The 57671-nt window shown below is 71.3% G+C and carries 48 protein-coding genes, 1 pseudogene and 1 riboswitch (2 of these 50 running past the window's edge); of the genes and pseudogenes, 27 read left to right on the forward strand and 22 right to left on the reverse strand.

The annotated features are described in order from the left end of the window. The 3 genes from OH804_RS17540 to OH804_RS17550 form a co-directional block, all read left to right on the forward strand. On the forward strand, positions 1-158 hold the end of the coding sequence (locus OH804_RS17540) for a Tex family protein (RefSeq protein ID WP_406058166.1). 2329 nt of this gene lie to the left of the window's left edge; only the last 158 of its 2487 coding nucleotides appear in the window; its start codon lies off the left edge, out of view; the stop codon is at positions 156-158. Positions 159-343: 185 nt separating this feature from the next. After that, on the forward strand, positions 344-1228 hold the full coding sequence (locus tag OH804_RS17545) for an aminoglycoside phosphotransferase family protein (RefSeq protein ID WP_406066573.1): 885 nt from the start codon (positions 344-346) through the stop codon (positions 1226-1228). Positions 1229-1252: 24 nt separating this feature from the next. Beyond that, positions 1253-1720: a hypothetical protein gene (locus OH804_RS17550; protein ID WP_406058168.1), complete on the forward strand. Its 468-nt coding sequence runs from the start codon at positions 1253-1255 to the stop codon at positions 1718-1720. Here OH804_RS17550 and OH804_RS17555 read toward each other — a convergent pair. After that, positions 1650-2597 (reverse strand): DUF389 domain-containing protein, encoded by a 948-nt coding sequence (locus OH804_RS17555; protein WP_406058170.1) that lies wholly within the window; start codon positions 2595-2597, stop codon positions 1650-1652. The two genes, OH804_RS17550 and OH804_RS17555, sit on opposite strands and share 71 nt — an antisense overlap. Before the next feature lie 220 nt (positions 2598-2817). On the opposite strand from OH804_RS17555, the gene OH804_RS17560 reads away from it, so the two are divergent. The 3 genes from OH804_RS17560 to OH804_RS17570 all read left to right on the forward strand — a co-directional run bounded on the left by OH804_RS17560 (position 2818) and on the right by OH804_RS17570 (position 5898). Next, positions 2818-3978, forward strand: a complete 1161-nt coding sequence (locus tag OH804_RS17560; RefSeq protein ID WP_307788643.1) for a DegT/DnrJ/EryC1/StrS family aminotransferase — start codon at positions 2818-2820, stop codon at positions 3976-3978. Continuing rightward, positions 3975-4631 carry a sugar transferase gene (locus OH804_RS17565; protein ID WP_196922102.1) on the forward strand — a complete coding sequence of 219 codons (657 nt, stop codon included), beginning with the start codon at positions 3975-3977 and terminating at the stop codon, positions 4629-4631. Before OH804_RS17560 ends, OH804_RS17565 begins: the two co-directional genes overlap by 4 nt. 118 nt (positions 4632-4749) lie before the next feature. Beyond that, complete coding sequence (locus OH804_RS17570) at positions 4750-5898, forward strand: glycosyltransferase (protein WP_406058172.1); 1149 nt, start codon at positions 4750-4752, stop codon at positions 5896-5898. Between the two features lie 59 nt (positions 5899-5957). Here the strand turns inward: OH804_RS17570 and wecB are convergent, their stop codons facing one another. Genes wecB through OH804_RS17585 form a run of 3 tightly spaced genes read right to left on the reverse strand, consistent with a single transcriptional unit; the run spans position 5958 to position 9263 of the window. Then, a complete protein-coding gene (gene wecB / locus OH804_RS17575) occupies positions 5958-7082 on the reverse strand; it encodes a non-hydrolyzing UDP-N-acetylglucosamine 2-epimerase (RefSeq protein ID WP_196922101.1) in 1125 nt (374 codons plus the stop codon). 22 nt (positions 7083-7104) lie between these two features. Then, entirely contained in the window at positions 7105-8229 is a 1125-nt protein-coding gene (locus tag OH804_RS17580) for an NAD-dependent epimerase/dehydratase family protein (RefSeq protein WP_196922100.1), read from the reverse strand. After that, positions 8223-9263 carry a polysaccharide biosynthesis protein gene (locus tag OH804_RS17585; RefSeq protein ID WP_269215308.1) on the reverse strand — a complete coding sequence of 347 codons (1041 nt, stop codon included), beginning with the start codon at positions 9261-9263 and terminating at the stop codon, positions 8223-8225. Before OH804_RS17585 ends, OH804_RS17580 begins: the two co-directional genes overlap by 7 nt. 552 nt (positions 9264-9815) lie before the next feature. Between OH804_RS17585 and OH804_RS17590 the strand changes: the two genes are divergently transcribed. The 4 genes from OH804_RS17590 to OH804_RS17605 all read left to right on the forward strand — a co-directional run bounded on the left by OH804_RS17590 (position 9816) and on the right by OH804_RS17605 (position 14568). Continuing rightward, the gene (locus OH804_RS17590; protein ID WP_196922099.1) at positions 9816-10463 is read left to right on the forward strand and encodes a NeuD/PglB/VioB family sugar acetyltransferase; all 648 of its coding nucleotides are present in this window, start codon (positions 9816-9818) and stop codon (positions 10461-10463) included. Continuing rightward, a complete protein-coding gene (locus OH804_RS17595) occupies positions 10460-11752 on the forward strand; it encodes a glycosyltransferase (protein WP_406058175.1) in 1293 nt (430 codons plus the stop codon). The genes OH804_RS17590 and OH804_RS17595 overlap by 4 nt, the downstream gene beginning before the upstream one ends. A 365-nt stretch (positions 11753-12117) precedes the next feature. Next, positions 12118-12945: a glycosyltransferase family 4 protein gene (locus OH804_RS17600; RefSeq protein WP_307788641.1), complete on the forward strand. Its 828-nt coding sequence runs from the start codon at positions 12118-12120 to the stop codon at positions 12943-12945. A gap of 396 nt (positions 12946-13341) precedes the next feature. Then, positions 13342-14568, forward strand: coding sequence for an O-antigen ligase family protein (locus OH804_RS17605; protein WP_406058178.1), 1227 nt, complete (start codon positions 13342-13344; stop codon positions 14566-14568). Positions 14569-14589: 21 nt separating this feature from the next. Here the strand turns inward: OH804_RS17605 and OH804_RS17610 are convergent, their stop codons facing one another. The 3 genes from OH804_RS17610 to OH804_RS17620 are packed head-to-tail and all read right to left on the reverse strand — an operon-like array spanning position 14590 to position 18201. Beyond that, entirely contained in the window at positions 14590-15774 is a 1185-nt protein-coding gene (locus OH804_RS17610; protein ID WP_196922095.1) for a glycosyltransferase family 4 protein, read from the reverse strand. 3 nt (positions 15775-15777) lie between these two features. After that, positions 15778-17247, reverse strand: a complete 1470-nt coding sequence (locus OH804_RS17615) for a lipopolysaccharide biosynthesis protein (protein WP_196922094.1) — start codon at positions 17245-17247, stop codon at positions 15778-15780. 18 nt (positions 17248-17265) lie between these two features. Then, complete coding sequence (locus tag OH804_RS17620; RefSeq protein ID WP_307788827.1) at positions 17266-18201, reverse strand: NAD-dependent epimerase/dehydratase family protein; 936 nt, start codon at positions 18199-18201, stop codon at positions 17266-17268. Between the two features lie 320 nt (positions 18202-18521). Between OH804_RS17620 and OH804_RS17625 the strand changes: the two are divergent. Together OH804_RS17625 and OH804_RS17630 are read left to right on the forward strand one after the other, a co-directional pair. Continuing rightward, positions 18522-19771 (forward strand): annotated as a pseudogene (locus tag OH804_RS17625) (zinc carboxypeptidase); the annotation flags it as partial. Between the two features lie 130 nt (positions 19772-19901). Beyond that, positions 19902-20813 (forward strand): NAD(+)/NADH kinase, encoded by a 912-nt coding sequence (locus OH804_RS17630; RefSeq protein ID WP_231393782.1) that lies wholly within the window; start codon positions 19902-19904, stop codon positions 20811-20813. A gap of 98 nt (positions 20814-20911) precedes the next feature. Here OH804_RS17630 and pgm read toward each other — a convergent pair whose 3' ends face one another. Both pgm and glgC read right to left on the reverse strand, forming a co-directional pair. Then, entirely contained in the window at positions 20912-22555 is a 1644-nt protein-coding gene (gene pgm / locus OH804_RS17635) for a phosphoglucomutase (alpha-D-glucose-1,6-bisphosphate-dependent) (protein ID WP_406058180.1), read from the reverse strand. A 31-nt stretch (positions 22556-22586) separates the two neighbouring features. Next, positions 22587-23819 carry a glucose-1-phosphate adenylyltransferase gene (gene glgC, locus OH804_RS17640; protein WP_091401467.1) on the reverse strand — a complete coding sequence of 411 codons (1233 nt, stop codon included), beginning with the start codon at positions 23817-23819 and terminating at the stop codon, positions 22587-22589. Between the two features lie 72 nt (positions 23820-23891). On the opposite strand from glgC, the gene glgA reads away from it, so the two are divergent. Then, positions 23892-25097: a glycogen synthase gene (glgA, locus tag OH804_RS17645; protein WP_231392581.1), complete on the forward strand. Its 1206-nt coding sequence runs from the start codon at positions 23892-23894 to the stop codon at positions 25095-25097. Between the two features lie 12 nt (positions 25098-25109). Here the strand turns inward: glgA and OH804_RS17650 are convergent, their stop codons facing one another. Further along, positions 25110-26054: an inositol-3-phosphate synthase gene (locus tag OH804_RS17650; RefSeq protein WP_406058182.1), complete on the reverse strand. Its 945-nt coding sequence runs from the start codon at positions 26052-26054 to the stop codon at positions 25110-25112. An 83-nt stretch (positions 26055-26137) separates the two neighbouring features. Here OH804_RS17650 and OH804_RS17655 point away from each other — a divergent pair, with 83 nt between their 5' ends. From OH804_RS17655 to glgB, 4 genes are all read left to right on the forward strand, one after another. Continuing rightward, positions 26138-27388: a DUF222 domain-containing protein gene (locus tag OH804_RS17655; protein WP_406058184.1), complete on the forward strand. Its 1251-nt coding sequence runs from the start codon at positions 26138-26140 to the stop codon at positions 27386-27388. Positions 27389-27467: 79 nt separating this feature from the next. After that, entirely contained in the window at positions 27468-28262 is a 795-nt protein-coding gene (locus tag OH804_RS17660) for a hypothetical protein (protein ID WP_406058186.1), read from the forward strand. Between the two features lie 178 nt (positions 28263-28440). Beyond that, positions 28441-30675 (forward strand): maltotransferase domain-containing protein, encoded by a 2235-nt coding sequence (locus tag OH804_RS17665; RefSeq protein ID WP_406058188.1) that lies wholly within the window; start codon positions 28441-28443, stop codon positions 30673-30675. Continuing rightward, the gene (glgB, locus tag OH804_RS17670; RefSeq protein ID WP_406058190.1) at positions 30663-32765 is read left to right on the forward strand and encodes a 1,4-alpha-glucan branching protein GlgB; all 2103 of its coding nucleotides are present in this window, start codon (positions 30663-30665) and stop codon (positions 32763-32765) included. The genes OH804_RS17665 and glgB overlap by 13 nt, the downstream gene beginning before the upstream one ends. Before the next feature lie 13 nt (positions 32766-32778). Here glgB and OH804_RS17675 read toward each other — a convergent pair whose 3' ends face one another. Then, a complete protein-coding gene (locus OH804_RS17675; RefSeq protein WP_406066575.1) occupies positions 32779-33819 on the reverse strand; it encodes an App1 family protein in 1041 nt (346 codons plus the stop codon). Between the two features lie 173 nt (positions 33820-33992). On the opposite strand from OH804_RS17675, the gene OH804_RS17680 reads away from it, so the two are divergent. From OH804_RS17680 to OH804_RS17695, 4 genes are all read left to right on the forward strand, one after another. Beyond that, positions 33993-35636: an ArnT family glycosyltransferase gene (locus tag OH804_RS17680; RefSeq protein ID WP_406058192.1), complete on the forward strand. Its 1644-nt coding sequence runs from the start codon at positions 33993-33995 to the stop codon at positions 35634-35636. A 65-nt stretch (positions 35637-35701) separates the two neighbouring features. Next, positions 35702-36499 carry a peroxide stress protein YaaA gene (gene yaaA / locus OH804_RS17685; RefSeq protein WP_406058194.1) on the forward strand — a complete coding sequence of 266 codons (798 nt, stop codon included), beginning with the start codon at positions 35702-35704 and terminating at the stop codon, positions 36497-36499. A gap of 106 nt (positions 36500-36605) precedes the next feature. Next, positions 36606-37358: a hypothetical protein gene (locus OH804_RS17690; protein ID WP_406058196.1), complete on the forward strand. Its 753-nt coding sequence runs from the start codon at positions 36606-36608 to the stop codon at positions 37356-37358. A 105-nt stretch (positions 37359-37463) separates the two neighbouring features. Beyond that, positions 37464-38363 (forward strand): TAXI family TRAP transporter solute-binding subunit, encoded by a 900-nt coding sequence (locus OH804_RS17695; RefSeq protein ID WP_372433043.1) that lies wholly within the window; start codon positions 37464-37466, stop codon positions 38361-38363. Positions 38364-38373: 10 nt separating this feature from the next. On the opposite strand, the gene OH804_RS17700 is transcribed toward OH804_RS17695, so the two are convergent. From OH804_RS17700 to OH804_RS17710, 3 genes are all read right to left on the reverse strand, one after another. Next, the gene (locus tag OH804_RS17700; RefSeq protein ID WP_196922084.1) at positions 38374-39804 is read right to left on the reverse strand and encodes a HAMP domain-containing sensor histidine kinase; all 1431 of its coding nucleotides are present in this window, start codon (positions 39802-39804) and stop codon (positions 38374-38376) included. A gap of 9 nt (positions 39805-39813) precedes the next feature. Then, positions 39814-40470: a response regulator transcription factor gene (locus OH804_RS17705; RefSeq protein ID WP_091401433.1), complete on the reverse strand. Its 657-nt coding sequence runs from the start codon at positions 40468-40470 to the stop codon at positions 39814-39816. A gap of 97 nt (positions 40471-40567) precedes the next feature. Then, on the reverse strand, positions 40568-40879 hold the full coding sequence (locus tag OH804_RS17710) for a hypothetical protein (RefSeq protein WP_196922083.1): 312 nt from the start codon (positions 40877-40879) through the stop codon (positions 40568-40570). Positions 40880-40992: 113 nt separating this feature from the next. Here OH804_RS17710 and OH804_RS17715 point away from each other — a divergent pair, with 113 nt between their 5' ends. Next, positions 40993-41331 (forward strand): DUF952 domain-containing protein, encoded by a 339-nt coding sequence (locus tag OH804_RS17715; RefSeq protein WP_196922082.1) that lies wholly within the window; start codon positions 40993-40995, stop codon positions 41329-41331. 81 nt (positions 41332-41412) lie between these two features. Here OH804_RS17715 and OH804_RS17720 read toward each other — a convergent pair whose 3' ends face one another. From OH804_RS17720 to OH804_RS17730, 3 genes are all read right to left on the reverse strand, one after another. After that, positions 41413-43170 carry a CDP-glycerol glycerophosphotransferase family protein gene (locus OH804_RS17720; RefSeq protein WP_196922081.1) on the reverse strand — a complete coding sequence of 586 codons (1758 nt, stop codon included), beginning with the start codon at positions 43168-43170 and terminating at the stop codon, positions 41413-41415. A gap of 228 nt (positions 43171-43398) precedes the next feature. Then, positions 43399-45510 carry a DUF6077 domain-containing protein gene (locus OH804_RS17725; protein WP_406058200.1) on the reverse strand — a complete coding sequence of 704 codons (2112 nt, stop codon included), beginning with the start codon at positions 45508-45510 and terminating at the stop codon, positions 43399-43401. Positions 45511-45634: 124 nt separating this feature from the next. Beyond that, complete coding sequence (locus tag OH804_RS17730; RefSeq protein ID WP_196922079.1) at positions 45635-46273, reverse strand: TetR/AcrR family transcriptional regulator; 639 nt, start codon at positions 46271-46273, stop codon at positions 45635-45637. 180 nt (positions 46274-46453) lie between these two features. Here OH804_RS17730 and OH804_RS17735 point away from each other — a divergent pair, with 180 nt between their 5' ends. The 4 genes from OH804_RS17735 to OH804_RS17750 all read left to right on the forward strand — a co-directional run bounded on the left by OH804_RS17735 (position 46454) and on the right by OH804_RS17750 (position 51526). Next, positions 46454-47347, forward strand: coding sequence for an ABC transporter permease (locus OH804_RS17735; protein WP_196922078.1), 894 nt, complete (start codon positions 46454-46456; stop codon positions 47345-47347). A gap of 34 nt (positions 47348-47381) precedes the next feature. After that, positions 47382-48158 (forward strand): ABC transporter ATP-binding protein, encoded by a 777-nt coding sequence (locus OH804_RS17740; protein ID WP_124778207.1) that lies wholly within the window; start codon positions 47382-47384, stop codon positions 48156-48158. Between the two features lie 146 nt (positions 48159-48304). Beyond that, complete coding sequence (locus tag OH804_RS17745; RefSeq protein WP_196922077.1) at positions 48305-49822, forward strand: bifunctional cytidylyltransferase/SDR family oxidoreductase; 1518 nt, start codon at positions 48305-48307, stop codon at positions 49820-49822. Positions 49823-49855: 33 nt separating this feature from the next. Beyond that, the gene (locus OH804_RS17750) at positions 49856-51526 is read left to right on the forward strand and encodes a CDP-glycerol glycerophosphotransferase family protein (RefSeq protein ID WP_406058203.1); all 1671 of its coding nucleotides are present in this window, start codon (positions 49856-49858) and stop codon (positions 51524-51526) included. Between the two features lie 4 nt (positions 51527-51530). Here OH804_RS17750 and OH804_RS17755 read toward each other — a convergent pair whose 3' ends face one another. From OH804_RS17755 to OH804_RS17775, 5 genes are all read right to left on the reverse strand, one after another. Beyond that, a complete protein-coding gene (locus OH804_RS17755; RefSeq protein ID WP_406058205.1) occupies positions 51531-52277 on the reverse strand; it encodes an alpha/beta hydrolase in 747 nt (248 codons plus the stop codon). A gap of 131 nt (positions 52278-52408) precedes the next feature. Then, on the reverse strand, positions 52409-53257 hold the full coding sequence (locus OH804_RS17760; protein WP_406058207.1) for a C39 family peptidase: 849 nt from the start codon (positions 53255-53257) through the stop codon (positions 52409-52411). Between the two features lie 232 nt (positions 53258-53489). Next, positions 53490-53631: riboswitch (cyclic di-AMP (ydaO/yuaA leader) on the reverse strand. A 284-nt stretch (positions 53632-53915) separates the two neighbouring features. After that, positions 53916-54686 carry a hypothetical protein gene (locus OH804_RS17765; protein WP_406058209.1) on the reverse strand — a complete coding sequence of 257 codons (771 nt, stop codon included), beginning with the start codon at positions 54684-54686 and terminating at the stop codon, positions 53916-53918. Between the two features lie 132 nt (positions 54687-54818). Further along, a complete protein-coding gene (locus OH804_RS17770; protein ID WP_406058211.1) occupies positions 54819-55235 on the reverse strand; it encodes a hypothetical protein in 417 nt (138 codons plus the stop codon). A gap of 92 nt (positions 55236-55327) precedes the next feature. Continuing rightward, positions 55328-56563, reverse strand: a complete 1236-nt coding sequence (locus OH804_RS17775) for an acyltransferase family protein (protein ID WP_406058213.1) — start codon at positions 56561-56563, stop codon at positions 55328-55330. 299 nt (positions 56564-56862) lie between these two features. Here OH804_RS17775 and OH804_RS17780 point away from each other — a divergent pair, with 299 nt between their 5' ends. Continuing rightward, a protein-coding gene (locus tag OH804_RS17780; protein ID WP_406058216.1) for a glycosyltransferase family 2 protein crosses the window boundary here: on the forward strand, positions 56863-57671 show its 5' portion. The gene runs 355 nt beyond the window's last position; the window shows 809 of its 1164 coding nt (coding positions 1-809); it begins with the start codon at positions 56863-56865; its stop codon lies beyond the right edge, outside the window.

Consider the following 57671-nt stretch of genomic DNA (forward strand, 5'->3'; position numbering starts at 1 on the left):
GCGGGCAGGGCGGTCGCGGCGGCGGGCAGGGCGGTCGCGAAGGCCAGGGCGGTCGTGGCGGCGGGCACGGCGGTCGCGGCGGGCAGCAGCGGCAGGGCGCACCGGCGCCGGCCAACGACGCGATGGCGGAAGCCCTGCGCCGCGCCGGACTGGCCTGACCCCGTTCAGCACATCAACCCCGCGCCCTTCCCCGTCGATCTTGCACTTACTGTCCCGACATAAGCCGGCATTCTGCCTATCTCGACGACCGAAAGTGCAAGATCGGCGCGGGTGGGGCCTGCGCGGCCCTCGGAAAATCAGCTCGCGTGGCCGCGGGTTTCAGGGCGATGATCTCGCGGTGAGGATGCACGCCGATCAGGTGGACGTGAGCGTGGACGTGGTTTCCGCGCTGGTGGCCGAGCAGTTTCCGCGCTGGCGGGGCCTGCCGGTCCGGCCGCTCCCCTCGACCGGCACCGTGAACGCCCTGTTCCGGCTCGGCCCGGACATCGTGCTGCGGTTTCCGCTGCTCCCCTCGACCGATCCCGAGCTGCACGCCGAGTTGCGGCGCGAGCAGGAGAACGCAGTGCTGCTCGGCGAGCACCTGCCGGTCGAGGTGCCCGAACCGCTCGGCCTCGGTGAGCCGGGTGACGGGTACCCCGGGCCGTGGACGGCGTACCAGTTCATTCCGGGGGAGACGGCCCAGCTCGGCCGGATCGGCGACCTCGACGTGTTCGCGCGGGATCTGGCCGACGTGGTGACGGCCCTGCACGCCATCGACACCGGCGGCCGGGCCTGGTCCGGGAACGGACGGGGCGGGCCGCTGGCCGCCGAGGACACCGACGTGCGGGCCGCGCTCGCGGTCAGCGGCGGGCTCACCGACACCGCCGCGCTCGCCGAGGTGTGGGACCGGTGCCGGGAGGCGGGCCGGGACGATCCCGCCGACGTGTGGATCCACGCCGACCTGATGCCGGGCAACCTGCTGGTCCGCGACGGCCGGCTGGCCGCCGTCATCGACCTGGGCGCGGTCGGCGTGGGTGACCCGGCGGTGGACCTGATGCCGGCGTGGAACCTGTTCGACGCCGGGTCACGGGAGACGTACCGGCGGGCGCTCGGCGTGGACGGTGCGACGTGGGAGCGCGGACGCGGATGGGCGCTGCAACAGGCGATCAACGCGCTGCCCTACTACGTCGAGACCAACCTGGTGATGGCCGCGATCGCCCGACGCACCCTGCGGGCCGTACTCGAGTGAGCCCCGTCGCGTACCGTCGGCGTCGTGAGTGAGCCGGACGGCCGGACGTGGCGGGATCAGCAGCGGCAGGCGGTGCGGGCGCACGCCGACGCGGACGCGCGGCGGCGGGCCGCCGAGCAGGCCGAGGCGGCGAAGCTGGTGGCCTGGTTCGTGGCCGAGGCGACCCGGCGGGGGCTGCGCACCACCCGGCTGGTCGCCCGGGGTTACGACGGGCGCGGGCGCTACCGGACCAGGCTGACCGGCTGGTACGTCGACCGGGCCGAAACCCGGGCGGTGGACGTGGCCGGCCGGTTCCACCTGCTGACCGTGCCGGGCGGTCTGCGGGCCCGGCTGTTCGGCGCTGACCCGGAGCCCAGCCCGGCGCCGTTGGTGGTCGGGGCCGGTGGCCGCGACGGCGAGTCCATCCCGTTGCGGACGCTGCTCACCCGGCTGCTCGACGACGGGTCCGGCGAGCCAGGTTCCACCACCAGGCCTGCTGCACCAGGAGCGTGAGGAGCCCGGCGAGGACGATCGCAGACAGGTTGATCACGAGCTGGAGAGCCGAACCGCCCGCCTCGTCCCACACTCCGTAGGCAGCGGCCACGGCCACGTTCGCCGCGGCCGGGACCGTGGTCACCGAGATGAGCACCCCAACGAGGCTGCCCGACTTCTTCGACGTGAGGGAGAGCATGCCGGCAACGCCGGCAAGCAGGCCCACCACCCAGGACAGCGCATCCGGCCGCCAGATGAAGTCGGTGAGCGGCCGCTCGGCGAGCAGCATCTCCTCGGTCACCAGGCCAGCGGCGGTCAGCGCCCAGGTGCTCAGCACGGTCGCCACCATGGCCGCCAGGAAGCCGCCGGTGAGGGCCTGCACGGACCTGCCGATCACGTCGAGCCGGCGGCGCAGCAGCGCCACGCAGAGCGCGGCGAGCGGGCCGAACTCCGGTCCCACGACCATCGCGCCGACGATGAGGATCGGCTGGTCCAACAGAACACCGATGCCGGCGATCATCGTGGCCACCACGATCAACACCAGGTAGGTGCCGGACAGTTCGGTCTGTTCGCCGGTCTTCGCCGCGATCTCGTCCCAGACCACCGCGTCGGCGCCACTACCGGGGGCCTTCTCCGCAGCCCGGTCGGCCGACGCGGAGATGGTCAGCTCGACGTCCTCGGCGGCGATACCGCCGCGCGCCTCCACCCCGAGCTGCTGCAGGCTCCGCAGAACGCCGTCGGCGCTCTCGCGGACCACATCGCAGAGGATCAGATCGCCCTGCGGCTGTCGGGCCGCACCGGGCAGCACGGCCAGGTGGGTCACCCCTGCCTCGGTGGTCAGCAGGTCGACTATCTCCGAGGACCGGTCCACCGGGGCAATCACCCTGAGGTGCAGCACTCGTTCTCCCTGTTGTACGTGGCACGCGGGCGCGGCCGGCAGCACTCTAGCCGGCCGGGCTCGGCTATCGGTTCGTGTGCCAGGGGCCGGTCGGCTCGATTTAGCGCAAAGTCGGCGAAAACAGCCGTCAACGACTAAAGGCCCTGCTACAACCATTTTGGTCTTTTATCACGTCCGATCGGAGGCGCCGTCCGTGGACCTGATCCACAACCGTCCGTCCGTGGCACCGCGCAGCGGCGGCCCGACCGTGACCGACCCGGTCTACCTGTCGTCGCCGGACATCGGCGAGCTGGAGGAGTCTTACCTCCTGCGTGCCATCCGCAGCGGTCGTTTCGACCCCGACGGGCCGGAACTGGGCGCGTTCGAACGAGAGATGGCCGCACGGGTCGAAGTCGGGTACGCGCTGGGGCTCTCCTCCGGCACCGCCGCGCTGCACATGGCGTTGCTCGCGGTGGGTGCCGGGCCGGACAGCGTGGTGGTGGTGCCCACGCTCACGTTCGCGGCCACCGCCAACGCGGTCACCTACACCGGCGCCGAACCGGTCTTCGTGGACTGTGACGCCTCCACCGGCAACCTCGACGTCGACCTGCTCTCCGACCTGCTCGGCCAACTCGCCGATTCCGGCCGACGGGTCGCCGCCGTGCTGGCCGTCGACATCAACGGCCGGTGCGCCGACTACGACCGGCTGCTGCCGCTCTGCGCGGCCATCGGCGTTCCCGTGGTGGAGGACGCCGCGCAGGCGTTGGGCTCCACATACCGTGGGCGCTGCGCCGGCACCCTCGGCCGGGTCGGGATCTACTCGTTCAGCCACAACAAGGTGATGACCACCTCGGCCGGCGGGATGCTGATCTCCGACGACGCCGCACTCGTCGCCCGGGCCCGCCACCTGGCCACCCAGGCCCGCGAGCCGGTGCCGCACTACGAGCACCGCGACATCGGCTACAACTACCGCCTCAGCACGCTGCTGGCCGCTCTCGGCCGGGCGCAGCTCAGCAGGCTGGACACGATGGTCGCCCGACGACGGGCGCTGCGGGACCGGTACGCGCGACTCTTCGCCACCGTGCCGGGCACGCGGATCCTCGGCGCCGACGACCCCGGCTCGAACTGTTGGCTGACCTCCGTGGTGGTCGAGCCGGAGCGGACCGGCTGGCACCCCGGCGAACTCGCCGCGCACCTGGCCGGCCGTGGTGTGGAGAGCCGGCCAATGTGGAAGCCGATGCACCGCCAACCGGTGTACGAGGACCGGCAGGTCGCCCTCACGGGTGCCGCCGACCACCTCTTCGCCACCAGCCTCTCCCTGCCCAGCGGCTCCGCGCTCACCGACGACCAGGTCGAGCGCGTGTTCGCCGCGATCGCCGAGTTCCTTGAGGGACGCCAATGAGGCGGCCCTATGACGCCGTCAAGCGGGTGCTGGACGTGCTCGTGGCCGCCGTCGGTCTGCTGCTGACCGCCCCGGTGCTCGCCGCGGTGGCATTGGCCGTCCTGATCACGATGGGTCGCCCGGTGCTGTTCCGCCAGGCCCGACCGGGGCGGCACGGGCGGCTGTTCGAGCTGGTCAAGTTCCGCTCGATGAGCATCGACGGCGAGGACGGCGCACCGACCAACGACGGCGCCCGGCTCACCCCGTTCGGCCGGTGGCTGCGGACGACCAGCCTGGACGAGTTGCCTCAACTGTGGAACGTGCTGCGCGGCGAGATGAGCCTGGTCGGGCCACGCCCGCTGCTGCCGGCGTACCTGAACCGGTACACTCCGGAGCAATTCCGCCGCCACGAGGTGCGTCCCGGCATCACCGGTCTCCAGCAGGCATACGGGCGCAACGCGCTGAGCTGGGACGAACGGTTCGCCCTCGACGTGTGCTACGTGCGGCAGCGTTCGTTCGGGCTGGACCTGCGCATCCTGCTCCGCACGGTACGCATCGTGCTGCGCCGTGATGGCATCACCGCCCCCGGGGCGGCCACCGCACGCGAGTATCTCGGCCCGCGTGAGCTGGCCGCCGCAGGCACCGGCCACAGCTCCGCGGAGGGCCCTCGGTGAGCCTGGTCACCGGCCTCGACGACCGTGTTGGGCACTGTCGGGCGGCCAAGGGACTCCCGGCCCGGTGAGCGCCGTCGGCGCGGTTCATCCGCCCAGTCCGCGACGGTTACGTATCGCGGTGCTGGTCAAGACCAACGCGGGCGGAATGTGGCTGCTCCCCCAGGTGGAAGAGCTGCGGCACCGGGGGCATGAGGTGGCCGTGGTGCTGCCGCCCGGGTCCGGTCAGCTCAGCGACGAACTGGAACGCCGGGGCATCGAGGTGCTCGCCTCGCCGTACGACTTCACGATGGGCCGGTACCTTCCCATCGGGCTGTTGCGGCTACGTGCGCTGCTGCGCCGGCTGCGCCCTGACGTGGTGCAGTACCACCTCATCGCCTCGGCGTACGCGGTGCGGCTGGCCACGCTGGGTCTGCCGGTGCGTCGGGTGCACATGGTGGCCGGCCCGGCGTATCTGGAGTCCCGGCTGGTCCGGTCAGTGGAGCGGATGATGTGGCGGCTGGACGATGTGGTGATCTGCAGCTGCCGGTATGCCTCCGTCCGGTACGGGGAGCTGGGCTGCCCGCCGCAGCGACGCCCGGTCGCCGTGTACGGGGTGGACACCGACGCGTTCAGCCCGGACGCGACTGGCCCGGACCAACGGGCGAAGCTCCGCGCAGAACTGGGGATCGACCAGGCCGCATTCCTCGCGGTGATGGTCTCCCACGTCTACCCGCCCATGCGTCTGGTCCGCTCGGGTCGGGGCGTGAAGGGGCATGAGGTGCTGCTGGCCGCGTGGCGGACGTTCCGCCGCCGGCACCCGGACGCGCATCTGTTGCTGGTCGGGGGCGGCTGGACGGCTGCCGGGGAAGACTACCGGCGGCGGCTCAGCGATCAGTTTGGCGTGGCCGGCGATCCGGGGGTGACCTGGGTCGAGTCGGTCCCGGACGTGCGGCCCTGCTACGCCGCCGCCGACGTCAGCGTCTCCCCGTCACTGTGCGATGGGCCGGGATCGGCAGTGGAGGCCGGTTCGATGGGCGTGCCGAGCATCGTCAGTGCCGCTGGCGGTCTGCCCGAGGCGATCACCGAACGCTCCGGCTGGGTAGTGCCACCGGCCGATCCGGTGGCCCTGCTTGGCGCGCTCGACGCGGCGTACCAGGGCTGGGTCACCGGCACACTCACCCTGCGCGGCCGGTTGGCCCGCCGACACGTGCGGGCGTCCTTCGACGACCTGCGGGCGGCGGCCGAGGTGGCCGACATCGTGGAGGACGTGGCGGCCCGCCGCCGCTGAGCATGGCGCCGGGCGGCCGGTGGTCGGTCCCGCCGGACCACCGCTCGCCCGCCGTGGGGTCAGTGCCGGATGCCCGCCCAGTCGTGGTGGCGGCGCACGGTGGAGAGGATGAAGTCGACCACCCGCCGGGAGGTGTCGGGCACCTGGTAGTCGACCGGGCACGGCACCCCCTGCGCGGCGACCTGCGCCACCGTCACCGCCACCGCCTCGACCACGCCCTGCGGGTCGAGGCCGGTCATGATGATCCCGCCCGCGTCGAGCGCCTCGGGGCGTTCGATCGACTCACGCAGCGTCACCGCCGGGAAGCCGAGGATGGCAGCCTCCTCGCTGATCGTCCCGCTGTCCGACAGCGTGCAGTACGCCATGGTCTCCAGGTGCACGTAGTCGAGCAGGCCGAACGGCTCGTGGAAGGCGATGCCGTCCATCGCGGTGGCGTCCGCTGCCAGCGCCTCCAGCCGCTTACGGGTCCGTGGATGGGTGGAGACCAGCACCGGCAGACCCCAACGGTCACGGACCGCGACCAGGCAGTCGAGCAACCGCCGGAGCCGGTCGGGCCGGTCGACGTTCTCCTCCCGGTGCGCGCTGACCAGGAAGTATCCGCCCCGGTCCAGTTCCAGCTGACGCAGGATGGTCGACTTGCCGATCGCTGCCTGGTAGTGCTCCAGCACCTCGCGCATCGGTGAGCCGGTGTGCAGGATCCTTCGCGGGTGCAGGCCCTCGGCGAGCAGGTTGCGCCGGGCGTGTTCGGTGTAGACCAGGTTGAAGTCGGCAACGTGGTCGACCAGCCGCCGGTTCGTCTCCTCCGGCACGTTCAGGTCGAAGCAGCGGTTGCCGGCCTCCATGTGGTAGACCGGCACCCGCATCCGGCGGGCCATCAGCGCGGCTATGCAGCTGTTGGTGTCGCCGAGTACGAGCAGCGCGTCCGGCCGCACCTCGGCGATCGCCGCCTCCATGCCGACGAGGACCCCGCCGAGCACCCGACCCAACGACGACGTGTCGACGCGCAGGAACCGGTCGGGCTCCCGAAGGCGCAGTTCGGTGAAGAACACGTCGGAGAGGGTGGTGTCCCAATTTTGCCCGGTGTGCACCAGCACGTGGTCGACGGTTTCGTCGAGCCGGCTGAGCACCCGGGACAGCCGGATGATTTCAGGACGGGTGCCGACGACGGTCATAACCCGGGTCATATGTTCTTCCTCCGCAGGTCGATCACCGGACGCCGGCCGGCACTCGGTGCTCGTCACCGACCGACTCCGGCCACGTGTCGGGCCGCTCCGAGTCGAACAGCTCATTGGTCCAGAAGAGAGTGAGCAGCTCGTCCTGGCCGGTGTTGGTGATGTTGTGCGCCCACATGGTCGGCATGTCGATCACGACCGGTTCATCACCGCTCACCCGAAACCGGATGACCTCGGTGTCGCCGATCCGGCGCAGGCTGATCTCGGCCGTGCCACGCAGCACCACGAACCGCTCCACCTTGGCCAGGTGGAAGTGCTCGCCCCGAGTGATGCCGGGTCGGGTGGTGGAGCAGAACGTCTGCCCCGCTCCACCGTGCGTTTTCACCGTCTCGACCAGCGCACCCCGGGCGTCGGCCCTGGTGGGCAGGGCGAGCGGGTAGTGCGCCGGGAAGCAGTGCGACCGGTACGTGTTGAACAGCCGTACTTCGTGCCGGTTGTGCAACGGGGGGATCTCACCGGTGCGGTAGACGCCGGCGTATGAGCCGAGCTGGTCGGCGAGGTCGCGGACCCCGATCCGCAGCGCCGGCATCGCCGGGTCCCAGGAGCCTCCCGCCGCGACGCCGGCCAGCCGGGCCGCCGCGTCGGTGACGTGCACCAGGTCCATCTCACGGTCGGCGTGCACCTCCGGCTGACCGCCCTCGGCGAGCACCCGGCAGAAGGTGGCGACCGCCGAGTTGTACCAGGGCCGGCCGTGCTCGCCGTACAGGTTGGGCAGCAGCAGGTCGTCCAGCGGCACGCCGGTGTCGGCGAGGATGCTGGCGGCGGCGGCCTTGGCGTCGCCGTACGGGGTGCCGTTGCCGGCCTGCACCGAGTTGGCGAAGACCACACCGATGGGCGGGTCCGAGCAGGCACGCAGGCCGCTGGCGAGCTGGGCGGCGAGCTGGACGTTGCCGGCGGCCACGTCGGCGGGTTCACCCCGGTTGACCCCGGCCAGGTGCAGCACCCGGTCCACTCCGGCGATCTTGCGGGCGACCACGGCCGGGGCGGCGAGGTCGGCGCGGGTCAGCACTGTCGGCTCAGGCCAGCCGAGCGCCCGCAGCAGGACCCGCAGGTGCCAGCCGAGGAAGCCGCCGGCGCCGGTGACGGCGAGGCTCAGCACGCCAGCGCCGGATCGCGCAGCGCCAGCTCCGCCCGGATCTCCGGCAGCGTCTTGAGCAGTTCCACGATCTCGGGTACGCCGAGCCGGGTGGCATTGGCCGAGTTGAAGTCCTCGCGGGGCCTCTCGCCCAGCTCACCCTCGGAGACGTACAACGCGTAGTTGAGGTCCCGCGCGTCCAGCGGCACCCGGAAGAAGTCACCGAAGTCGTCGGCCTGGGCCAGTTCTTCCCGGCTCGCGAGGGTCTCGTGCCACTTCTCGCTGTGCCGCACGCCAATGATGTCCAGCTTGAACGGCACCTCGAAGAGCTGGCAGACCGCCTCGGCCAGGTCGCTGATCGTGCAGGCGGCGGCCTTGCGAATGAACACGTCGCCGGGGCGGGCGTTATGGAAGGCGTGCTCGACCAGTTCGACCGAGTCGGCCAGCGACATCAGGAAGCGGGTCATGGTGGGTTCGGTGACGGTGGGCGTACGGCCCGCCTTGATCTGCTCGATGAAGAGCGGGATCACTGAGCCGCGCGAGTACATCACGTTGCCGTACCGGACGCAGGAGACGGTGGTGGCGCTGTTGGGGTTGTTCCGGGCGTACGCCTGGGCGACCTTTTCCATGAGCGCCTTGCTCATGCCCATCGCGTTCACCGGGTAGACGGCCTTGTCGGTGCTGAGCACGACCACCGAGCTGACGCCGTTGTGGGCGGCAGCCTCGACCACGTTGCCGCTGCCGAGGATGTTGGTGCGTACCGCTTCGAGGGGGAAAAATTCGCAGGACGGCACCTGCTTGAGTGCCGCTGCGTGGAAGACGTAGTCGACCCCCCGAGTGGCCCGCAGCACGGTGTCGACGTCGCGGACGTCGCCGACGTGATAGCGCACCCGATCGTCGCCGAGGGAACGCCGCATGGCTTCCTGCTTGGCCTCGTCCCGGCTGAGGATCCGCACCTCGGCGACATCGCGGTCGAGCAGGCGCCGAGCCATGGTCTGTCCAAAGGATCCGGTCCCGCCGGTGATCAGTACCCGGCGGCCCGCGGTCATCACGCTCATCGGTTCTCCCGTTCGTTATCCGACGGGCGGCTTCCACCCGCCAGCCCCTGACGGAGCACTACGCGCTGCACGACCGGGGCACCGGCAACCGGCGGCCAGGTTGGTTCCCCACCGGTCACGGCCATCCGGCTCAACGAATGCTCTGAGCAGCAGATACGGACCGGCGTGAGCCGGCGCGCGCCGCACATGCCCTCAGCGCCACCCCGGACCCGGCCGAAACTGTTTGCGGACGCATCCCTACGACGGCAGGGCGTGGCATCGTGTCGCAGAGGATCGCGACATCGAGGCGGTGTTCGGCGCGGCGATCATCTGCCACCTGCGACGCCCAGGGCCTGCGATACAGCGGGCCGCCAGACATGGCTGCGCCTGCCGCGAGCGACCGAAAGATTTCATTTCTACCGTAACGTCCCGGTGTTAATTGACGTTGACGGGGTGGGTCCGTCTCGTCGTGGCGAGCCGGCGCGCAGAAGCCTGCCCCGCAAGACGGATCCGCCCACCTGTCGACAGCACCGGAGACGTAATTGTGGATCTTCTTTGCGAGAGGAACCGGTCATGGTCACGGACCTCGTGATCGTGGGCTGCGGTGGACACGGCCGGGAAGTTCTCACGATCGTCCAGGCCGTCAACAAGGCATCCAAGGCCGGATCCGGCTGGCGGATAGGTGGCTTCGTCGACGATGCGCCGAGTGAGGTCAACCTGAAGCGCCTACGCGCACTCGGCGCCGACTACCTGGGCCGGATCGACGTTCTAGCGACGCTTCCGGCGGAGACGCACGTGGCCCTTGGCATCGGCGACCCGCGCGGAAGGCAGACAGTGGTCGACAGGATGGCGGCATATCCACGGCCCGCAGCGGTGCTGGTGCATCCGGACGCGACGGTGGGACCGGACCTCGTCCACGGCGAAGGGCTGTTGGTCTTCGCCGGCGCGCGGATCACCACCAACGTCGTTCTGGGCCGGCACGTCCACGTCAACCAGAACGCGACAGTCGGACACGACTGCGCTCTCGGTGATTTCGTATCGATCAATCCACTGGCCGCCGTCTCCGGCGACTGCCGGGTGGACAGCGGTGCGCTGGTCGGCGCTGGCGCCGTCGTCCTCCAGCAGCGTCACGTCGCGACCGGCGCCACCGTCGGCGCGGCGGCCTGCGTCGTCCGGGACGTCCCGTCGCACGCCGTCGTCAAAGGGGTACCAGCCCGATGAACTCCCACTTCGCACGTCCGGAGATCCTCCGCCCCTACGTGCCGGAAGATGGATCAGAGGAGAACATCCGGCCCCTGCGGGTGGCTGTCCTCGTCAAGACCAACGAGGGCGGGATGTGGATCCTGCCGCAGATCGAAGAGCTTCGCAGACGGCGCCATGAGGTAGTCGTCATTCTGCCGCCCGGGCCGGGTCGGCTCACCGTCGAGCTGCGGCGACGAGGCTTCGAGGTGGCCGAGTCGCCGTTCGACTTCCGCGTCGGCGCCCCCAGCCTGCGCAAGCTGCTCGGCCTACGGGCACTGATTCGCCGGCTACGTCCGGACGTTCTCCACTATCACCTGCTCGCGTCCGCGTTCGCCGGCCGGATCGCGACGCTCGGCCTGCCGGTCCGTCGCGTGCACATGGTCGCCGGCCCGCTCTACCTGGAGTCCCCGCTCATCCGTCCGTTCGAGCGCCTGCTGTGGCGGTTGGACGACGTCATCATCTGCGGCTGCCAACACGCCGCAGACCGGTACGGGGAACTGGGGTGCCCACCCGAGCGTCGAACGGTCGCGACCTACGGAGTCAACACCGACCGCCATCGACCGGACTGGCTCGCCCCCACGGCCACCCCGGTCGCCGGCCTCGACTTCGACCCCCGGGTCCCCGTCGAGGCGCGAGCGAAGGCACGCGCGGAGTTGGGGATCGGCGCCGACACGTTCCTCGCCATCATGGTCGCCTACGTGTATCCACCGATCCGACTCGTCAACCGGGGCCGCGGTATCAAGGGACACGACCTGCTCTTCCCGGCCTGGCGTCGGTTCCGCGAGCGCCATCCGAACTCGCACCTTCTCGTCGTCGGCGGCGGCTGGGCAGAGGAGGGTGAACGCCATCGGCTCGAACTGATCGACCGCTTCGGGATCAACGCCGACCCGGGTATCACGTGGTTGGAGACGGTGGACGATGTTCGCCCCTGGTACGTCGCCGCAGACGTCAGCGTCAGTCCGTCGCTGGGCGAGAGCCACGGGGCGGCCGTCGAGGCCGGAGCCATGGCGGTACCGAGCATCGTCAGCCAGGCCGGCGGCCTACCGGAAACGGTCGACGAGCAGTGCGGGTGGGTGGTGCCGATGGACGACATCCCGGCGCTGACCGACGCCTTGTCACAGGCCCACACGGCGTTCGAGGACGGCACGTTGGCCGATCGGGGGCGTGCGGCGCGAAGCCGGATGGTCGAGTTGTTCGACAACCGCAGGTCGGCGGTGACGGTCGCCGACACCATCGAGGCTGTCGCCGTCCGTGGGCGGCGCCGGTGAGAGTGGTCGTCACCTCCGAGGCCCGATTCTCCCGTACTCCCGATGGCGCGGTGTGGACGACCGATGGGCCGGACCACGGCTTCTGGGTCCGGTACCTGACGACGTTTCACCGGGTTCGGGTGATGGCTCGGGTCCGCGAGGTGACGGCTGCACCGGACGGCGCCCGGCGAGTCGACGGGGACGACATCGAAGTGTGGCCCGTGCCGTACTACGTCGGGCCGCGGCAGTATGTCTCGGCTCGGCCAGCGATTCAGGCAGCCGTTCGCGGAGCCGCGACGAATCACGACGCGGTGATCCTGCGAGTGCCATCAGCCATCGGTACGCTCCTGGCGGGTCACCGCGGTCGCCTACAACTGCCGTACGGCGTGGAAGTGGTGGCGGACCCGTACGACGTGTTCGCGCCCGGCGTCATCGAGCACCCGCTACGCCCCCTGCTGCGACGCCGGTTCGCGGCCCGGCTGCGCCGGGAGTGCCACTCGGCGATCGCCGCCTCGTACGTGACCGAGCGCCATCTGCAGTCCAGATACCCGAGCCGCCCCGGTGCACTGGCCGTGGCGGCGTCCAGCATCGACCTCCCGGCACCGGCCTTCGCGCCGGCGGGCCGCGGACACAGCTGCCGCGTTACGCACCACATCATCACTGTCGGCACGATGGACCAGATGTACAAGGGTTTCGATACCCTGATCACCGCGGTCGCACAGTTGGACCGCGAGGGCGTTCCCGTCCGGTTGTCGCAGATCGGAACGGGGCGATTTCAGCCGCGACTCGAGCAACTCGCTGCCCGCCTCGGCGTGGCGGACCAGGTCGCGTTCGTGGGTTGGGTTCCCCCGGGAGAGGCGTTACGCCGGCGGCTGGACGACGCCGATCTCTTCGTCATGCCGTCCCGCACCGAGGGACTCCCCCGAGCTCTGATCGAGGCGATGGCCCGCGCCCTGCCGGCCATCGGGACGAGCGTTGGCGGGATTCCTGAACTGTTACCGCCAACGGACCTGGCGCGGCCCGACGACCCGGAGGGTCTAGCCCGGATGATCCGCGAGATGCTCCGGGACCCGGAGCGGATGACCACGGCTTCGGCTCGCAACCTCGCGCACGCCCATCGGTACTCCCGGGCGTCCCTCACTCCCCGGCGTGATGCCTTCTACCAGGCCGTGCACGACGCAACGGCGGGACGGGTGGTGGCGCGCTCGGCCTGACACAGGGCCCGCCAGCCGTCCCCAGTGGAGCGGAAACTGGCCGACCGCGTCGCATTCATGGTGACGACAACGGGCGTGTGGGCTCTACCCTTGGAGCCCGAAACCGCCTGATCGCCGGACAAACACTGATATACAGAACCGGGTTATGCCGTTCGGCGGCTGCAATGTGACGCCTTCAGATCGGAATTTCACGTGAGGCGTCGGCCAACGGCAGCGCAGCCGCAGACAGACAACGAGGATCGTGCCGGCCTGGCGTCGGATCGAACAGGCGGAGAGACAATGAGTCACCTGAGGCCCGAGGAGTCGACGCGTCGTGTCAGCGTTCGGGAGATCGAGGGCCGGCCCGTACTGGCGACTGAGTGGCCTGGACTGCTGCTGCTCGGCTTCACCGTCTTCATGGCCGCCTGGGACCCGTTCTGGTCGCTCTGGTACGTGGGGCCCGCCGCCGCGGTCGCGGTGCTGATCAGCGGTCGGATGCCCCGCCTGCGGCTTCCGGATCTCCTGGCGATCACCACCTCCGCCTGGGCCTTCGCCACTCTCTTGTGGACGAGCAACGAGGAGGTGACGAGAAAGGCGGCCTACATGTACGCCGCAGCGTGCTGTCTGTTCGTCGCTGCCCGACACGTCATCGCCGCTCGGCCTCATCAGCGTTTCATAGGCCTGGCCTTCCTCGCTGGTTGCCTCGCAACCGGTGTCCGTCTGATCAACGAAAACGCCTCGGGACGCCAAGGTGCGGCGCTCCTCGATCTCACGCTCCGCGCCGGTATCGAGGGCATCACGGTCAACTTCACGGCCTACACCCTCGTCACAGGGGCACTGGCCGCGATCCTGCTGATCATCTGCCACGGCCGGTCGTTGGTGGTCAAGGTCGCCTCGCTGACCGCCATGGCCATGTTCGGTTTCGGTATCCTCCTGGGTGGGTCGCGGGGGGCAGCGATCGCCCTGACGTTGGCAATCGTCTACCTTGCGATCAGCCGGATGGCCCCCCGGGCCTCGTGGATCGGCGTCGGGGTGTGCGCGATGGCCGCGATCGTCGTCGTAGCGGCGGGCACGACGCCGCAAAGTGGGACGGCATGGCTGGACGGTCTCTTCGGACGACCCACCGGCGACATGTCCGGGCGACTGCTCGTCTGGCCCGAGGCACTGCACAGCTGGCAGGAGTCGCTCCTCACCGGTATCGGTGCAGGCATCTTCCGGGAGAACAGCCCGTACAACATCGGCGCACACAACCTCGTGTTGAACCTCGGCAATGACCTTGGCCTGGTTGGCCTGCTGCTGTACGTGGGAACAATCGCCACCGCGATGGTCGCCGCGGCGCGAACCGGTGCGACGCAGCGACGACTGGCGGGGCTCACCGTGGCCGCGCTTCTGCCGATCTGGCTCAGCGGTGAATGGCAGACGTCGCAGGCCGCCTGGCTGCTCCTTGCCCTCGTCTCTGCGACCGCGTGGACCAATCCGCCAGCGGCGGGCCAGCATCGCAGACCCCGCACCCAGACCTGGCGGGCAGCGGTCGGCGGTTCTCGGACGGTGGCTGGCCCGAGGTTCGCGGCAACGGCGGCCGAGCGCAAGTTCGCCGGCGAGAGTCGACCGAGCGTCCCAGTGCGGTCCGGTGCCGGACGCTGACGCGGGATTCGCTCGGCCGGTTCAGCGCACCGCTTGCAGGAAGGCGTTCATCGGCTCGGCGTAGGCCCGGTAGTCGAAGGAGCGCAATGCACGCTCCCGCGCCGCCCGCCGCATCCGGCCACGCTCGCCGGGAGCGATCCGTGCCGCTGCCAACAGGACCTCGGTCAGGTTTTCGACCGAGTAGTCCGCGCAGACGATACCTTCCTGGCCAGTACGCAGATAGCTGCCGAGATCGCTGGTCAGGTTGGCGATGACCGGGGTGCCGTTGGCCAAGCTCTCACAGAACTTGGTGGGGAATCCGGCCTCGGAGAATCTGGCCGGACGACGCATCAGCACGCTGAAGTCGGCCCGCCTGATCTCTGCGGGCACCTCCTGCTGTGCGAGGCGGCCGAGGACTTCGGTGCTGGTGGGCACCGGTCCGCCGAGCAGCTCCCGGACCTGCGCCACGCTCGGCCCGAGCACGCGGAGGCGGATCCGTACCCCCTTGCTGTCCACCCGGTCGACGGCCTGGACGATGGCCGCCAACAGATCCTTACGCCCCGGCGTCCCGGCGTAGACCAGGCTCAGGTCGAGCGAGTCGTCGACCTGCCGCTCGCCGATGGTCAGGCCCTCGACGTCGAGCGTCGGTGGGACCCTCAGCACCGGCACCCCCCGGCATCGGTAGTGCTCTTCGAGGAAGGAGCTGATCGCTATCACCCCGTCGCAGCGGGGGTAGTGGTAGCGCAGGGCGACCTTCGAGCTCAGGTGCGTTGGTCCGATGTATGAGGCCCGCAGTTGACTCAGGCTGTACCACTCCACGATGTCCGGAATCAGCGGAACCTTGTGCCGTTGGCACCATCGCCGCAGGTGCAGCATGTACTGCGCACCACCCCCGTAGACGAAGACGTGAGACGGTTTCGTCGGCTGCGCGTCCAGCCACTGGGTGATGCGGCGGCCGCGGCGCAGGAACGCCTGAGCCGCGTCGCTGAAGGTACGGCCGGCCGACGCGGGTTCTTCGTCCAGTCCGACGTACGAGACCGAGCCCGGCCCATCCACCCCGTCGAGCCGGGCTGGCTGAGCGGGTCCGCCGGCGCCGCTGACGACCACGACGTCGTGACCGCCCGCGGCCAGCGTGCAGGCCATGCCGTTGACCCGTCGCGATCCCGCCTGCCCCCAGGGAAAGGAGAACGGGCCCGTGTAGGCGATCCAGCCCTTCCGCCGGATCATCGGTCACCCGTGGACCTGGAGCGGCGCTTCATGATCATCGAGTCGGCCTTTCTCGTCGTGTCGATCGTTCGACCGGTGAGCTCCCGCTGGGCTGTGCAGCAGAAGCGCCCTGCGGTAGCCGTAGAGTGCGGCCGGCAGCACGGTCAGCAGGTAACAGCCGACGCCGATGTACGGGACGACTGAGATCCCGTACCACCCGACGCCGTACCACTTCGCGACGACCGACAGCACCAGGTAGAGCCCCCAACCCAGCAGTTGTGGTCGCACCACGCCTGCGGCGTTCTGCACCATGAACCGGGGTGAGATGGCGGCGAGCATGACCAGCCATGCGGCCAGGCCGATCAACAACCACCGGTCCTGCCCGATCGGCACGCCCAGCCAACGGAAGAAGAGTCGGTCGCCCACGAGAACGAGACCTGCGGTCGGCACGAGTGCGCAGCACACGGAGACGTATGTCATCCGGCGGGCGGTGCGCCGGACCCATTCCACCTCGCCGCGAGCCAGGGAGTCTCCGTTCATCGCCCACAGGGGGACGTTGACCAGCGTCACAAGCAGGCCGAGCTGGGTGACGAAACGGGCCGGAACCGCGTACTCGGTCACGCTCTCGAGACCGAGGCGGTGCGCGATGATCAACGTGTCCGCATTCGTCGCCATTGACATCACGATCGTCAGCACGAAGAACAACCCGCCCAGGCCGAGGAGTTCCCGGGTGAGCCTCCCGGTGGCCCTGCCGGCCCACGGAGCGAGTTCAGGCACCCGCCAACCGAAGGTCCACACCGTGTTCACGACGTTCACCAGCACCGGGCCGACGACAGTGGCGGCGACCACCACCGTCGCCGACATCCCGGCCGCGATCGCCGCGAGCGCGAACGGCAGCGCAAGCCCGGCGCCGACGCCCTGCCAGATGTTGCTCAGGCCCACCTGCTGGCGGGCGTACTGCACTCGATTCACCAACGACAGTGGAACGTTCACCACGAATGCGGTCAGGCAGATCAGGGAGATCGAGCGCGCCTCCGCCGGGCTCACCGCACCGGTCACGTTGAACACGGCATCCCACGGAACGCGACCACCCAACAGCCAGAGCAGGGCGGTGATCGCCCCCGCGGTGCCCCCCAACACCAGGTACGCGCTGGACACGTAGCGGCGGGCCCGCTCGATGTCACCGGCCGCGAGGCACGGTGCCAGCTTCGTCATCAGACCGTTGCCCAGGCCGAGGTCGGCGAAGGCGACCATGCCGGTGAGCGCGGTCACCGCCATCCACAGGCCATAGCGGTCGGTGCCCAGGTACGACAGCGTGGCCGGAATGAGCAGGAGCGGCACGAGAACATTGGTGCCCCGGCTCAAAACGGCCGTACCTATTCCGGAGATGAGTCGGCGGCTGCGGATCCGGTCCGAGTCCTGCGGCGCGACGGCCTGGACGATCCGATCGTCGACATCGGGCCCCTGGCCAGCGTCCTGCGCGGCACGGTGCATGCGGGGCCCGAGCCGAGGTCAGCGGCCCGCAGGCACGCGGCCGGACATCCAACTGACGGTGGCCTCCAAGCCGACACGCAGCGGGAAGCGACGAAACTCAGGAAACAGTTCCTGCAGGCGGGAAGAGTCGGCCTGCGAGTCGTGCACGTCACCGGCCCGGGACGGGCCGCACACGACCTCCAGCCGACGCCCCAGCACCGATTCCAACTCCCCGATGAGCTCCAGCAGCGAGATCCGCGCACCGAAGGCGAGGTTGACCACGTCCGGTGACGACACACCGCGGAGGATCGCGTCGACGATCACCGAGGTGACGCTGCCGACGTAGGTGAAGTCGCGCGTCTGCGTGCCATCTCCGTGCACCTGCAGCGGACTACCGTCGAGAGCTGCTCGGACGAAGCGTGGCACCACCGCGGCGTACGCGTGATCGGCCGCCTGGCGCGGCCCGTAGACGTTGAAGAATCGGAATGGCAACACCTTCATGCCGAAGCAGGAGGCGTACGCGATGGCGTACGCCTCGGTCGCCAACTTCGACACCGCGTACGGGCTCACCGGCATCGGCCGCAGACCCTCCTGCCTGGGCAGGACCGGGTTCGCGCCGTAGACCGACGACGACGAGGCGAGTAGAACCTGGGGCACCTGGTGCCGCCGAACCGCCTCCAGCACGGTGAGAGTCCCGGTGGCGTTGGCGTGGTGGCTGCGCAGTGGATCGTCGATCGAGCGCGGCACGGAACCGAGAGCGCCGAGGTGGACCACGCTCGCGGCACCGGAGAGGGCGTCGTCGAGCACCTCCGGATCCAGGATCGTGCCGGCCACCAGCCGCACGGGAACGTCAAGCAGATTGTCGAGCGAGCCCGTGGAGAGATCATCCACGGCCACGACCTCGTCGACCTGCGGAGTGTCGACGAGCGCACGTACCAGGTTGGAGCCGATGAAGCCCGCTCCCCCGGTTACCACAACCTTCAACGGTTCTCCTTGGGCTAGCCATGTCGTGAGCCTCAGGCCCTCGGGCCTGTGCGCGCACACGCGTCGGCGGCCCCGTCGCCATCTGCCCACTCAACGACACGGATTCGGTCAAGTTACGCAAACGGGGATAAGCGCTCGCCGATTCACGCCTCCACCCGCGGTCGCTCGCCGCAGTCACACCGATACGTTCAGACGCCATGCAACCCATCGACCGTTTGACATCGATCACGCCACGCCGAAGGCTCGCGCCTACAGGTCCTTCACCCAAGGAGGCGCGATGAGACCGAGACGACTGGCGATCGCCGACGTGGCCGCACCCGCTCAGCGTGCTTTCGCATTACGAGGCGGTGGTCTGGGAAACCGGCGACGACGTGATCCTGCGCTCCCCCGGTCAGGTGGCCGGCACGACGGCCGGGGCGGCACTGGAGACCGAACTGGCCGTTCGGGACTACCTGAACGAGGGCGGCAAACTGCTGGTCAGCGGCCAGTACGCGTTGTTCGCGCAGGGCGCCAACGGGTCGTACGTCTATCACCCGGACGCGCCACCGGAGTGCACCGACGCCGTGGCCGCCAGCTGTCTGCCGCTGTTCGCCGACTTCCAGCAGTACTGGCTGGGCGCGCACACCTACGTCAGCGACGGCGGAGCCGGCCCGGAGGGAAAGCCGTTCCCGGTCGCCGGGACCGACGCGCCGTTCACCGGCTTCGACGGGCAGTTGAACGCTTCCAGCTCGGCGGAGAACCAGGCGCACACCGGGTCGCTCCTGACCACGTCGAGTTTCCTGCCGCCGGACGAGTTCCCGCAGTTCGCCAGTTCCGCGCTGGTGGGCTGGGCCCGACCGGGCGGCGCGCGCCGTTCGATCCGCGGACGGGTGAGTGGTACCTGTACAGCGGGCAGACCGACGAGTCGTACAAGCGGCTCACGCGCACGGTGGACCTCACCGGGGCGAGCAGCTCAGAGTTGCGCTTCTTCACCTCCTACGAGATCGAGCAGGACTGGGACTTCATGTTCGTCGAGGCGCACGAGGTGCATAGCGACGACTGGACGGCCCTGCCGGACGCCAACGACAAGACCAGCACGGTCACCGGGGACAGCTGCGCCGAGGGTTGGGTGGAGCAGTTGCACCAGTTCCTCGCGCACTACCAGGGCGCGGACTGCTCCCCCGCCGGGAACACCGGCAGCTGGAACGCGGCGACCGGGTCGTCGGGAGGCGGGAAGGAGTTCGTGGTCGACCTGTCGGGCTACGCCGGTAAGCAGGTCGAGGTGTCGATCACGTACGCCTCGGACTGGAGCACCCAGGGTCTCGGCGTCTTCCTGGACGACGCCCGGGTGCTGGTTGACGGGTCGACAGTGGCGGAGACCTCGTTCGGGTCGGCCGACCTGGTCGGCTGGACGGTGGCCGGCCCACCGCCCGGCTCCGCTGGCAACGCCAACGACTGGTCGCGTAGCCAGCAGACGTTCGAGGAGTGCTCGGTGGTGGTCACCGGGGACACCGTGTACCTGGGCTTCGGGTTGGAGTGTCTGCCTCCGGCGGCCCGCGATGACCTGGTCGCCCGCTCGCTGACCCCACCTCACCGGGCAGCCCCGCCCCGATGGCGGCGAGGTGCGCCGACGGTCCGCGGACCGTCGGCGCACCTTCGGTGTACGCCGGGTACGGTCACCGCCGATGTGGTGAGCTGTACGGGTGTCGGGTCTGGGACTTGTGCTGCACCCCACCCGGGATGTCACCGAGGTGGTCAGCATCATCGAACGGTGGGCGAAGCGTCACCACAAGACGCTGATGGTGCGCGAGGAGGACCAGCATCGCGTCTCGTCCTGCATCGTGCCGGTGCCGGCGGACGAGGTGGCGGCCCGCGCCGACGCCCTGATCAGCGTCGGCGGCGACGGCACCATGTTGGGTGCGCTGCGCTCCGCCGTCCTCGACCCGAAGCCGGTGCTCGGCGTACACCTGGGTCATCTGGGGTTTCTCGTCGAGATCGAGCCGCCGGAGCTGCCCGACGCGCTGAGCCGGTTGCTGTCGAAGGAGTTCACCATCGAGTCGCACGCCTGCCTCGCCTGCGACGTGTGTGGCGACGACGTGGTGGCGTTCAACGACATCGCGCTGGTGCGCCAGCCCGGCTCCGGCTTCGTCAGCGTCACCCTCGCCATCGACGGCCAGCAGTACGGCTACTACCGCAGTGACGCCGTGGTGGTCAGCACCCCGATCGGCTCGACGGCGTACAGCTACGCCGCCGGTGGTCCACTGATCTCCCCCGCCGCCGACTCGGTGGTGATCACGCCGTCGGCGCCGATGGCCGGCATCTCCCGGTCCGTGGTGCTCTCGCCGGACGAGAAGATCCGGCTGGAGCTCCGACCCGACTCGTCGCCGGTCGTGGTGGAGATGGACGGGCTGGTGTTCCGCGACGCGGCGACGGAGGGGGCCGTGGACATCACGTACCGCCGCAACGCCGGCCTCGTGGTCCGTTTTGACCCGCTGCGCTACCAGGAGCGCAACCAGTTGAAGATGACCCTGCTCGACCTGCCGTTCCTCCCCGAGCAGCTCCGCGAACTGCTCCCCGAGGAACTACGCCGACGCACCCAACAAGAAATCCCCCCACCCTGCTAACCCACCCCACCCTTCACCCGGTTGATCAAGAGGGTTGCGTTACGCCGCGTGGCGTGTCATGACGCAAACCTCTTGATCAACTTTCTGGACGAGAGGGCTCAGGCCTGGGCCAGGACCGAGTCCACCAGGTTCTTGGCCTCTTCTTGGATCTTCTTGAGGTGCTCCGGGCCCTGGAAGGACTCGGCGTAGATCTTGTAGACGTCCTCGGTGCCGGACGGGCGGGCGGCGAACCAGCCGGACTCGGTGGTGACCTTCAGGCCGCCGATCGGTGCGCCGTTGCCGGGGGCGGTGGTCAGCGTCGCGGTGATCGGCTCACCGGCGAGCTCGGTGGCGGTGACCTGCTCCGGGGAGAGCTTGCCGAGCACTGCTTTCTGCTCCCGGGTGGCCGGGGCGTCGATCCGGGCGTACGCGGGGGCGCCGAAACGCTCGGCCAGCTCCGCCCAGTGCTCGCTCGGGCTGCGCCCGGTGGTGGCCTGGATCTCGGCGGCGAGCAGGCAGAGCAGCAGGCCGTCCTTGTCGGTGGTCCAGGTCGAGCCGTCACGGCGCAGGAACGACGCCCCGGCGCTCTCCTCGCCACCGAAGCCGACCGCGCCGTCCAGCAGGCCGGGCACGAACCACTTGAAGCCGACCGGCACCTCCAACAGCGGCCGGCCCAGGTCGGCGGCGACCCGGTCGATCATCGACGAGGAGACCAGGGTCTTGCCCACCGCGGCGGCCGGCCCCCACTCGGTGCGGGTGCGGAACAGGTGACGAATCGCCACCGCCAGGTAGTGGTTGGGGTTCATCAGCCCGGCGTCCGGGGTGACGATGCCGTGCCGGTCGGCGTCGGCGTCGTTGCCCGTGGATATCTGGTAGTCGGCCCGCGCGGCGATCAGCGACGCCATCGCGTTCGGCGAGGAGCAGTCCATCCGGATCTTGCCGTCGCCGTCCAGGGTCATGAACCGCCAGGTCGGGTCGACAGTGGGGTTGACCACGGTCAGGTCCAGACGGTGCCGCTCGGCGATCTCACCCCAGTACGCCACGCTCGCGCCGCCCAGCGGGTCCGCGCCGATCCGGATCCCCGCGTCGCGGATGGCGTCGATGTCGATCGCCGCCGGCAGGTCGTCGACGTAGTTGGCGAGGAAGTCGTACTCCCCGGTGGTGTCGGCGGCCCGCGCCCGCGCGTAGGTGATCCGGCGGACCTCCTTGAGCCCGGCGGCGAGGATGGTGTTGGCCCGGTCCTGGATCCACCGGGTCACGTCGGTGTCCGCCGGCCCGCCGTTGGTGGGGTTGTACTTGAAACCGCCGTCGTCGGGCGGGTTGTGCGACGGGGTGATCACGATGCCGTCGGCGAGCCCGCTGGTCCGCCCCCGGTTGTGGGTGAGGATCGCGTGCGACAGCGCCGGGGTCGGGGTGTAGCCGTCGCGGCTGTCCACCAGCACGGTGACCCCGTTGGCGGCGAGCACCTCCAGGGCGTCCACAGCGGCCGGCGCCGAGAGCGCGTGGGTGTCCCGGGCGAGGAAGAGCGGCCCGTCCAGCCCCTGCTCGCGCCGGTAGTCGCAGAGCGCCTGGGTGACCGCCAGGATGTGGTCGGAGTTGAAGGCGTTACGCAGGCTGGAGCCGCGGTGGCCGGAGGTGCCGAACGAGACCTGCTGCGCCGGGTCCGCGGGATCCGGATGCTCGGCGTAGTAGGCGGTCACCAGGCGCGGCACGTCGACCAGGTCGGCGGGCTCGGCGGGCTGGCCGGCACGGGGGTGGGTCACTGCGGGAACCTCCTCGGGGAGTACCTGTCGGTCACGGCACGACCTTCTGGCCCTTGCCGATCACCACGATGCCGTTGTCGGAGACGGTGTAACGCTGCCGGTCCTTCTCCAGGTCGACGCCGATCTCGACGCCCTCCGGGACGAACACGTTCTTGTCCAGGATGGCCCGCCGGACCACAGCGTGCCGGCCGATCTCCACACCCTCCATCAGCACCGAGCCCTCGACGTGCGCCCAGGAGTGCACCCGCACCTTCGGCGAGACGATCGAGTTCTCCACCAGCGAGCCGGAGATCACCACACCCGGGGAGACCATCGAGCCGACCGCCCGGCCGACCCGCTCACCCCACTGGTGGACGAACTTCGCCGGCGGCCACGGCGGCTGCTCCGTGTAGATGGGCCAGTCGAAGTTGTACATGTTGAAGACGGGGTGCACGTTGATCAGATCCATGTGCGCGTCGTAGAACGAGTCGAGCGTTCCCACGTCCCGCCAGTAGCCGCGATCACGGTCGGTGCTGCCCGGCACCTCGTTGTCGCGGAAGTCGTAGACGTTGGCCTCGCCGCGCTCCACCAGCATCGGGATGATGCTGCCGCCCATGTCGTGCTTGCTGGACTTGTCTTCGGCGTCGCGCTCGACCGCCTCGCAGAGCGCCCGGGTGGTGAAGACGTAGTTGCCCATCGAGGCGTAGATCTCATCCGGCGCGTCGGGCAGGCCGACCGCGTCGGTGGGCTTCTCCCGGAACGCCCGGATCCGCTTGCCGTCCTCGCCGACCTCGATGACGCCGAACTGGTCGGCCATCGACAGCGGCTGGCGGATCCCAGCGACGGTCACCGCGGCACCGGAGGCGATGTGGTCCTCCACCATCTGCCGCGGATCCATCCGGTAGATGTGGTCGGCGCCGAAGACGATCACGTAGTCGGGCTGCTCGTCGTTGATGAGGTTGAAGCTCTGGTAGATGGCGTCGGCCGAGCCGGCGAACCACCACGGGCCCCGACGCTGCTGCGCGGGCACCGGGGTGACGTAGTTGCCGAGCAGCGTGGACATCCGCCAGGTCTTGGTGATGTGCCGGTCGAGGGAGTGGGACTTGTACTGGGTCAGCACGACGATCTTGAGATAGCCGGCGTTGGCCAGGTTGGAGAGGACGAAGTCGACCATGCGGTACATCCCGCCGAACGGGACGGCCGGCTTGGCCCGATCCGTGGTGAGTGGCATCAGGCGCTTGCCCTCCCCACCCGCCAGGACGATCGCGAGCACCTTGGCAGCCATGCCCCGACGCTATCCACCCGCGTCCCACTTCACCACTCGTACGGGGAGTCTTCTGCACTAGGGTGCGAGGTCATGACGGAACGCACCCCTCTGCGCGTTGACCTTCTCACCCGCGAGTACCCACCGGAGGTCTACGGCGGCGCGGGCGTGCACGTCGAGTACCTGGCTCGGGAGTTGCGCCGCCTCGCCGACGTGCGCGTGCACTGCTTCGGCCTGCCGCGCACCGAGCCGGGCGTCACCGCGTACGCCGAACCGCCCGGCCTGACCGGCGCGAACGCCGCGCTGCGCACGATGGGTGTGGACCTGGAAATGGCCGCCGGCGCGGCCGGCACCGACGTGGTGCACAGCCACACCTGGTACGCGAACCTGGCCGGCCACACCGCGAAGCTGCTGCACGGGGTGCCGCACGTGGTGACCGCGCACAGCCTGGAGCCGCTGCGGCCGTGGAAGGCGGAGCAACTCGGTGGCGGCTACGCGCTCTCCTCCTGGATCGAGCGCACCGCGATGGAGGCCGCCGACGCGGTCATCGCGGTCAGCGGCGGGATGCGCAACGACGTGCTCACCGCGTACCCGCAGATCGACCCCGACCGGGTCCGGGTGGTCTACAACGGCATCGACACCATCCAGTACGCCCCGGATCAGGGCACCGACGTGCTCGACCGGCTCGGCGTCGACCCGTCTCGCCCGAGCGTGGTCTACGTGGGCAGGATCACCCGGCAGAAGGGGTTGCCGTACCTGCTGCGGGCCGCCCGGGAGTTGCCGGCGGACACCCAGCTCGTCCTGCTCGCTGGCGCGCCGGACACCGCCGAGATCGCCGCCGAGGTGGAGGAGCTGGTCGCCGAGCTGCGGGCCAACCGCTCCGGCGTGGTCTGGGTCGCCGAGATGCTGCCCAAGCCCGAGGTGATCCAGGTGCTCACGCACGCCACCGTCTTCGTCTGCCCGTCGGTCTACGAACCGATGGGCATCGTCAACCTGGAGGCGATGGCCTGCGAGACGGCGGTGGTGGCGACCGCGACCGGCGGCATCCCCGAGGTCGTCGCCGACGACGAGACCGGCCTGCTGGTGCCGATCGAGCAGGCCACCGACGGCTCCGGCACCCCACTGGACCCGGACCGCTTCGTGGCCGACCTCGCGGTCGCGATGAACACGCTGCTCGCCGACCCGGCGCGCACCGAGCGGTTCGGCCTGGCCGGCCGGCAGCGCGCCGTACGGCACTTCTCCTGGGACGCCATCGCCCGGCAGACAGTGGAGGTCTACCGCTCCGTCGGCGCGGCCTGAGGCAGACGGACGTTAGATCGCCGTCCCCGGCGGCGACTTGAACAACGAGGTCGCCTCGGCAGAGTGGCCACCACGCCCGTTCCGTAGCGCGCTGGCCGCGATGCGGATGAGGTCGATGTTGACGCCGGCGGCACCGCTCGGGTCGTGCACCTTCAGCTTCACGTCGAGGCTCACCGCTGTCCCACCCCAACCCTGCGCCTCGAGGTTGAGGTGAGCCACCTTCTGCGACGCGAGATGCGGCAGGTATCCGAGCGGGGCCACCTCCACGTTGTCCGCCCCCGACAGGGCGTTGAGCTTGGACTGCTTCTTGGTGTTGGGGTTCTCGACCAGGTTGCGGAAGTCCTCGGTGCCGCCCAGATTGACCTGGTAGGAGCTGACCAGGGTGAGGCCCCGCTCCGCGAGGAGCCGCAGCAGCGCGTTGTGCAACACCGAGGTGCCGAACTGGCTGGCGAGGTCGTCGCCGAGCAACGGCAGGCTGGCAGCCTCGAAGCTGTCCAGCAGTTGTGGATCGCGGGCGACCGGGTCGGCGGTGGTGTTGATGAAGGCGACACCCGCCGTGTGAGCTGCCACGGCGTACGCCCGGGCGGTCTCCGGCCGGCCACTCGGCGCCGAGTAGAGCAACACCTCCGCCCCGGCCAGCGCCGCTGCCACCCGCGGCACCTCGCTCGCGTCGACGAGGCCCTTCGTGACCGGCACATCCGCTCTGGGCAGGTCACAGTTCAGCCGAGGAAAGTTGTTGGGCGGCAGGAAGATTGCCTCGGTGACGTCCCGACCGATCTTCTGCTCGGACGTGGCGAAGGCCGCCACGATGTCGATGTCCCCCACCCCGAGCCCGTCGATCATCGGCCTGCGGATTCCGACCAGGCTGCCGCCCTGGCGGTACAGAGCAAGCCCCTGCACCAGTGCCGACGTGTTGTTACCGACCCCGACAACCGCGACCTTCACCCGTTCGATCATGGCCGGAGGCTACGTCACCCCGGCCCGGCGATCCGCTCCCGCCAACACCGGAACATGTCGTACAGGTGTTCTAGTCTCTCATCGTGATCGATGCGTTGGGGCAGGCCGAGGCCGCGGTGGCCGCCTGCTTCGACACGCCCACCTGGGCCGTGGGCGAGCACGATCTCGTGGCCGCATTGGATGCGACACATCGCTTGGAACAGCGCCTGGCGGCGGTCAAGCTGACCCTCGTACGGGAGCTGGACGGCCGCGGCACCGCGACGACACAGGGCGCGTCCTCGACCGCGGTGTGGCTGCGCGACCGGCTGCGCCTCGGGGTCGGTGCCGCCCGTCGTCTGGTCGAGCTGGCCGCCACGCTCGACACCGCGCCGCCCGGGGTGCGGGACGCATTGGCCGGCGGGGTGGTCGACGTGGAGCAGGTCCGGGTCATCGCCGCCACGGTCGATACCGTCCACACCGCCGCCGGCACGGAGGCTGCCGACAAGGCCGTCGGCGTCCTCGTCGAGTGGGCGGCGCAGTTCGACGCCACCCTGCTGCGCAGGCTCGGCACCCGTATCCTCGACCACGTCGCCCCGGACGTCGCCCAGGCCGCCGCCGAGGCGGCGCTGCGGGCGCAGGAGTCCCGGGCCGCCCGGGATCGGCACGTCACGATCAGCGAGCAGTCCGACGGCCGGCTACGCCTCGCCGGCATCCTCGACACCGAAGCCGCCGCCGCGTTGCGCGCCGCCATCGACCCGCTCACCACGCCCACCGGGCCCGACGACTCCCGCACCCCGGGGCAACGCCGCCACGACGCCCTGGCCGACGTGTGCCGGCTCGCCCTGCGGACCGGTGAGCTGCCCGAGAACGGCGGCGACCTCGCCCAGGTCGTCGTCACCACCGGCTACGACGAGCTGACCCGACAGCTGGGTACCGCCGCTCTCGACGCCGGCAGGCACCTCAGCGCCGAGGCCGTGCGTCGGCTCGCCTGCGACGCCGCCATCCTGCCCGCCGTGCTCGGCGGCGCCGGCCAACCACTCGACATCGGCCGACAACGCCGGCTCATCACCGGCCCGCTACGCCGCGCCCTGGTGCTCCGCGACCGGGGCTGCGCGTTCCCCGGCTGCGACCGACCACCTCGCTGGTGCGACGCCCACCACATCCAACACTGGGCCGACGGCGGCGACACCAGCCTCGACAACGCCGTCCTGCTCTGCGGCCACCATCACCGACACGTGCACCACAGCGACTGGGCCGTCCGACTCGGCGACGACGGGCACCCCGAATTCATCCCGCCGGCCTGGCTCGACCCCGAACAGGTCCCCCGCCGTAACCAGTACCACCGACGCAGATAGCCGAAGGCGGAGCAACAACAAGCGGGGGGCGCGGGTATTCGCTCGACGCCCTGATGGCCGGCTGCCACGATGCTGAGCCATGGCGGACGACGGGCCGAACAGACGTTCTCTCGCGACGTGGGCGGACGTCGATCCGGCGCGGCACCCGTTCGACCCGGTCGAGATGTCGGTGGCGGTCCCGGCGCTGGTCCCTCCGCCGCCTCCCCGGCCGGCCTTCCACGACCGTGGGTGGGTCGGAGAATCGGAAGCCTTCGCCTGGGTCGAGTCCGTCGGCGTCCTCCTGTCCGACAGGTACGGCCCGTGGGCCTACCGCTGGCACTGGGGGCCCTGGGAGAGGGAGCAGTTGGGGTTCGTGACCGACCGCACCCCGACGCCGGCTGACGCGCCGGCGTTCGTCGCCGACTCGCTGCTGGCCTGGCGACGCTGGTTGGAGAGCCTGGCTGAGCGTTTCGACCACATTCTGCCGTCGCTCGATCCGACGCGGGCCGCCGGTGCGGCGGATGTCGTCGCCGCCTGGGAGGCCGCCGTCGCGCAGCTGATGACGTTCGCCGCCGCTCCTGTCGTCGACAACCACCGCTGGCCGGGATGGTGCGACAGCACCCTGCGGTGGTTCCTCACGGCCACCGGCATCCCGCCGGAGCGGGCGCAGGCTGTGGTCGACGGGGCGCTCGAACGGTTCGGCTGGTGGGCGCCGCTGACGCCGATGGCGATCGACGGCGTCGCCGAACGGGTCGCACGGAACGTGCTCAGCCCCGCCCGGATCGTGCCGGCCGACAACTGGCCCGACACCTGGCCACAGGGTTGGCCGTCCTGGCGGGCGACGAACACCGGCTGGGGTGCGAGGCCGCCGTCCGACCGCAGGCGCTACAGGTGATCTCATCCCACCTGCACCAGGAAGACGCGCACAACGTCGGGGAAGTTGCTGCGTCGACGACGCCTTGAGGCAGCAACTTCCCCGAAAGTGTGCGGATCTTGGCGCGCGACCCCAGAGGGCGGGGCGGACCGGCGGGCTTGGCCGCGCGCGAACGGATCTCGCGCAGTAGGTTGGCGGGGTGACTGGACGGTTCCCGATCGAAGACGTCTCCCCCGTCGTCTCGTGCGGGCGATACCCGGCCAAGGCGGTGGTCGACGAGCCGGTTCCGGTGTCGGCGCGCGCCTACCGGGAGGGGCACGACGCGCTGGGCTGCAACGTGGTGTGGGCCGGTCCGGACGGCGCGAGCCGGCCGTTCAGCCGGATGCGCCCCGGTGAGCCCGGCCAGGACCGCTGGCACGCCACCATCACACCGGACGCCGTCGGCTCGTGGACCTTCTCCGTCGAGGCGTTCCAGGACCCGTACCTGACCTGGCAGAACGCGGTGACCAAGAAGATCGCCGCCGGGCAGGGGCCGGAGGACCTGGCCAACGACCTGGCCGAGGGCGCGCGGGTGCTCGCCGCCGCCCGGGAACTCGTCCCGACCGCCGACCGGCCCCGGGTCGCCGACGCGCTCACCGCGCTCGTCGACACCGACCTGCCGCTAGCGCAGCGGGTCGGCCCGGCGCTGGCCCTGGCCGACCTGCTCTGGGAGCACCCGGTACGGGAGCTGGTCACCGCCGGTGACACGTACTCGATCTGGGTTGACCGCAAGCGGGCGCTCTACTCGGCCTGGTACGAGTTCTTCCCCCGCTCCGAAGGAGCGGCGGGCGGGCGGTCCGGCACCTTCGCGACCGCCACCGAGCGGCTGCCGGGGGTCGCCGCGATGGGCTTCGACGTGCTCTACCTGCCGCCGATCCACCCGATCGGCCGGGTCAACCGCAAGGGCCGCAACAACGCGCTCACCGCCGGGCCGACCGACGTGGGCTCGCCGTGGGCGATCGGCGCCGCCGAGGGCGGCCACGACACGATCCACCCAGACCTGGGTACGCCGGCAGACTTCCGGGCCTTCATCCAGGCGGCGGCGGCACAGGGCCTGGAAGTGGCGATGGACCTGGCGTTGCAGTGCGCGCCGGACCACCCGTGGGTCACCGAGCACCCGGAGTGGTTCACCACCCGGGCCGACGGCAGCATCGCGTACGCGGAGAACCCGCCGAAGAAGTACCAGGACATCTACCCGGTCAACTTCGACAACGACCCGGAGGGCATCCGGGCCGAGGTGCTGCGGGTGGTGCTGCACTGGGTTGGCGAGGGCATCCGCATCTTCCGGGTGGACAACCCGCACACCAAGCCGTTCGACTTCTGGCACTGGCTGATCGCCGAGGTGAAGGCGGTCGACCCGGACGTGCTGTTCCTGGCCGAGGCGTTCACCCGGCCCGCCATCATGCACGGGCTGGGCAAGATCGGCTTCACGCAGTCGTACACCTATTTCACCTGGCGCACGACGGCCGCCGAGATGCGGGCGTACTGCGAGGAGCTGATCGAGGCGGCCGACTACATGCGGCCGAACTTCTGGCCGAACACCCCCGACATCCTGCACGAGTCGTTGCAGCACGGCGGCCCGCCGATGTTCAAGATCCGGGCGGTGCTGGCCGCGTTGCTCTCCCCCTCCTGGGGCCTGTACGCCGGTTACGAGCTGTTCGAGCACGTGGCCCGGCCCGGTGCCGAGGAGTACCTGGACAACGAGAAGTACGAGCTGCGCCCCCGGGACTGGGCCGGCGCCGAGGCGCAGGGCCGCTCGTTGGCGCCGTTCCTGGCCACCCTCAACCGGGTACGCCACGACAACCCGGCCCTGCACCAGCTGCGGAACCTGCGCTTCCACGAGATCGACAACCCGGCGCTGCTCTGCTGGTCGAAGCACGACCCGGAGACCGGCAACACTGTCATCGTGATCTGCTCGTTCGACCCGCGCATCGTTCAGTGGGGCAACACCACCCTCGACATGCCGGCGCTCGGCTTCGACTGGCACGAACGGTTCACTGTGCACGACGAGCTGACCGGCACCAGTTACGACTGGGGTCAGCGCAACGCGGTGCGGCTCGACCCGTACCTGCAACCCGCGCACGTGTTGACAGTGCGTCGCCCGACCCCGCCGACCGAGCCGCAGCCGGCGGGTGCCGAGCCGGCCGACCTCACCGTCGCCGAGGTGCCGGACGACCTCTCCGGCGGCACCGCGCCGACAGCTCCCGTTCCGACACCTCCCGTCCCGACAGCTCCTGCACCGACACCTCCTGTACCGACACCTCCTGCGTCGACAGCTCCCGTTCCGACTCCGCCCCGCCGGTCGGGCCCGGTTCCGACCCCGCCGCGCCGAGCGGCCACCCGCCCGTCCGCCACCGCGCCGACCGCTCCGAAGGACGCCCGATGGACCAGCTGATCTCCGGTGCGACGCACGACCCGCACGCGCTGCTCGGCGCGCACCCCGCCGACTCCTCGACGACGATCCGCACGATGCGCCGGGGCGCCGGCGACGTCGCGCTGCTCGTCGGCGACGAGCGGCACCCGATGAAGCGGGTGCACGACGTGGGCGTCTTCGAGGCCCAGGTCGACGGCACCGTGCTCGACTACCGGGTGGAGGTCGACGGCACCACGCACGACGACCCGTACCGCTACCCGCCGACCCTCGGTGAGCTGGACCTGCACCTCATCCGCGAGGGCCGGCACGAGCGACTGTGGGAGGCGCTCGGCGCCCGGGTCTTCGACGAGGGCGTGGCGTTCAGCGTCTGGGCGCCCAACGCCCGTGGGGTGCGGGTGGTCGGCGACTTCACCGGCTGGGGTCCCGACGACGGCTGGCCGATGCGGTCGCTGGGCTCCAGCGGGGTATGGGAGCTGTTCGTGCCCAACGCACGGGCCGGGGCCCGCTACAAGTACCGGGTGCTGGGCGCCGACGGGCAGTGGCGGGACAAGGCCGACCCCCTCGCGGCGTACGCCGAGGTGCCGCCGGCCACCGCCTCGGTGGTGCACCACTCGACGTACCGGTGGAACGACGCGGACTGGCTGGCCCGGCGGGCCGAACGGCAGCCGCACCAGGAGCCGATGAGCGTCTACGAGGTGCACCTCGGCTCGTGGCGGCCCGGGCTTGGCTACCGCGAGCTGGCCGAGCAACTCACCGCGTACGTAACCGAGCTGGGCTTCACGCACGTGGAGTTCCTGCCGGTGATGGAGCACCCGTTCGGTGGCTCCTGGGGCTACCAGGTGACCGGCTACTACGCGCCGACCTCGCGGTTCGGCGACCCGGACGAGTTCCGCCACCTCGTCGACCAGCTGCACGCCGCCGGCATCGGTGTCCTCCTGGACTGGGTGCCCGCACACTTCCCGAAGGACGAGTGGGCCCTCGCGCGCTTCGACGGCACCCCGCTCTACGAGCACCCCGACCCGCGGCGCGGCGAACACCCCGACTGGGGCACGTACGTCTTCGACTTCGGTCGCAACGAGGTCCGCAACTTCCTGGTCGCCAACGCGCTCTACTGGTGCGACCAGTTCCACGTCGACGGGCTGCGGGTCGACGCTGTCGCCTCGATGCTCTACCTGGACTACTCCCGCAACCACGGCGAGTGGGCCCCGAACAAGTACGGCGGCCGGGAGAACCTGGAGGCCATCGCGTTCATGCAGGAGGTGAACGCGACCGTCTACAAGCACCACGCCGGCGTCGTCATGATCGCCGAGGAGTCCACCGCCTGGCCGGGTGTCACCCGCCCCACCGCCGACGGCGGGCTGGGCTTCGGCTTCAAGTGGAACATGGGCTGGATGCACGACACCCTGCTCTACACCTCGAAGGACCCGATCTACCGCCAGCACCACCACCACCAGCTCACCTTCTCCCTGGCGTACGCCTGGAGCGAGAACTACGTGCTGCCGATCAGCCACGACGAGGTGGTGCACGGCAAGGGCTCGCTCGCCGGGAAGATGCCCGGCGACACCTGGCAGCGACTGGCGAACGTCCGGGCGCTGCTGGCGTACATGTGGGCACACCCCGGCAAGCAGCTGCTCTTCATGGGCTCCGAACTGGCCGACGACCGGGAGTGGAGCGAGGAGCGCGGCCTCGACTGGTACCTGCTGCACGACCCGGCCCGCGCCGGTGTGCAACGGCTCGTCGGTGACCTCAACCGGGTCTACCGGGAAACCCCGGCGCTCTGGGCACAGGACACCGAACCGGCGGGCTTCCGCTGGATCGCCGGCGACGACGTCGCCAACAACACCGTGTCGTTCGTCCGGATCGCCCCGGACGGCTCGACGCTGGTCTGCGTGGCGAACTTCTCCGCCCAGCCGCTGCACGACTACCGGATCGGGTTGCCGGCCGGCGGGACATGGCAGGAGGTGCTGAACACCGACGCGCACCACTACGGCGGGTCGGGGGTGGGCAACCTGGGCGAGGTGCGGGCCGAGGACGTGCCGTGGCACGGGATGGTGGCCTCGGCGGCCCTTCAGGTGCCGCCGCTCGGCGCCGTCTGGCTCCGCCGAAGCTGACGACGCCGGCCGGTCAGACCAGGCCGGCGTCGCGGAGCAACTGCCACAGGCCGGCGCCGTCCGGGGCGGACAGCCACTTCTGCCCCACCGGCCCCGACGACGGGCGCCCAGCCGGGGCGGGCAGGGTGCCGGCCAGCACCGACTGGGTCGGGGAGAGTCGGCGGATCGCCACCCCGGCGACGTTCTCCGGGTGGGCGGCGGCGAACTCCCGGTAGATCTCCTGGTCGTGCTGGCCGTCGTCGCCGACCAGCAGCCAGCGCACGTCGGGGAACTCCTTGGCAAGCCGGGCCAGGGTGACCCGCTTGTGTTCCATTCCGCTGCGGAACCAGCGGTCGGCGGTCGGACCCCAGTCGGTGAGCAACAGCGGCCCGGCCGGGTAGAGGTGCCGGGACAGGAATCGGGTCAGCGTGGGCGCCACGTTCCACGCACCGGTGGAGAGGTAGAAGACCGGCGCGCCGGGGTGCGCGGTGACCAGTCGCTCGTAGAGCACCGCCATGCCGGGCACTGCCGCGCGGGCGTGCTCGTCGAGCACGAACGTGTTCCACGCGGCGAGCAGTGGCCGGGGCAGCGCGGTCACCATCACCGTGTCGTCGATGTCGGAGATGATGCCGAACTTGACGTCCGGGTCGAGGATGCGCACCGGGGCGTCGACCGCCTCGGCGTCCGGGACGCTGAGCCGGACCGTGCCCCAACCGGGCGGCAGGTCCGCCTCGACCAGCGTGTCGACGAAGCCGCTGCGGTCGGCCCGCGTCTCGTGGCACACCCCGCCGGCCTCGATGGTCACAGTGACGTGCTTGGCGGGCAGCGTGGTGAAGCTGCGCCAGCCGCGGACCTTGTCCAGCCGACCCCGCTGGCGGGTGTCCGGACGGCCCAGCAGCACCCGGCACATCACCCGCACCCAACCCGGCGCGCCATAGCCGGTGTACGCGACGATGTTGACCCGCCAGCCGGTGCGCCGCAGCCGGCGCTCGACGAGCTGGTGCACGGCGTCCTCGATCCGCGCAGCCCGGTGCAGGTTCGGAACGGCCAGTTGGCCGGCGGGAGTGGGTGGCACGCGCCAACCCTGCCACACGTCGACAGCCACGGCCACGCGAGCCAACCTCGGCTGCGCCGATCCGACCCGCCCACCGCGGAGCCGATCCCGGCCGAACCGGCTACGCGGATCCGCCTCGGCGGCCCGGCCGAACGTGAAACACTCCGGTCGGGACGACGACGGGGGCGTTGGTCGTGTCGCATCCAGAGCAGCACCGCGGGCGATGGCGTCCGCGACTCGACCGGCCGGCGCTCGTCGCGCTGCTGTTCGGGCTCGTCGGTGTCGTCTACCGGCTGGTCCTGACGCTCTTCACGGTGCCGGTGTCGAACAGCGACGAGGCGACCTTCGGCCTCGCCGCCCTGCACATCGGGCAGGGCCGGGAACACCCGGTCTTCCTCTACGGCCAGCACTACATGGGGATGTTGGAGTCGTATCTGGCCGCTCCCCTGGTGGCGGTGTTCGGGCCGAGCTGGCCGGTGCTGCGGCTGCCGATGCTCGCCCTCTACGCGGTCTTCCTCTACCTGATCCACCGGTTGACCCGCCGGCTCGGCACCCCGTGGTTCGCCGCCTTCGTGGTGGGCCTGCTCGCGCTCGGCCCGGAGCGGGTGGTGCGTGACCAGCTCACCGTCGTCGGTGGGCGGCCCGAGGTGAAGCCGGCGGTGCTGCTGATGCTGCTGATCACCGTGGGGTTGGCCGTCGGCACGGTCCACCGCCGACGGCTCGCGATCGGCCTGTTCGGGCTGCTCGTCGGGCTGTCCGTCTGGTCGGACTGGCTGATCCTGCCGTACCTCGCGGTGGCCGGGCTGGCCCTGGTCTGGGCGGTGCGGCGGGAGCTCTTCGGCTGGGCCGGCCTGCTGCTGGTGGCGGGGGTGGTCGTCGGCGTGGCCCCGATGATCGTCGACAACCTGCGGGCCGGGCCCGGTGAGGACTCACTGTCGGTGTTCCGGGAGGTCAGCACCAAGGCCGGGCCGCAACCGCCGTGGTCCGACCGGGTCCGGGGCGGCCTGCTGGAGGGGGTGCCGCTGGCGCACGGGCTCTGCCCGGTGGACGGCTGCGGACGCTGGCAACAGTGGTTCGGCGTGCTGTACCCGCTGCTGCTCCTGGCCGGCGCCGCACTCGCGGTGCTCGCGTACCGTCGAGCCGCCGGGGCGCCGGGTGGGGAACGGGCCGGGGCGCTGCGTGCGGAGCGGGTCGGGCCGGTCGTGCAGCTCGCGCTGGTCGCCGGCGCGGCGTTGACACTGCTGTCGTACGTGCGCAGCCCGCTCGCCGCGACCAGTCCGCTGGACAACGCCCGGTACCTGTCGGTGCTGCAACTGTCGCTGCCGGCGGTGCTCTGGCCGCTCTGGGTGGCGGCGCTGACCGCATGGCGGGGCACCAGCAGCGCACTGGGGCGGTTCACCGGCGCGCTGTCCGCCGCCGTGCTGGCGGCGCTGACAGTGAGCACGCTGGTGGTCACCGTGCTCTTCGCGGCCACCGGCACCGCGGCGTCGCGGACCGAGGAGCGCCAGGCCCGGGAGTTGGCCACCGCGCTGCGCGCCGACGGACCCCACGAGGTGTACGGGGACTACTGGACCTGCAACCGGTTGATCTTCAACACGGACGAGTCGGTGGTCTGCGGGGTGCTCGACGGCGACCTGTCCCCCGGGCAGAACCGCTACCGGCCGTACTGGCGGCAGGTGGGGCGGGCCGAGCGGCCGGGCTACGTGGTGGAGGCCGACTCGCCGATGGACCGGCGGTTGCGCCGGTTGCTCGCCGACCGGGCCGACGCCACGCCGGTGCGGGAGGTCGGCGGCTATCGCGTGTACCACCCCGAGACCCCGGTGCGGCCCTGGCGGTAGGGGCTGGTCGTACGCTGGCCGGGCCGGCGCGAGGGGCGCCGCCGTTTCGCCCGTCGAGGAGACCCATGCTCATCCTGCTGCCGCCCTCGGAGGGGAAGGCCGACGCCGGCACCGGACGGCGCTGGGCCCCGGACCGGCTCTCGCTGCCCGAGTTGAACCCGGCCCGCGAGCGGGTGCTGGACGCCCTGGTGACGCTGAGCGCCGGGCCGGACGAGGAGGCCGCGCGGGCGGCGCTCGGCCTCAGCGAGGGCCAGCGGGGCGAGCTGCGGCGCAACGCCCGACTGCGGGAGGCGGCCACCGCGCCGGCCGAGCGGCTCTATACCGGGGTGCTCTACGAGGCGCTGGACCTGGCCTCGTTGCCGGCCACGGCGCAACGGGCGGCCCGCCGGTCGATCCTGATCAGCTCCGGGCTGTGGGGCGCAGTCCGGTTGGCCGACCGGATCCCGCCGTACCGCTGCCCGATCGGCGCCCGCCTGCCCGACGTCGGGGCGCTGTCGACGTACTGGCGTAGGGAGCTGACCCCGACGGTGGACGGCGCCGCCGGTCGCGGCCCGGTGCTGGACCTGCGCTCCGGCGCGTACGCGGCCACCTGGACGCCGCGCGGGGAACTGGCCGAGCGGACGGTCACCGTGCGGGTCCTGCACGAGCGGGAGGTCGACGGCGTGCCGGTCCGCTCGGTGGTCAGCCACTTCAACAAGGCGACCAAGGGGCGGCTGGTCCGGGACCTGCTCGTCGCCGGCGCCCGGCCGCGCACCGCCGCGGAGCTGGTGGGCACCCTGCGGGAGTTGAAGCACACAGTGCTGGAGCAGGCCACCGCCGCGGGCAGGGTGCGGCAGGTGGATCTGGTGGTCACCGACCTGTAGGGACGCGGCAGCCGCAAGATTTGCTCAAGGCTGGGCCGGAGGAGTTCCGTAACGGCGTGACAGGGGCCACGGTAAGGCAACCCAGACTCCGACAAGGGAGCCTCCGTTGACCCGCGAACCCGCCCTGCTCGACCGGCCCCACACCCCGACGCCTCCGGCCCCGCTGGGCTGGCTGACACTGGGCGACGCGTTCGAGGCTGCCTGCCTGCAGCGTTGCACGCCGCCACCGACCGCCGCCCGGCCGAGCGCGGCCCGTGCCGAGCACACCCCCGCGGTGGAGTTCAACCGGGAGGACGCCGCGCAGCGGATGCGGCAACTGCTCGCCCGACTGGACATCCCGGTCAGCCACGAGGTGGCCGTCGGCGGCCTGCGCCGCCGCTACGAGCTGCACCGGCTGTGGGTGCCCCGAGAGCACCAGGGCGCGTACGCCCGGATGTTGGACGCGGGCTGGCGGCAGGGGCGGCGTGAGCTGCTCGGCGGGCCGCTGCCCGGCGCCTCGCCGGCCCGCCGGCGGTTGGTGACCCGTCTGGCGGAGGCGGCCTGGCGCTCGGCGCTGCTGGCCGCCGGGCGGCACGTCCGCCGGCACATCCTCGGTGTCCGGCTCACCGACAGGGAGTTGGCAGCGGTGCTGATCCGGGGTGCGGCAGTGCTCGACGTGCCGGCCCGGCTCCGCCCCGGCACCGGCTGCTTCCTGGTCAGCGTGGCCGACGGCCCGGACCGGCAGCGGATCCTGCGCAGCGCGGCGTTGGAGGCGGCGCGCGGCCCGATGGCCGTGCCCGCGACGGCGACGACGCGCGGGGGGATCTCGGCGTCGGCGCGGGGTGTGGTCGTGGCGCCGGCACGGCGCACGGCCTGCTGATCGAGTTGCGGTGGCCCGGGCTTGCGCGCACCCGCCCGACGGCGCACAGTGCACCGCGTGAGTCGTACCTCGTCCAGCCGCGCCGGCCTGGCCGCCCTGTCGACGGTGCTGCTGATCGCGAACCTGGCCGTCGCCAGTTGCCGGGACGCCCCGACCGAGCCGACGTCGATCCGGATCGCCACCGGCAGCCCCACAGCGGTCTACTACGCGTTCGGGCAGTCCCTGGCGGCCATCCTCAACCGGGAACTCCCCGACGTACGGGCCAGCGTGGTGATCACCGCCGCCTCGGCGGAGAACGTCCAGCTCGTCGGCTCCGGCGGGGCCGAGCTGGGCTTCACCCAGGCCGACGTGCTGCCCACCGGCACGACGGGAAGCCCCACTGTCAACGCCGTCGCCCGGGTGTACGACGACCAATTGCACCTGGTCACCACGAGCGGCGGTCCGGTCCGCACTGTCGCCGACCTGCGCGGCCGGCGAGTCTCCGTCGGCGCCCCCGGCTCGGGCACCGAGATCACCGTGACCCGGCTGCTGGAGGTGGCCCGCCTCGGTGGCGACGAGGTGCGCCGCGAACGGCTCGGTCTGGACGACTCGGTGACGGCCCTGCGCTCCGGCCGGATCGACGCGTTCTTCTTCTCCGGCGGGTTGCCGGTCCGGGGCATCGAGGAGCTGGCCAGGGCCAGCGCCATCCGGATCGTGGACCTCAGCGAGTTGACCGAGCCGCTGCGCTCGCGCTACGGCCAGGTCTACGTCTCCCGGGACATCCCCCGCTCGGTCTACGGGGTGGACGCGGTGACCACGGTGGCCGACCCGAACTACCTGATCGTCCGGGCCAACCTGCCGGAGCCGTTGGTCCGTGAGGTGACCCGGCTGCTGATGGAACGCCGGGCCGAGCTGGCCGCCGCCCATCCGGCGGCGGGACGGATGAGCCCCCGCTCGGCGATCGTCACCGCGCCGCTGTCGCTGCACCCGGGCGCGGCCGCCTGGTACCGCGCCACCAAACCGTGACGGCCGGGCCTCACCGCGCCGGAGAGGTGTGCAGGTCGGCGGCCGGTTCCTCGTCCGCCGACTCCACCGCGACGGCCGGCGTCGGGAACCACAGGGCGGCGACCAGCCCCCGCGACTCCCCCGGGCGCATGGTGAGCCGCCCGTCCGACGCGTCCACGAGCACTGCGGCGATGGTCAGGCCGAGCCCCGCGCCGTCCACGTTCTGCGCGTCCGGGGCCCGCCAGAACCGCTCGGTCGCCTGGCCGAGCTGACTCTCGGTCATGCCGGGGCCGGAGTCGCGTACCTCCAGCGCCACTCCGCCGTCGCGGCGGGCCACCGTCACCGTCACCGCCCCGCCCGCCCCGCTGAACTTCACCGCGTTGTCGATGAGCGCGTCCAGCGCCTGGTCGACGGCGGTCGGCACGGTCTGGGCGTACGCCGGGGCGTCGCTCGTGGCCAGCCGCAACGCGACCGACCGGTGCCGGGCCAGCGGCGCCCACGCGGCCACCCGGGAGGCGGCCACCGCGGCGGCGTCCACTGTGACGCGCTCGTTCTGCTCCCGTTCGGCCCGGGCGAGGGTGAGCAGCGCGTCGAGCACCAGCGCCAGCCGGTCGGTCTCCTCCAGGGCCAGCCGGTGCTCGGACCGACCGTCCGGGTCGGTGAGGCTGGGCCCCAACTCCTCCACCCGCAGACGCAGCGCGGTGAGCGGGTTGCGCAGTTGGTGGCTGGCGTGCGCGACGAAGGCGCGCTGCCGGTCCATCACGTCGGAGACCACGTCGGCCATGTGGTTGAAGCTGGCCGCGAGGCGGCGCAGCTCCGGCGGTCCCAGCCGGTGCTGCACCCGGGCGCCCCGGTCGCCCTCGGCGATCTCGTGGGTGACCGCGTCCAGTTCGGTGACCGGGCGCAGCACCCAACCGGCCAGCCCGAACGCGGTGAGCACGCAGGCCAGCACGGCGAGCAGGCCGGCCAGGGCGAGCAGCAGCCACCACGCGACGACGGCTCGGCGGATCGGGCCGGCCGGGGTCACGATCACCACCGCGCCGAGCACCTCACCTCCGTCGTTGATCGGCACCGACACCACCACCGGGTCGGTCGTCCAGGGCCAGACCGACTCGGGGGCGCTGGTCTGCTGCCCGGACAGCGCGACGTCCAGCACCGTCGCGGTCCCCGGGCTGGGCTGCCACCTCGGCGACGAGACAGTGATGTTGCGGTCCCGGTCGACGATCGCGGCGCCGATCGCGTACAGGTCGTCGTAGCTGGTCAGCTCCGACTCGATCGGGCCGGGGCCACCGTCGCGCAACGCCGGCCCGGCCAGCGAGGCGAACCGGGTGGCGTCGGCGAGCCGGTCGGCGCGGACCCGTTCGGTCTCGCGGCTGGCCATGGTGGCGGCCAGTGGCGTCTCCAACGCGATGAGGACGAGGACCATCAGCAGCAGATAGCTGATCACCAGGCGGCGGCGCACGTCAGCTCCTCACGCGTCGCGCAGCCGGTAGCCGACGCCGCGCACGGTCTCCACCAGGCGGGCGTCGCCGAGCTTGCCGCGCAGCGACCCGACGTGCACCTCGACGGTGTGCCGGTCGGCCCAGGTGGTGCCCCAGGCGTCGAGCAGGATCCGGTCGCGGGGCACCGCCACCCCGGGCTGGCGGGCCAGCGAGAGCAGCACGTCGAACTCCTTGCGGGTCAACGTGACGGCACGGCCGTCGACGGTCACCGTCCGCGCGGCCACGTCGATGCGGACCGGCCCGGCCTCGATGAGGTGCCGCTCGGGCGCGGCGTTCGCGGCACGGCGCAGCACCGCCTCGATCCGGGCCTGCAACTCCACCATCGAGAACGGCTTGACCACGTAGTCGTCCGCGCCCAGGCGCAGACCCAGCACCCGGTCACGTTCCTCACCCCGGGCCGTCACCGCGATGATGCCGAGCTGACTGCTGCGGCGACGCAGCTCCCGGCACAGGTCGGTGCCGTCCCCGTCGGGCAGGGTCAGGTCGAGCAGCACCAGGTCACAGGGGGCGGCGGAGAGCGCGGCGGCGACGGTGGCCGCGTGCTCGACCTCGTACCCCCGGCGGGTGAGGGCGGAGGACAGCGCAGCGGCCACCCGGCGGTCGTCCTCCACCAGCAGGATCCGCACCCGTGCCCCCGTCCGTCGCAGCGCTGTCCTGCGAATGGTGGCAGAAGTGCGCGCGGACCGGGAGGCCGCCCGCCCGCGCCGGACGGGCTACCGGCCGCTACAGACCGAAGGTGTCGTCGGCGACGGCGTCCCGGACGCCGTCGGTGAACCCGCGGAAGCCCGGGTCCTCGTGGCTGGCCGGCACGCTGGTGACGTTGACCCCGCTGGCCTGGGTGACAGCGTCGACCAGGGCCGGATAGTCGATCTCGGCGTCCTCGAAGGCGTCGTCGTCCGCCTCGGCCAGGTTTATCACGTGCTGTACGTCGTCGGACGACGTGTCCGGGTCGTCGGCCCACTCGCCACCGGCCCGGTAGCACTCGTCGTACAGCGCGCGCTGGCTGTCGGTCCAGTCGTCGTCGTAGCTCTGCATCGCCCATCCCTCCGCGGCCCTTGACCTGAGCATGCCCGGCGGGAGGCGACGGGCGCTGCGGTACCGGCGAAAACCGGGCGGGCGCGCCCACGGCGGCCCCGTACGCTGCTGTGGTGATCTACAAACTGCTGTCGAACGCGGAATGGGACGACGCGCTCGCCGCCGGCGCCTTCGCCGGCTCCGCCGTGGACCGGCAGGACGGCTTCATCCACCTCTCCGGCGGCGACCAGGTGGTGGAGACGGCGCGGCGGTACTTCACCGGGGCGACCGGGTTGACAGTGCTCAGCGTCGAGGAGGAGCGGCTGGGTGACGCGCTGCGGTGGGAGCCGTCGCGCGGCGGTCAACTCTTCCCGCACCTGTACGGCCCGCTGCCGGTCGCGGCGGTGGCGGCGGCGCGGGCGTTGCCCGCGGACCTTCCGGTGGCCGACGCGGTGGCCGCCCTGCTGGGCTGACCCGTCGGCGCACTGCTGGGCTGACACGCGCGCGCCCGGCCCGACGGTGTCGGGCCGGGCGCGATGCCGTGCGGACGGGGCTCAGTGGCAGAGCCGGTCGATCTCCTCCTGGAACCGGTCCATCGGGTTCGCCTCGGCGGGGCCGAGCAGGTAGGTCTTCAGCTCCCGGCGGGCCTCGGTCATCGGGTCGTCGCCGGCCCGGGTGACCGACACGATCTTCTCCAGCTCGCCGCAGTCCTTGGAAAGCAGGTACGCGGCCCGCGCCGTCGGGTACTCACGGCGGAAGTCGTCCTCGGACAGGCCGGCCGGGTTGGCCACCACGTACGGCCGCTGACTCTGCACGAAGTCGGACACCACACTGGACACGTCGCTGATCAGCAGGTCGGTCTGGTTGAAGCAGTCGAACAGCGCCGGCGTGCGGCCGGTGACCACCAGGTGCGCGGTGCCGTCCAGCGAGGACGCGTCCGGGTTGCCGCCGGCGGCGCGGATCGCCGTGACGATCCGCTCGTGCACGGCCTTCGCCATTTTGGACCGTGACCCGGTGAGCGGGTGCGGCTTGTAGATCAGACGGACCCGGGGATTCGTGGCGAGCAGCCCCTTGACGATCCGCTCACCCATCAGCACCAGCGAGGTGTGGTACGGGTCGTCGTCGAGCCAGCCCTCCCAGGTGGGCGCGTAGAGCACTGTGAACGGTCGGTCCACCGACTCGGCGCCGAAGGTGTGCACACCGGCGAGTTGCGGCCGGCCGATCTCGACGATGTCCGAGTCGAGCACACCCACGCCGGCCCGCGCGTAGCGCTCCCGGCCGGCCAGGCCGGCGACCCAGACCTCGTCGTACACCTTGCTGTAGGGGTTGACGCTGGCCTGCTTGTCGCTGTCGCCGTGCCCGACGAAGACGTGCTTCGTACCCGGCTCGCGGAGCATGTGGATGTTCGCGCCGACGTTGGCGGAGTAGAGCGCCGCGCGGATGCCGCCGAGGTCGAGGTTCATGAAGTCGACCCCGGCCGGTACGCAGATCACCGGCAGCCGGGTGTCGGCCAGCTCCAGGAACGCTTCCCGGCTGCGCATCAGCACCACCGCGCGCTGCTGGAGCGCCTCGGTCGGGGCGAGCCACATGTTCGCCTGGTAGACGTCCTTGGCCGGGCCGGCGAAGTAGAGCGCCACCTCCGGCCGGTAGTTGTCCAGCCAGCGCTGGACCGCCGGCAGCAGCGGGCCCTGCCCGGCGCCCCGGCCCCGGAGCCAGGTCAGCGCGATGATGGCGCCCACCAGACCGGTCGCCACGACCGCCACCGCTCCGGCCGCGAAGAACGGCGTCGGATCGTGCTGCACAGCGGCGGCCACGCCGGCCGGCACCAGCAGCAGGTTGAGCAGCGGCATCCGGTCACCGGCGACCGCCGCCGCCCAGGCGGGCGGTTGGGGGGCGCTGGACAGTGGACCCAGCTCGATGTTGCGCACCATGGCGGAGAGCGGGTTACGCCGCTCGATCATGGTGGAGAGCGCACCGGCGAAGACCGACACGACCCACACCGCGGCGGGCAGCACCAGCAGCAGGGTCAGCTCGCCACCGCTGAGCCGCACCTCGGCGACGACCAGCAACACGGCGGCGAGGTCCCGGGTCAGCTGCCGGTACGACCAGTGCAGGCCCACCTTCTCCAACAGCAGCTGCGACGGCGGTGACCAGCGGGCGACGGCGAACTCACCGAAGATGGCGGCCAACCCGGCGACGGCGAACAGGCCGATCCAACCGAATACGCCACCGACGAGCATGACCAGGTAGGCCAGAACCAGTAGCGCACTCTGGGCGGCCACTCCGAGGCGTCCTGTCAACGTGCCGAACAAACGAGTTCGCTCCCTACGAGATTTCGTTGCGGGCGGTGCCCGTGATGGACCGACGTCACTCCCCCGTCGCACAGCGGCTCAGTAGCGGCCGGCTGCGTGTGACTGCGACCTTAACGCGAGGGGACAGCTCGGTGTCGCTCGGGTATCCGGCACCATTTCGGGCAAAGTTCCGCCCCGGGGCGCGCCCGACCCCACCACGGGGCCGGGCGCTCGGTGCGGGTGAAGCGCTCAGCCGACCCGCCGGAAGCAGGTCATCGCGCCGGGAGCCTTGCGCTTGGCGAACTCCTGGTAGCCCAGCTGCGGCGCGGTGTCGCGGGCGTACCGGTTGCCGTTGTAGACGCAGATGGTGCCCACGTCGAGGCGGTCCAGTGCCGGCTTCAACTCGGCCGGCGTCGGGCTGGCGGTGCCGTCCGCGAAGCCGGCGAGCAGCAGTCGGTCCTTGGCGAACTGGGAGCTGAGGTCGTACTCGACGAGGTAGAAGTCGCGGGGCAGGACGACCCGGACCCTGCTGGTGACGATCGGCGTGGTGCGCATGATCGTCTTCGGGGCGAGCAGCAGGCCCTGCGGGCGGTCCAGGTCCTTGATCCAGAACGCGATCGCCTGACGCTGCTGCGGAAGCTTCCAGGTGGGGCGGTCGTGCACGTCGACCCAGCTCTTCGGCGACCACATCGGGGTGGCGAACAGCGCGAACGAGGCGACCAGCAGCACCGCGATTCCCCCGGACGCCGCCCGGCGCAGCGCCCGGGTCGGTGCCGGCACATTCACTGTGCAGAGCAGACCGATCAGCGTCGGCAGGGCGAGCAGCCACGGCACGCGCCAGAGCACCACCGAGATGCCGCTCAACGCGCTCAGCAGCTCCAGGACGCCGGGCACGAACAACACGCTCAACGCGAGGGCGGCACCGGCGGCGAGCAGCGCGGGCGTACGTCGACGGGCGATCAACGCGCCGCACCACAGCGCCAGACCGCTGATCACCCCGACCACGCCGAACAGCAGGGTCCGCCGGTAGGTGGACGCCGCGTCGAAGAAGACGTCGTCCGCGCCGGTCGCGCTCATACCGCCGAGCACCAGGCGGGAGACCACCAGCGAGCCGATCGGGTACGCGAGGGCAGCGACCGCCGCGACGACGGCCGCCTTCCACCGGCCGACCAGCAGCATGGCGAAGCCGGCGGCGCCGACCAGCATCGGCAGGATGATCGCCGCGGTGTTGGTGAGCCCGATCGCGGTGATGGAGAGCGCCACGATGAGCAGCAGGCTGCGCCGCGAGCGGTTGTCGAACCACTCGGTCAGGTAGAGCCACATCAGCGGGATGACCGCCGAGACGAACATGCCCTTGCCCTCGTGCATCCGGGGAATGTGGAACGTGCCCAGTGCGGCGTCCCCGCCCGCGACGAGGTAGAGGTACGCGACAGCCACTGTGAAGGCGAGCACCGGACGGCGCGGGGCCCACCGGTGCGTCAGCCGCCACAGCGCCAGCGCCGCGAGCACCGTCATGATCGGCAGCAGCACGTACCAGAGGGCCGAGCTGGCGTGGATGCCGAAGACGTTGGCGAACGCGCCGTCGAAGACCTCGATCGACGGGATGGGCGGCTGCGAGCCCATCGGTGGCAGCACGTTCTCGGAGAACAGGAAGTCGTTGAGCGGGATCAGGTCACGCTCGGCGATCCACACCGACTTGCCGACGTAGTAGACGTCGTCCGGGGTGTTGCGGGCCAGGAAGAACGACGAGATGCCGACCAGGACCGAGACGACCAGCGCGTACGCCGACTGCGCCGGGGTGGGCGCCGGGACGGTCGGGGTGGGCGCCGGGCCGCTCAGCCATGCCTGGCGCACCAGCAGCAGCCCGCCGACGGCCGCGAGCAGGCCGGACACGGCCGGGATCCACCAGGAGACGTTGACGCTGGTGTTGGCCAGACCGGCGGAGACGGCGGCCACGGCGGCGGCGACCAGCACACCGATCAGCAGGCGACGGTCGGCGGCGGGCCGCCCGCTGACCGGCTTTTCCTGTGCCACCGGGGCACTGTCGGCCGGGGCGCTGTCGGCCCGGGCGCGGCGGCGGGCACGCAGCACGGCCACGACCGCGAGCACCACACAGGCCAGCAGCCAGATCCGGAAGGTGACCGACGGACGCAGGTCACCCAGGAAGGCCAGGTGGTAGAGCACTGTGAAGAGCGCGAACGCGATCACCGCGCCATCGGTGAGCACCGCCGGGGCGACGGCCACCAGCGCGCGTACCCGGGACAGCCCGGTGCGGGCGTCGGCGGGCCGGGACGCCTGCTCGGGCCGCGGCGTCGGATCCGGTTCGGCGGGCGCTACGGCGATGCTGTCGACGTTGGCCACGGGCGTCCTTACTCGTCAGGCGGATGAGGGGCATCGGCACGGTGACGGCCGGGTGTCAAGGGGGCAGCGTAGCGGAATCGGGCAGGGAGGCCGCTGCTGCCGGCGACCGAGTGTCGGGGGCTGGTCAACCCGACATCGGTGCCGCCCGGGGGCGGGGCAGGGCGCTGTCGGCGCCGAGCCCGGCCGCCACGGCGTCGACCAGGTTGTCGAGGTAACCGTCGGTGAGCGGGAGCCGGGCGATGGCGAGCCGCCAGTAGAGCGGCCCCACGATGAGGTCGACGGCGGCGTCCAGTTCGGTGTCGGCGGGCAGCTCGCCACGCTGCACGGCACGGGTGACCAGGCGACCGCCGATCTCCTGCTGGCGGGCGTGCAGCACCTGACGCAGGGTGGCGTCGATGCTGGGGTTGCGGGCGGCCTCGGCCAGCAGGTCCGGAATGATCTGCGACGCCAGTGGGTGCCGGAGCGCGTGCGCGACCGCCTGGAACAGCAACGCGAGATCACCGCGCAGCGTGCCGGTGTCCAGGGCGGGGAGCTTGCCGTGTGCCGCGGCGGCGACGATCTCCAGCACCAGGTCGAGCTTCGAGCTCCAGCGTCGGTAGATCGCCGTCTTGCTGACGCCGGCCCGCCGGGCCACCGCCTCGATGGAGAGCCGGCCGTAGCCGACCGCGGCGAGCTCCTGCATCAGCGCGCGGCGGATCGCCGTGGTGATCTCGTCGCGCAACACCGCCGCGCCAGCCGGCGCCCGCCTCTTTTCGGTGGTCATCGAGGGCTCTTATCGCAGGTCACGCCGGACAGCGTAGCGCAACGACGGTACGGTTGCGTCCCGACGTGTTTCGGACTACTGTCCTCGCAGCGACGAGGCGGCGCCCCGCGCATATTTCCCACTAGGATTCGATCGTCGCGAGCAACCCCCGTCTGCACGAAAGATCGGAGCGCCATTTCCATGGCCACCACCGCGCTGGTCGACCCCGACACGGGCCTGACCCAGGCGCAGCTGGCCGCTCGGCACGGGCTACGGGTCGCCGGTGAGCGCCCCAGCCTCGTCGAGTACAGCCGCCGACTATGGGCCTACCGGCACTTCATCGCCGCGTACGCCAACGCCAAGCTCGTCGCCTCGTACAGCAACGCCAAGCTGGGTCAGCTCTGGCAGGTGCTCACCCCGCTGACCAACGCGGCGGTCTACTACCTGATCTTCGGGGTGGTGCTCGCACAGAACAGCATCCCGAACTTCATCGCCTACCTGACCACCGGGTTGTTCATCTTCAACTTCACCCAGAGCGCGGTCCTGGCCGGCACCCAGTCGATCAGCAGCAACCTGGGGCTGATCCGGGCACTGCACTTCCCCCGGGCCAGCCTGCCGCTGTCGACGACGATGACGCAGTTCCAGCAACTGCTGGCGTCGATGGTGGTCCTGATCGGCATCGTGCTGGCCACCGGCGAACCGCTCACCTGGGAGTGGCTGCTGCTGGTGCCGGCACTGCTGCTGCAGGCGGTGTTCAACGCCGGCGTGGTGCTGCTGGTGGCCCGGCTGGGCTCCAAGTCGAGCGACCTGAAGCAGGTCATGCCGTTCATCATGCGCACCTGGATGTACGGCTCCGGCGTCCTCTACAGCGTCAGCCTCTTCGAACGGCTGCCCAGTTGGGCGACGACACTGGTCCAGTACAACCCGCTGCTGGTCTACATCGAGCTGGCCCGGTACACGCTGCTCGAGGAGGCACCGCTGCTCAACGAGTCGCTGACCCAGCTCTGGCTGGTCGGCGCCGGGTGGGCGCTGGTGGCCGGCATCGGCGGTTTCATCTACTTCTGGCGCGGCGAACAGGAGTACGGCCGTGGTTGAGCACTTCGACGCCCCCATCGAGGCGAGCGCGACGATGACCCGGACTCAGGAACGCATCCCGACAGTCGTCGTGGACGACGCGCACATCATCTACCGGGTGCACCAGGGCGCCTCCGGTGGCACCACGCCGGTCGCCGCGCTGCGCCGGCTGGTCAAGCGCACCCACGCGCCGAACGTCCGGGAGGTGCACGCGGTCAAGGGCGTCTCCTTCACCGCGTACCGGGGCGAGGCGATCGGGCTGATCGGCAGCAACGGCTCCGGCAAGTCCACCATCCTGCGGGCCATCGCCGGCCTGCTGCCGGTCAACCGGGGCGCCATCCACACCCAGGGGCAGCCGTCGCTGCTGGGCGTCAACGCCGCCCTGCTCAACGACCTCTCCGGGGAGCGCAACGTCGTCCTCGGCTGCCTGGCCATGGGCATGCACCCCGACGACGTGGCCAAGCAGGCCGCGGGGATCATCGACTTCTCCGGGATCAACGAGCGGGGTGACTTCGCCAGCCTGCCGATGCGGACGTACTCGTCCGGCATGGCGGCCCGGCTGCGGTTCTCCATCGCCGCCGCCAAGAAGCACGACGTGCTGCTCATCGACGAGGCGCTCGCCACCGGCGACAAGGGCTTCCGCAAGCGCAGCGAACAGCGGGTGCGGGAGCTGCGGGAGGGCGCGGGAACGGTGTTCCTGGTCAGCCACCAGCTCTCCTCCGTCCGGGACACCTGCGAACGGACGATCTGGCTGGAATCGGGCGTCATCCGGATGGATGGCCCCACCGACGAGGTCATCCGGGCGTACGAGGCGTACGCGAACAGCAAGTAGAGTTCCGGCGAACGTCCGGCATCGACACGGCACCTGAGGACCGCGTCGCCCGCGTTGGGGCGACGCGGTCCGCGCGTTAAGGTTCATTCCGTCGCCGCTCGGGCGGAACCTTCCGTTAACGCATCCCTGAGAGTGAGGATCCGGCAATGACGCAGGACCAGACCACTGGCCCGGACGCCGAAGCGGAGACCCAGACGCCGTGGCGGCCCTCGCGGACAGTGGCGGTGGTCCTGGCCGGAGGCACCGGGACCCGGCTGGGCCTCGGCATCCCGAAGCAGCTGCTGAAGATCGCCGGTAAGCCGATCATCGAGCACACCCTGGCGGTCTTCGAGGCGGCACCGGAGATCGACGAGATCATCGTGCTGATGGCCACCGGCCACGTCGAGGACGCCCGGCAAATCGTCGAGAAGGCCGGCCTGCGCAAGGTCACCAAGGTGATCGAGGGCGGTGACACCCGCAACGCCACCACCCGGATCGCGCTGGACGCCGTCGGCCCGGAAGACTGCAACATCCTCTTCCACGACGCGGTGCGCCCGCTGCTCAGCGGCCGGATCGTGCGCGAGTGCGTCAACGCGCTCTGGAGCTACGCCGCCGTGGACGTGGCCATCCCCTCCGCGGACACGATCATCCAGGTCGACGACAACGACTGCATCACCGACATCCCGGTGCGCTCCCGGCTGCGCCGGGGCCAGACCCCGCAGGCGTTCCGCTCCCCCACGATCCGGGCGGCGTACCGGATCGCCGAGGACGACCCGGACTTCGCCGCCACCGACGACTGCGGCGTGGTGCTGCGTTACCTTCCCGGCACCCCGATCAAGGTGATCGACGGTTCGGACGAGAACATCAAGGTCACCCACCCGGTCGACGTGCACCTGGCGGACAAGCTCTTCCAGCTCGCCGCGGCGCAGGCGCCCCGGCTGACCGACCACCGCAGCTACAGCGAGGAGCTGACCGGCCGCACCATCGTGGTGTTCGGCGGCAGCTACGGCATCGGCCACGAGTTGACCGAGCTGGCCCGCCGCTACGGCGCCCAGGTCTTCCCGTTCAGCCGGTCCAGCACCGGCACCCACGTGGAGCGGGCCGAGGACGTCGAGGCCGCCCTGACGACCGCCTTCGAGGCCACCGGCCGGATCGACCACGTGGTGGTCACCGCCGGCATCCTGGAGAAGGGCGCCCTCGCCGAGATGGACGAGGAGACCATGGACCGGCTGCTCCAGGTCAACTTCGTCGGCCCGGTGACCATCGCCCGCCAGGCCCTCCCGTACCTCCAGCAGACCAAGGGCCAACTGCTGCTCTACACCTCCAGCTCCTACACCCGGGGCCGGGCCCGCTACGCGCTCTACTCGGCCACCAAGGCCGCCCTGGTCAACCTCACCCAGGCGCTCGCCGACGAGTGGGCCGACGTGGGCGTACGTGTCAACTGCATCAACCCGGAGCGCACCGCCACCCCGATGCGGACGAAGGCCTTCGGCGAGGAGCCGGAGCACACCCTGCTCGCCGCGGAGGCCGTCGCCCAGTCGTCGCTGGACGTGCTGATCTCCGACCTGACCGGTCAGGTGATCGACGTACGCCGGGCGCCCGGCGACGGGCCCACGCCGAGCGTGCCGGCCCAGGCCGGGTCGGGTCGGGTCGAGACGCCGGCCGGCGCGACGTCCGCCAACTGACGCCGACGGCTGCGGAACCACGAACGGAGCGACATGCGCGGCGACCTGGTCCGAAAGCTGGCCGCCCGGTGCCTGACCACCGGGTTGGCAGTGCTGGCCTTCGTCGTGCTGGCGCTCACCGGCGCCACCGGCTGGGGGCTGGCGTTGGCCGTCGCCGCGCTGGCCGCCTGCGCCGCTGAGCAGCGAATCCGGCCCAGCGCCGACCTGGTGGCGGAGACCACGTTGATCGCCGCCGCGATCCTGGTCGGTTACTCCCGGCGGCTGGACGACGGGCTCGACCTCGCGCTGGTCGCCACCGGGCTGGTCCTGCTGGGGCTGGTGCTGCTGGTGGGGCCGCTGCGCACCGCCGGCAGCCTGGAGATCCGTTCGGCCAACCTGCCGGTACGCAACTGGACGGCGCTGATCGCCGGCCGGCTCGCCACGGCAGTGCTCGGGCTGCTCGCCGCCCTGGCGCTCGCCGCCGCGCTGGCCCTGCCGGCCGGTGTGGCGCTGGCCGCCAGCCTGCTGGTCGGCGCGGGCGCCGGCGCTGTCGCACTGGACCTGGCCCGGCGGCGGTTCCGGCCGCGGGCCGGTGGCGGGTCGGTGGCCGCCGCGCTGCGACGGCACCAGCCGGAGTTCCTGCTCTACTTCTCCGCGCCTCCCGGGTCGGAATACCAGGTCACCATGTGGCTGCCGTACCTGGAACGGATCGGCCGGACGTTTCTGGTCATGCTGCGCGAGCCGGAGTTCCTGGCCCCGATCGCGGCGGCCACCGACGCCCCGGTGGTCTACTGCCCCACCCTGGGGGCGATGGATCAGGCGTTGGTGCCGAGCCTGCGGGCGGCGTTCTACGTCAACCACGGGGCGAAGAACAGCCACTGCGTCCGCTTCACCCAGCTCACCCACATCCAGCTGCACCACGGCGACAGCGACAAGGCGCCGAGCGCCAACCCGGTGTCGGGGATCTTCGACCGGATCTTCGTGGCCGGGCAGGCGGCGATCGACAGGTACGCCCGCGCCGGGGTGCAGATCCCTGCGGAGAAGTTCGTGGTGGTGGGTCGCCCACAGGTCGAGTCGATCGAGGTGGGCTCCGAGCCCACGCGCGGGTTGGCGCACCCGACGGTGCTGTACACCCCGACCTGGACGGGGCACCACGCCGACGCCGACTACTGCTCGCTGCCGGTGGCCGAGGGCCTGCTGCGCCGACTGGTGGAGCGCGGCGCGACGGTGATCCTGCGGGCCCACCCGTACACCGCGCAGAACCCGGCATCGGCCCGCCAGTTGGGCCGCCTGACCGAGCTGCTCGTCGCCGACCGGGCCCGCACCGGCCGCCAGCACGTGGTCGGCGCGGCAGCCCGGGAGCTGAGCCTGACCGAGTGCGTCAACTCCGCCGACGCGCTGGTCTCCGACGTGTCCGGCGTGATCTCCGACTTCCTCTACTCCGGCAAGCCGTACGCGGTCACCGACATGGGCGACGAGGGCGACCGGTTCGTGGAGCGGTTCCCGCTGGCCGGATCGGGTTACGTGCTGCGCCGGGACATGTCCAACGTGGACGAGGTGCTGACCGCGCTGTTGGACACCGACCCGCTGGCCGAGGCCCGCTGGGCCACCCGCCGCCGCTACCTGGGTGACTTCCCGGCCGAGTCGTACGCCGAGGCGTTCCTGACCGCCGCCCGCCGGGAGCTGACGCCCGCCGAGACACTGACCGCCTCCGCACCGGCGTAGCCGCTCAGCGGTAGGGGTCGAGCAGCGCCAGCACCGCCGCCGGGTCCTCCACGTGCGCGTTGTGCCCGAGGCCGGGCAGCGTGGCGACCGGTACGCCGTACTCCTTGAGTTGTTCGTCGGTGACCATCGGGTCGTTCTCCCCGCGCGCCAGCACCACCGGTACGTCGGTCGCCGCCAGCAGCGCGGCCAGGTCGGGCTCGCCGACGGCGAAGGCGGTCGGGTCCATGGCGAGGCGCCACCGGCCGTCGACCTGGCGCAGCCCGGCGTCCACCACCGGGTGGTCCGGCGAGACCAGGCCGGCCAGCCCGGCGACGCGCAGGTAGCGGCGAGCCGCCTCGGTGCGGCTGGCGAACCAGCTCACCGGTCGGGCGGCGACCTCGGCGGCGCGGGTCAGCTCGGCGGGTGACCAGAGCGCCTTGATGCCCAGCCCGACCACCGCGTCCACCGGCGTTCCGGCGTCGCGGGCGGCCAGCGCCAGGCCGACCACGCCACCCAGCGAGTGCCCGAGCACGACCAGCCGGTCGTCGGGGGCGAGGGCCTGCGCGATCTGTTGGGCGAAGCCCGCGAAGGAGTACGACGGCAGCGGCGGCGCCCAGCCGTGTCCGGCGAGGTCCGGTGCAAGCCACCGCCCGGGCCAGTGCTGCTCGAGGTACGGCGCCCAGGGCAACCACACGTCCCCGGTCGCCCCCATGCCGTGCAGCAGCAGCAGGACCGGCCTACGGCCGGCGTGACCACCCGATTTCTCCACCACGGCCGCAGTCTCCCACGGTTCACGGCCCGGTACGAGAGCCGTCGATGGCGTTACCCGGGCCCGCGCGGACAAAGGCCGCGGGCGCCGGCTCCTTGTGGGAGACGGCGCCCGCGGCGGTCAGCGTGCCCGGGTCAGGCGGAGTAGCCCCGGCTGGTGATCCAGTTGGCCAGGTCGATCGTGGTGATCCAGTACGACGGGTCGGCCGGGTTCGCCGAGTCGGCGATCCGCACGGTGCGACCGTTGTCCTTGTAGCCCACGACGGCGATGTAGTGCCCGCCGCCGTAGGAGTGCCAGCCACCGTCGGTGTCGGTGGCGTCCCCGACGACGTTGGCCACCACGCCACGGCCGTCGGTGATGGCCTTCACCACGTCGGCCTGGAGCCGGTCCATCTGTGCCGGGCTGGGCGAGCCGGGGAACATCCGGGTCCGGTACGGGGAGCCCTTCACCTCGGCGTTCAGCACCCGGGTGGTGTCCTCGGCCGAGTTGGTGCCCATCTCGGTGGTGCCCAGCTCGGCGCCGAGCTCCTCCTGGGTGCGGTCGATGCCGGCGGCGCTGAGCGCGTTGCGGGTGGCCGCCGGGCCGCAGTTGTAGTAGGTGTTCTGCGCCTCGTAGTCGTAGTCCAGCACCTTGGTCGCGGGCGGCTTCGGCCGCTCCGGCTTCCGGGTCAGGTCCGGGTTGCTGCTGGCCTTTGCGGCGGGTGACGCGGTGCTGGTGGCCGGGGCGGCAGTGGTCGGCGCGGTTCCGGCCGAGGGGGACGCGTCCCGGGCCTCGCCACGGGAGGCGGCGACGTCGCTGCGCATCTCGGCGACAGTGGTCGCGGTGCGCTGGCCGGCCGGGGCGTCGTCGGCCGTGGTGAGCAGGGCGCCGGTGGTGGTGGCGATGGCGAGGGCCGCGGCGGAGGCGGCGACGATCTGGTACGGGCGCTCGGTGACGAGGCGACGGAGCTGACGCTTCACTGTGTGCTTCACGGGTTCCTCCACGGATCGGGGGGAGAGCGGCACACCGGGGCCGGACCGGTATCCGGGCAGGCGCCAGCGCGCGGATCGTGGTCCGCGGATGGTGAACCGCTCAGGGGAACGCCCGGCGCGGCCGGGCGGGAAAGGCGATGACCCGGGGGTCAGCTCACCGTCACTGGACGAGTGAGCGGGTGCACCGCCGCGCCGTGGAGGCGAGGGAACAACCGAGGGGTGGAAAGGTGCTGCACGAGGATGGGACTCCTTCCGACACCGCCTACCGGGTTAGCTGACGGATTCGGGCGGGAAGATCGCCCTACCGCGGGCCGTGGCTCGCGGATTCACCCCGGACTTACTGGTGGGTCCCCGGTTCGTTGATCACGATTAAGCGGGTCGGTGCGGCGTCGCGTCTTGCGATCGGTTACCGCACCGGACGGGACGACACTACTGGCCGCTTCACGCCCTGCCAAGCCAGGTTCACCTGCGTAAACCTCAATTGGCGCGACAATTTCTGCGCGTATTGCCGATGATGTGACTCGATGGGACAACCGGTTACGGTGACGCCTGCGGTCGACAACCGGACAGGCCGCGAAGAAGGCGACCATAATCGCGGGAACAATGCCGCCGATCGCGCCGACCGTCCGATTCCGCTATTGGGTGACCGGCCTCACATCACGGATCGGGCTCAACTCACCCGGGCCGGGCGCCACCGTGCCACGACGGCGGGTCGTATCGCATCGGCCACCGACCGGCGAGCGGGCACCGGGGTCGGACGCAGCCGGGCCGCCGCCGCGTACGCCTCCTCGGCGAGGGTACGGGCCGACTCGGCGGCCAACTCCGCGTCGCGCCAGGCGGCCCGCTCACGGCCGGCGGCCACCTGGTAGTCGGCCAGCCGCGCGTCCCGGACCACCCGGCTGATCAGCACCTCCTGCTCGACAGGGTGTCGCCGGGGATCCCAGCCACGCCGGTGCCCGAACACGTCGCTGAGCTGGGCCATGGTCAGGTCGCCCCGCCAGTACGCCGCCATCGCCGCGCGGTGCAGATAGCGTTCCCGGGCGGCGTACTCGGCGGGGGTGTGCGGGGTCTGCGGGGTGGGCAACACCCCGGCCCCGGCGAAGCGACGCGCTGCGGTGTCCGCCTCGTCGTACCCGGTCCAGGCCCGCTCCAATTGCTCCTGAGCGGTCAGCCAGGCGGCGCGTCGGCGCCGGGCGGTGGTGGCCGCGCCCGCCGCGGCGACGGCCACCTCCTCGGCGTACCGGCGCACGTCGACGGCCTCGGCGGCGGCCATCTCCCGGACGGTCGGCCCGGCCGGGGGCGGATCGTCAGCGGGCCGCTCCCGTTCGGGGCGGGCGGCCAGGACGGTGAGGAGGCCCAGGGTCAGCAGGAACAGCGTCGACCAGATGGCGGCGGCCTGCGGCACCTCGGTCACGAACTGGTAGAAGACGACGGTCTCCATGGTCGGCACCTCGGGGAGAGAGCAGTGCGATGGGGAGCCGCATCGACCAGCGGGCCAGTGTGGGCCACGGGTCGGCGGGTCAGGGAGCGGTGGGTCGACGGGGCGCGGTGACGGGACGGTCGTCCCGGTGGCTCAGCGCCCGGGTGGGGCCCGGGAAGCCCGACCGCTCGCAGCGTCGACGAGGGGCAGCCGGTCGGACCCGGCCGCGCGGACCGGCAGCACGCGGGCCGCGATGGTGCCCTGGTCGCCGGGGAGCGCCACCGGCGTGTCGACCGACGATGTCGGGACCGACTCCTCGGCGGCCTCCGGCGGTATCGCCTGGCGCGCCGCACCGTGCGCCCCGACCTGCCGGCAGGAGGCCGCCAGCGGCCCGGCGGCGACGGAGGCCAGCACCGCATTCGACGTCGGCACCGGGCTGGGCGTTGATCCGGCGGCCGTGGCCGGGCCTGCGCCGAGCGCCAGGGCCGCGACGACGGCGAGGCTGGTCAGCACCCGCGTCGCCCAGCGCGCCACCCACCACAGCGGACAGGTGAACGCGACCGGAAGCACGGCACCAGGCTACCGTCGTGCCGACCCGGGCGCACTGGCCACGGGCGTGTCGGATCACGCCGCGCCGACCCCGCTGACCAGGGTGGACGCTGTCAGCGCAGGTCGACGTACGTTGATCGACCGCCGGCCTGACCGACCTCGTCGGCAGCCCCGCCGGCCTCGCCGCGGGCGCTGCTCACGGGGTCTCGGGCGTCGTCGCCGCCGGCGGTGCGCTGTCGGGGGACGGGCGCCGGACGGGCCGCGCGGCGGGGCGCGAGCCGGCGCATCATCGGGGTCTCGACGAAGCGGTGCAGCAGGCCGGCGAGGATCAGGTTCGCCACCAGGAAGCCGAGCACCACGGCCGGGCCACGCCAACCCTCGAAGCCGATCCCCCAGGTTCCGCTCCAGCGCAGCACGCTCGTCATCACCAGCACGTGCACCAGGTAGAAGGCGAACGAGACCTCACCGAGCCAGACCAGCGGCCGGGACCGCCACGGCGAGCGCCGACCCCGCACGTCCGCGTCCGCGGCGGCGGTGATCACCAACAGGTACGCGACAGCGAGCAGCGTGGTCCACAGCTCGGCACGGATCCACTGCGCGGCCGTCACCCAGGTGACCAGGAAGATTCCGCTGGCCACGGTCAGACCGGGACCGCGCCACAGCCCTCGGCGCATCAACTCGGCCGCCACCGCGCCCAACCAGAACTCCAGCGACCGCACCGGCGGGAAGATCTGGGTGAACCACCACCGACTCACCTCCGGCACCAACTCCTGCGCCGGCCAGAGCGCGAGGATCAGCAGCGGCAGCGCGACGATCAACGCCCAGAGCAGCTTCGGTCGGGCCCGGCGCAGCAACGGCAGCGCCAGCGGCAGACAGAGGTAGAAGAAGAACTCGCAGGAGAGCGACCAGCTGACGGTGTTGATGCTGTAGAACCAGCCCGGCCGGGGATCCCACGCCTGCAACAGCAGCAGATTCTCCAGTGCGGCCGCCGGTAGGACCGGGTCGGCGAACCACCAGGCGACCACCAGCGTCGCCGCCCACAGCACCAGGTGGTTGGGGTAGATCTTGGCGATCCGGCGCCGCCAGAAGGTACGCCGGGAGTCGCCCTCGCGGGCCGACCAGACCAGCACGAAACCGCTGAGGATGAAGAAGAACTGCACCCCGGAGAGGCCGAGGGTGAACAGCGCGTCGATCACGGCCTTGTAGTCCGGCTCGGCGATGATCCGCATCGTGCCGGCGTGGAAGCCGAAGACCAGCAGGGCGGCGATCCAGCGCAGCCCGGTCAGCGAGGGCAGCCGGGGCAGCGCGGGTGCGGGCCGGACGTCCGACGTCGCGGCGACGCTCGTCATGCCGGGATCCCGGCGCTCGGCAGGGTCACCAGCACTGTCGTAGCCTCCTCGGCGCGGCGTCGGACGGCGCGACGGCGACGCCCGCGACGGCCCGGCAGGGCCGCACCGAGGCACCCTACCGGGTCACTCCCGGGTGAACCGGACGCGTCCCACCCGCCCCACCAGGCCCGCGTTCCCCGGACCGGGGATCGCCCACCGGAGGGCGTTCACCTTCCGCTGGGCGGGAGTTCAGAGATTCCACCATCGGCGGCAACGTCAGGTTCCGGGGCCGGCCACCCGGGTCGTCGAAGGTGGCGGACGTGGTCAATGAGCCGACGCACGCACCGCTGTTGAGCATCGTCGTGCCCGTGTACGGCGTCGAGGCGTACCTGTACCAGTGCCTCGAGTCGATCCGGGCCGACATCCCGGCGGGCGAGTCGGAAGCGGTCGAGCTGATCGCCGTCGACGACGCCTCCCCGGACGGCTGCGGCGACATGCTCCGCTCCTACGCGGTCGGCCGCGACGGCGTCCGCGTCGTGCACCTGAGCAGCAACGTGGGTCTGGGGTTGGCCCGCAACGCCGGGCTCGACGTGGCCACCGGCCGGTACGTCTGGTTCGTCGACAGCGACGACTGGTTGCCGCCGGGCACGATCGCGGCGGTGCTGGACCGGTTGCGCCAGCACCAGCCCGACGTGCTGATGCTCGACCACCTGCGGGTGCACGAGGACGGCCGACGGGAGGTCGACGCGAGCAGCCCGCTGCTGCGCGGAATTCCCGGCGTGACCCGGCTGGCCGACCAGCCGCAGCTGCTACGGGTCCAGCACACCGCCTGGAACAAGGTGGTCCGCCGGGACTTCATGGACGAGCTGGAGCTGCGTTTCTTCCCCGGCTGGTACGAGGACATCCCGTTCAGCCACCCGCTGCTGATCGGCGCCGAGAAGGTCTCCGTGCTGGACCGGGTCTGTTACCTGTACCGCCAGGGCCGGCAGGGCGCGATCACCTCCACCCGCAGCGGCCGGCACTTCGACGCCTTCGCCCAGTACGAGCGGCTGATGGACTGGGTCGCCCGGAAGCACCCGGACGAGCGGTTGCAGGCCGAACTGTTCGAGCTGATGATCAGCCACTACCT

This window comes from Micromonospora sp. NBC_00860 (assembly GCF_045207375.1).
GTDB classification, from domain to species: domain Bacteria; phylum Actinomycetota; class Actinomycetes; order Mycobacteriales; family Micromonosporaceae; genus Micromonospora; species Micromonospora vinacea.

What these genes read in the sequence shown, in the direction of transcription:
- OH804_RS17740 (WP_124778207.1), top strand. Translation starts at nt 47,382, where the DNA reads ATGACCCGGACTCAGGAACGCATCCCGACAGTCGTCGTGGACGACGCG.
- OH804_RS17730 (WP_196922079.1), bottom strand. Translation starts at nt 46,273, where the DNA reads ATGACCACCGAAAAGAGGCGGGCGCCGGCTGGCGCGGCGGTGTTGCGC.
- OH804_RS17750 (WP_406058203.1), top strand. Translation starts at nt 49,856, where the DNA reads ATGCGCGGCGACCTGGTCCGAAAGCTGGCCGCCCGGTGCCTGACCACC.
- OH804_RS17585 (WP_269215308.1), bottom strand. Translation starts at nt 9,263, where the DNA reads ATGAGCGTGATGACCGCGGGCCGCCGGGTACTGATCACCGGCGGGACC.
- OH804_RS17745 (WP_196922077.1), top strand. Translation starts at nt 48,305, where the DNA reads ATGACGCAGGACCAGACCACTGGCCCGGACGCCGAAGCGGAGACCCAG.
- OH804_RS17615 (WP_196922094.1), bottom strand. Translation starts at nt 17,247, where the DNA reads ATGCACCGTGCCGCGCAGGACGCTGGCCAGGGGCCCGATGTCGACGAT.
- OH804_RS17710 (WP_196922083.1), bottom strand. Translation starts at nt 40,879, where the DNA reads ATGCAGAGCTACGACGACGACTGGACCGACAGCCAGCGCGCGCTGTAC.
- yaaA (WP_406058194.1), top strand. Translation starts at nt 35,702, where the DNA reads ATGCTCATCCTGCTGCCGCCCTCGGAGGGGAAGGCCGACGCCGGCACC.
- glgA (WP_231392581.1), top strand. Translation starts at nt 23,892, where the DNA reads ATGACGGAACGCACCCCTCTGCGCGTTGACCTTCTCACCCGCGAGTAC.
- glgB (WP_406058190.1), top strand. Translation starts at nt 30,663, where the DNA reads ATGGACCAGCTGATCTCCGGTGCGACGCACGACCCGCACGCGCTGCTC.
- OH804_RS17565 (WP_196922102.1), top strand. Translation starts at nt 3,975, where the DNA reads ATGAGGCGGCCCTATGACGCCGTCAAGCGGGTGCTGGACGTGCTCGTG.
- OH804_RS17660 (WP_406058186.1), top strand. Translation starts at nt 27,468, where the DNA reads ATGGCGGACGACGGGCCGAACAGACGTTCTCTCGCGACGTGGGCGGAC.
- OH804_RS17765 (WP_406058209.1), bottom strand. Translation starts at nt 54,686, where the DNA reads ATGGAGACCGTCGTCTTCTACCAGTTCGTGACCGAGGTGCCGCAGGCC.
- OH804_RS17605 (WP_406058178.1), top strand. Translation starts at nt 13,342, where the DNA reads ATGGCCGCCTGGGACCCGTTCTGGTCGCTCTGGTACGTGGGGCCCGCC.
- OH804_RS17775 (WP_406058213.1), bottom strand. Translation starts at nt 56,563, where the DNA reads ATGACGAGCGTCGCCGCGACGTCGGACGTCCGGCCCGCACCCGCGCTG.
- OH804_RS17650 (WP_406058182.1), bottom strand. Translation starts at nt 26,054, where the DNA reads ATGATCGAACGGGTGAAGGTCGCGGTTGTCGGGGTCGGTAACAACACG.
- wecB (WP_196922101.1), bottom strand. Translation starts at nt 7,082, where the DNA reads ATGACCCGGGTTATGACCGTCGTCGGCACCCGTCCTGAAATCATCCGG.
- OH804_RS17735 (WP_196922078.1), top strand. Translation starts at nt 46,454, where the DNA reads ATGGCCACCACCGCGCTGGTCGACCCCGACACGGGCCTGACCCAGGCG.
- OH804_RS17610 (WP_196922095.1), bottom strand. Translation starts at nt 15,774, where the DNA reads ATGATCCGGCGGAAGGGCTGGATCGCCTACACGGGCCCGTTCTCCTTT.
- OH804_RS17545 (WP_406066573.1), top strand. Translation starts at nt 344, where the DNA reads ATGCACGCCGATCAGGTGGACGTGAGCGTGGACGTGGTTTCCGCGCTG.
- OH804_RS17590 (WP_196922099.1), top strand. Translation starts at nt 9,816, where the DNA reads ATGGTCACGGACCTCGTGATCGTGGGCTGCGGTGGACACGGCCGGGAA.
- OH804_RS17595 (WP_406058175.1), top strand. Translation starts at nt 10,460, where the DNA reads ATGAACTCCCACTTCGCACGTCCGGAGATCCTCCGCCCCTACGTGCCG.
- glgC (WP_091401467.1), bottom strand. Translation starts at nt 23,819, where the DNA reads ATGGCTGCCAAGGTGCTCGCGATCGTCCTGGCGGGTGGGGAGGGCAAG.